Here is a 47,724-nt window from a genome sequence, read left to right as displayed (position 1 = left end):
ACCAATCGATGAGCGGGCACAGCAGAGTGTTCTGGCAACATGACTGACGGTGTCACCACGATGCAGCATCAGCATGGCGGTGAGCCGCCGGGCGTGGTTTTTGTCCTTTGTTTTATGGATAGTTTTCTGCATCAGGCGTCGTTCGGTTCTGGGTATTGGTGCTATGATCGACATTGCTCAGTCCGGCTGGTGATTTGGGATATTCAGCGATTGATCAGATCGCATAAACCGGACTGAGTTCCCTCTAAGGGAACTACTATTCCGAGCAGTTATTTAGGGGTAAACTCGGCTTTATTGAATAATAGGTAATCATTCTGTTTTGTCTGCACTGTTTTGGTAGAAAACGCTGATGCCAGACAGAACACCGTCATACGCAAGCATGTAATGCATTGATTTTATGTTATCTGAAACAACCGTTTTCATAGTACCACAGCATAAAATCCATTTATTCAACAAAGCCGTTATTTAGTCATCGCCAAAATGAAAACTGATAATTTCACGCTGGGTGCCGAGAGAGGCGCTTAACAAAGGGTGATGTTGTTGGTACATACCGTGTTAATGTCCTTTTGTCGGTTCAGGGGCGGACAAATGCCGCCCATAAAATCATTGAGTATAGTCATGCAGGCGGAGGAGGGGGAAAAAGCCTGCCCTGACGTTACGGTTGAATGGAAATATCCGTGGCGAAATATTTCTTTTGCAGTTTGTCAAAGGTGCCATTTTTCTTAATGGCAGCGAAGGCATCATCCAGCGCAGTTTTCAGTTCGGTATCGCCTTTACACAGGCCAATCGCCGTGCCCGGCCCGATGATCGGGTCTTTCACAATCGGCCCGGCCAGTTCAAACGCGCTGCCCTGAGGTTGTTTGAGAAAACCGTTTGCCGCCTGAGCCGCATCGGTAAAGACCGCATCAAGGCGCCCGGCCACCAGATCACTTTCAACCTGCGCCTGATCGCCATAGGGCACGACCGTCACGCCAAAAGGTTGCCATTTTGCCCGGGCATAACGCTCCTGCACAGTGCCTTGTTCTACGCCTACGGTTTTGCCTTTCAGCGATTCCGGGGTGGGCAACAGGCCCGACCCCTTACGCGCGATAAGCTGGGTGTGCGTATCGTACAGCGGCACGGTAAAGTCGATTTGCTTCAGTCGCTCTTCGTGCCCATATCAGACAGAATGGCGTCGAATTTACGCGCTTTAAGCGCCGGAATCATCCCGTCGAACTGGCTCTCCACCCAGACACATTTGGCCTGCATCTGCGCGCACAGCGCGTTACCTAAATCGATATCAAAGCCGACCAGCTTCCCCTGCGGCGTTTTGGATTCAAAAGGGGGATAGGTGGGATCAACAGCGAAGCGAACCTGCTCAATTTTCGCCTGGGCGCCAAACGCGCAGCCAGCCAGGAGGGCCAGCGCTAACGCTTTGTGTAAACGGGTTTTCAGAGAAGTGATTGCCATCGTTTTCGGTCTTCTGTTGTCGTAATAGTGTATTACGCAGAGTACCTTTCACCCGGGATGATGGCAATTAGAGGATGATTTTCACAATGTTAGCCTGGCAAAGGCCACGGTAATCCTGGGTATTCAGTACGACAGACTGGTCGAGTACGCCGGCGTTAAAGGCAATCTCGTCATAGCGCTCAAACAGCAGCGGGTCGACCACCACAGTTAAATCAGGATGAAAGCTGAACGGGGGAATCGCACCAAATACGCAGCCGGTCAGCACATCGACCTCTGCGGGCGAGGCAAGGGATGCCCGGCGTCCGCCTACGGCTGAGGCGACTTTACTGAGATCGGCCTGCTGATCCGCAGGCAGTACCGCCAGAACATGTTGTTTGACGCCATTGCCTTTCACATGACACACCAGCGCCTTTGCGCCCTGTCCGACTGCCGTGCCGCGAATTTTGGCAACGGCTTCACATTTGCCGGTTGCCTCATGCTGCATCAGGCGGTAACGCGCGCGATGCTGGTCGAGCAGAGCAATGAGTTTTTCATGCGTAGTCACGGTAAAATCCTTACAGGTCAAACGGACGGGAAAGGCTGCTCAGCAAACCGTCGAGCAGCCGTAACGCAGTCTGTCACTTATGACGGGCGCGCAGGTTATTGATGATGGTGCTGAGATCCAGATCCTGATCCTGCAGCAGTACCAGCAGGTGATAGATCAGATCGGATGCTTCGTTCGTCAGTTCCTCACGATCGTTCACCGTGGCAGCCAGCGCGGTTTCCACGCCTTCTTCACCGACCTTCTGCGCAATACGTTTGGTGCCGCTGGCATAGAGTCTGGCGGTGTAAGAGCTTTCCGGGTCGGCCTGCTTACGGGACGCCAGCAGTTGTTCCAACTGATAGAGGAACGTCCAGTCAGGCGCAGCAGGGGAGAAGCAGCTGGAGGTGCCCAGATGGCAGGTGGGGCCAATCGGGTTGGCCAGCACCAGCAACGTGTCGTTGTCGCAGTCAGGTGTGATGCTCACGACCTGTAGAAAGTGTCCTGAGGTCTCGCCTTTGGTCCACAGACGGTTTTTGGTGCGTGAAAAGAACGTCACGTTGCCGTCCTGCAGCGTTTTTTCCAGCGCCGCCTGATTCATATAACCGTGCATCAGAACTTCACCAGAAACAGAGTGCTGGACGATGACCGGCATCATGCCTTGGGTTTTTTCCCAGTCTAACCGGGCCAGTTGTTGTTCAGTTAACACGCACGAATCTCCACACCGTTGTCGATCAGAAAGCGTTTCAGCTCGCCGATATTAATAATTTGTTTGTGAAAAACCGACGCCGCCAGCGCGCCATCGACATTGGCCTGCTCAAAGGCTTCAAGGAAGTGAGTCATGGTACCCGCACCGCCAGAGGCGATCAGCGGTACCTTGCAGACATCACGTACCTTCTTCAACTGCACCAGGTCATAACCGTTGCGCACGCCGTCCTGGTTCATCATGTTGAGGACAATCTCGCCTGCGCCCCGTTTCTGCACTTCCTGCACCCAGTCCAGCGTTTCCCACTGGGTCACGCGGGTGCGGGATTCGTCGCCGGTATACTGATTAACATGGTACTTCCCGCTGGCGTCATCAAACCAGGTATCAATACCGACCACGATGCACTGGACGCCAAAGCGGTCGGCCAGGCGGGTGATCAATGAAGGATCGGCCAGCGCAGGGGAGTTAATGGAAATTTTGTCCGCACCAAACTCCAGAATCCGCGCGGCATCTTCCGGGGTTTTGATGCCGCCTGCCACGCAGAACGGAATGTCGATGACTTCGGCAACGCGCGCAACCCAGCTTTTATCCACTACGCGGTCGTCCGATGAAGCGGTGATATCGTAAAACACCAGCTCGTCCGCACCTTCTTGCGCATAGCGCTGTGCCAGCGGCACGATGTCGCCAATAATTTCGTGGTTACGAAACTGAACGCCTTTTACCACCTGACCGTCACGCACATCGAGACAAGGAATTATCCGTTTTGCCAGCATGCTATGGCCTCCGAAACTGTAAATTTGCCTTCCAGTAGCGCACGTCCGACGATCACGCCCTGAACACCGCTGCCGCGAAGGGCGGCAACGTCACTGAGTTCACCAATACCGCCTGAGGACTGAAACGTAATCTGCGGAAAGCGTGCGGTCACTTCTTTATACAGATCCACGTTCGACCCGCTGAGCGTACCATCACGGGAAATGTCGGTGCACAGAACATGCTTCAGCCCGACGGGCTGGAACTGTTCAATGACCTCTTCGAGCGTAACGCCCGCAGCTTCCTGCCAGCCGCTAATCGCCACCTCTTTTCGGTTGGTCGCATCAATACGGACGTCCAGCGCCAGCACAATCGCGTCCGGGCCAAACTCGGTAAACCAGGCTTTCACTTCCTCGGGCTGTTTGACGGCGGTCGACCCTACCACCACACGGCTGGCACCCGCGTCCAGTAACGCTTTAACGTCTTCCCGACTGCGAATGCCGCCGCCAACCTGGACCACCGCATCCACGCCGTTAAGCAGGCTTTTCAGTAAGGTAATCTGGCGTTTCGCCGGATCTTTAGCACCGGTTAAATCCACAAGGTGCAGTACCGTTGCGCCCTGGCGGGCGTAATCCTGTAAGCGGGGTAACGGATCGCTGCCGTAATCGCGCTGACGGGTATAATCACCCTGATGCAGGCGCACAACATTGCCATCAATTAAATCTAATGCGGGGATAATCATTACATCTCCAGGAAGTTTTTCAGCAACTGCGCGCCGACTTTGCCAGAGCGTTCCGGGTGGAACTGCACGCCAAAGAAGTTATCTTTCTGTACCGCGGCCGTGAACGCCTGACCATAGTGACACTGCGCAATGGTGCTGGCATTTACGGGCATCGCAAAGCTGTGTACGAAGTAGAAGTAGCTGCCTTCATCAATGCCGCGGAACAGATGATTACCGGCCTGAGCGGTGATCTGGTTCCAGCCCATATGCGGTAACGGCAAACCCTGCGTATCCATCAGTGACACGGGCTGATCGATAATGCCCAGCGTGGGCACACCGCCATTCTCTTCGCTGTGGCTGCCCAGCAGCTGCATGCCCAGGCAAATACCCAGCACCGGCTGCGTACAGGCCTTGACCAGCTCAATCAGCTCACGCTCCTGCAGTTGGTTCATGGCCGCCTGCGCGGTGCCAACGCCGGGCAGAAACAGCTTATCGGCGCGCAGGACGACATCCGGATGGCGACTGACCTCTGGCGTATAGCCCAGACGTTCAACGGCCCACTTTACCGACGACAGGTTGGCACAGCCTGTATCCAGGATCACCACGTTCATTACAGCACTCCTTTAGAGCTCGGCAGGGTATTTCCCTCAACGCGAATCGCCTGACGTAAGGTCCGGCCAAAGGCTTTGAATAAACTTTCCACACGGTGATGATCGTTTTTCCCTTTGGTTTTCAGGTGCAGGGTGCTCATCATGGCGTAGGACAGGGAACGGAAGAAGTGCTCGACCATCTCGGTGCTCAGATCGCCAACGCGCTGATAGCTGAATTCCGCTTTAAATTCGATATGTGGACGACCAGAGATATCCAGTGCACAGCGCGCCAGGCACTCATCCATCGGCAGCACAAAGCCAAAACGGCCAATGCCGCGCTTATCGCCCAACGCTTTCAGCAGCGCTTCGCCTAATGCCAGACCGGTATCTTCTACCGTGTGGTGATCGTCAATATACAGGTCACCGTTGACGTCGATGTTCATGCGGAAGCCGCCGTGCACGGCAATCTGGTCCAGCATATGATCAAAGAAGCCGACGCCAGTGTTGATCTTACTGCCGCCTTCGCGGTCCAGCCACAGTTCCACGCGGACCTGGGTTTCTTTGGTGTTGCGTTTGACCAGCGCGTAGCGGTCGCGCTGCGTCAGCTGCTGCTGAATCGCTTTCCAGTCCTGACCTTCTGCGCCATAGCGAATGCCCTGAATCCCCATATTTTCCGCCAGCTGAATATCGGTCTGGCGATCGCCAATCACATAGCTGTTGGCCGTATCAAGGGCGCCTTCAGCCAGCCAGGCCTCAACCATCTGGGTTTTCGGCTTGCGGCACGCGCAGTGGTCTTCAGGCTTATGGGGACAAATCAGCACATCGCTAAAACGAATGCCCTGCGATGATAAAATCTGCATCATCAGCGTGTGTGGGCCATCGAAGTCCGCCTGTGGAAAACTGTCCGTGCCCAGACCGTCCTGATTGGTAATCATCACCAGCTGATAGCCTGCGTCCTGCAGCGCCAGCAGTGCAGGCACGACGTCCGGCTCAAACGCCAGCTTATCCATCCGATCCACCTGAAAGTCCTGCGGCGGTTCCGAGATAATCGTGCCATCGCGGTCAATAAAAAGGGTCTTCTGACTCATGCTTACTCCAGAGATAAGGCTTGCAGCGCGGCGATCAGGCGTTCGCACTCGGTGCGGGTTCCCACCGAGATGCGCAGACAACCAGCGAGGCTGGGGTTCTTGTTTTGGTCACGCAAAATAATGCCCTGATCCCACAAGGTTTTAAACACCTTTGGTGAATCGGTAAAGCGCACCAAAATATAGTTGGTTTCGCTGGGGAAGACCTGCTCCACGACGCGAATTTGCGGCAACTGTTCAAACAACCAGCTACGGTTGGCATTCAGCTCATCGACGTGCTGGCGCATTAAGGCAATCCCTTCGTCGCTCAGTGCCTGGCCCGCCACGTCGGCCACCGGCGTCGCCAGCGGATAGGGCGCAATCACCTTCATCAGCAGGTCGATAACCGGCTTATTCGCCAGCGTAAATCCGCAGCGCAGACCGGCCAGCGCGAAGGCTTTCGACAGGGTGCGCAGGATGACCAGGTGCGGATATTCGCGCAACCAGCCCGCCAGCGTCGCCTGTGGACAAAATTCAATATAGGCTTCATCCGCGACGACCAGCGCTTTGCCGGCGGTCATCGCCAGTAGCTGACGGATAGCGTCCTGATCAATCAGGTTGCCCGTGGGGTTGTTCGGACTGCACATATAAACGACTTTCACACCGGCGAGCTGTTCGGCAATCGCGGGCAGGTTCAACTGCCAGCCTTCACGTGCCGGCACGGTGCGGTACTCAATGCCGATGGTTTCCGCGCTGACGCTGTACATACCGTACGTCGGTGGGCAGAACAGAATCGCGTCTTTGCCGGGCTCACAGAACGCCCGCATCAACAGCTCAATGCCTTCATCTGCGCCGCGGCTGACCAGCACCTGCTCAGGAGACAGGCCCGCGTAAGCCGCATAGCGGGTGATTACCTGCTTCGGCTGGCACTCCGGGTAGCGGTTCAGGGTTTGCTGCGACAGCTCAAAGGGCACCGGCAGCGGAAACTCGTTAGCATTCAGCCAGACATCACCGTTGCCGCCCAGACGGCGCGCCGACTGATAAGGCGTCAGCGCACGCACATTGGCGCGGGCCAGTTGTTCAATATCCTGACTCATGCTTGCTCCTTGAGCGCGGTGACGCGCAACGTGACGGCATTTTTGTGGGCATCCAGCTGCTCCGCGGCAGCCAGGGTTTCAATGGTGGCGGCGAGATCCATAAAGCCCTGCGGCGTCAGTTCCTGTACCGTCATACGTTTCTGGAAGTCGGCCAGCCCCAGGCTGGAGCAGGTCGCGGTATAACCATAGGTAGGTAGCACATGGTTCGTGCCGGAGGCATAATCGCCTGCGGACTCGGGCGACCAGTCGCCCAGGAACACGGAGCCTGCGCTGGTGATTTGCTCAACCAGGTCGCGCGGCGTGCGGGTTTGCAGAATCAGATGCTCCGGACCATAGCGGTTGGAAATCGCCACACACTGTTGCAAATCGCGGGCCACGATCAGGCGGCTGCTTTCCAGCGCCTTACGGGCCGTGGCGGCACGCGGCAGCTGCGCCAGCTGTTGTTCGACAGCGTCAGCCACGCGCTCAGCCAGTCCCTGTGAAGGCGTCAGCAGAATCACCTGCGAATCCGGCCCGTGTTCCGCCTGAGACAACAGGTCGGACGCCACGAACGCGGGCGTGGCACCGTCGTCGGCGATCACCAGCACTTCTGACGGGCCCGCGGGCATATCGATAGCCGCGCCATCGAGGCTCTGGCTGACCTGACGTTTGGCTTCGGTGACCCAGGCGTTGCCCGGTCCGAAAATTTTAGCCACTTTCGGCACGGTCTCGGTGCCGAAGGCCAGGGCGGCAATGGCCTGCGCACCGCCCACCTGAAATACTTCTTCTACGCCACACAGCTGGGCCGCATAGAGAATCTCGTCGGCAATCGGCGGCGGTGAGCACAGCACCACGCGGCCGCATCCGGCAATACGTGCCGGTGTCGCCAGCATCAATACGGTGGAAAACAGCGGGGCGGACCCCCCGGGAATATAGAGGCCGACCGATTGCATCGGGCGCGTCACCTGCTGGCAACGCACGCCCGGCTGGGTTTCGATATCCACGGCTGGCAGAATCTGCGCACGGTGGAAAGTCTCGATATTGGCGACCGCCACCGCCATCGCCTGTTTGAGTTCATCACTGAGACGATCGCTGGCAGCCTGCATCTGCTCAGCGGTCACGCGAAAATCCGTCAGCTCAACCTTGTCAAAGCGTGCGCTAAAATCGCGCAGAGCTGCGTCGCCTTCGCTTTTCACGCGCGCCAGAACGTCACGCACAATCTGACTGATGCTGTCAGAGGCAGACAGCGCCGGGCGTGCCAGCAGCGCCTGTTGCGCCTCCGCGCTGCACGCCTGCCAGTTCACGGGTGTCATGATTTTGCTCATCGTTTACTCCAGCATTTTTTCGATTGGCAGCACCAGAATCGAACTGGCACCCAGCGCTTTGAGTTTTTCCATGGTTTCCCAGAACAGCGTTTCGCTACTCACCATGTGCATTGCCACACGGCTCACATCGCCCGCCAGCGGTAACACGGTTGGACGCTCGGCGCCCGGCAGCAGGCTAATGACTTCTTCCAGACGCTCGCTCGGTGCATGCAACATGATGTATTTGGATTCACGTGCTTTAATCACGCCCTGAATACGGGTCATCATTTTATCGATCAGCTCCTGCTTGGCCGCGGGCATGTCGCCGTCGCGCTGAATCAGCACGGCTTTAGAACGATAGATGACTTCCACTTCACGCAGACCGTTCGCTTCCAGCGTGGCACCGGTGGAGACCAGATCGCAGATCGCATCAGCCAGGCCGGCACGCGGCGCCACTTCGACCGAGCCGTTCAGCAGACAGGATTTAAAGGCGATACCTTGCTTGTCGAGATACTGTTTTAACAGGTGAGGATAGGAGGTGGCGATGCGGGCATTGTTCAGGCACTGCGGGCCGGTGTAAGCGTCATCGACCGGCATGGCCAGTGACAGACGACAGCCGCCAAAGTCGAGGCGACGCAGCGTGAAGTAGCGAGGATCTTCCCCCTGTGCGCGGCGCGTCAGTAACTCTTCTTCCAGCACGTTTTCGCCGATAATGCCCAGGTCGACCACGCCGTCCATCACCAGGCCCGGAATATCGTCATCGCGCACGCGCAGAATATCGATAGGCATATTTTCAGCGAAGGCGATCAGACGCTGTTGCTGAAGATTGATTTTGATCCCGCAGCGCGCCAGCAGCTCGCGTGAATCATCGCTTAACCGACCTGATTTCTGCATAGCTATGCGTAAACGGCTATTGTCTAACATTGTTCCTGTCCCCTTAATTAACCTGTCCTGAATGCGTATTTTGCGTCAGCCCATAAAAAAACCCCGGAAGACGATCTTCCGGGGGTTCTCTTGCGTTCGCACCACTGGAAGATCCTAGACGTCTTCCAGCACACATCGCCTGAAAGACTAGTCAGGGTGATGGTGGTGATGATGGTTGAACTGAACGCGTGTCATAAAATTCTCGATAATGAAAATTTATTCATTTGTGTGGAATTAACCTAACGAAGATAGTTGAAATTGGCAACTCTTTTTTAATGTTGTTCTTCGCAAAGCACAGAAACACTTTGCACTGGTTTGCAACTCAGGGGCAGCTTAAGATGGCTGAATCTTGACGTTCGCAGCAGGAGACAATATGAAAAAGGTCGCAATTGTAGGACTCGGCTGGCTGGGCATGCCGCTTGCGATGGCGCTGACCGCGCGAGGCTGGCAGGTGACCGGCAGTAAAACCACGCCGGATGGCGTAGAGGCGGCCCGTCGCTGTGGCATCGATGCGTTTCAACTTGAACTGACGCCCGAACTGGTCTGTGAGGCCGAGGACCTGGAGGCGCTGTTTGACGTGAATGCGCTGGTTGTCACCCTGCCCGCCAGCCGCACGGCAGAGGGCGGCGACGCCTATGTGCAGGCAGTACAAAACGTAGTGGATACCGCGCTGGCGCGCAATGTCCCACGGATCATCTTTACCAGTTCCACCTCCGTCTATGGCGGCAGCGCCGGTATCAAAACGGAGAAAAGCCCGCTTCAACCAGAAACCACGGCAGGCAAAACGCTGGTGGACCTGGAAAACTGGCTGCACGACTTACCCGGCACCAGCGTCGATGTATTGCGTCTGGCCGGGCTGGTGGGCCCGAAACGGCATCCCGGTCGCTTCCTGGCCGGCAAACAGGATTTACCCAATGGATCGCACGGGGTGAATCTGGTGCATCTGGATGATGTGGTGGAGGCGATTATGCTGCTGCTGCAAACGCCAAAAGGCGGCAGGACGTTTAACCTGTGTGCGTTGAAACATCCGTCCCGCGCCCATTTCTATCCCTGTGTGTCGCGCCAGCTGGGCATGACGCCGCCCACCTTTGAACCGCAGACGCACGACGACAGCGGTAAGTTGATTGACGGCGCGCGTATCTGTCACGAGCTGGGCTTTGAATACCGCTATGACGATCCGCAGAAAATGCCGCTGGAATGAGTGTGGCTTTCCCCTTAGCGGGGAAAGCGTCGTATTCTGTTCCTGATCACACGCCGAGTCGGTCGCGTAAGGCATACCAGGCGGCACCCATGGCCGTCAGCGGCACTTTAAATCGCCGTCCGCCAGGGAAGGGCAGATGCGGAAGCTTCGCGAAGGCATCAAAGCGCTCAGCATCCCCACGTAACACTTCGCTTATCAGCTTGCCGGAAAGGTGCGTGCAGGTCACGCCGTGGCCGCTGTCGCCCTGCATAAAGTAGACGTTGTTTTCCAGCCGACCAAACTGTGGCATGCGCGACAGCGTCAGCAGAAAATTTCCGCTCCAGGCGAAATCAATCTTCACGTCCTGCAACTGCGGAAAGGTGCGTAGCATTTTAGGCCGGATCATCGTGATCACATCGCCAGGCTCGCGCGCCCCATAAACCACACCGCCACCATAGAGCAGCCGGTTGTCGGCGGTCAGGCGGAAATAGTCCAGCAGATAATTGGAATCTTCTACCGAATAGTTGTTGGGTAACAGCGCTAATGCCCGGTCACGGGACAGCGGTTCGGTGGCAATGATTTGCGAGCCGCACGGCATGCTTTTGCGACTCAGGCGCGGTTCGAGTTCGGAAGGCAGATAGGCATTGCCGGCAAAAATCAGAAACGTGGCGCTGACTTCTCCCTGTGCCGTTTTTACCCGATTAGGTGAATCGTAGCTGACGCTTAACGCGGCGGACTGTTCATAGATACGACCGCCGTGGCGACGAATGGCTTCGGCTTCTCCCAGCGCCAGATTCAGCGGATGCAGATGTGCGCCGCGTTTGTCGAGCAGCCCACCTACATAGCGCTCTGAGCCGATCTCGCGACGAATGCCGCGTTCATCTAACAGTTCAAGCTGGTCGTTACCGTAACGCTGCCAGGCGGCTTTTTGACTGGCCAGGTGCGCCATCTGACGGCGGTTAAACGCGGCGAAGATACCGCCCGGGCGGTAATCGCAGGCGATCGCGTAACGGTCGATACGATCACGAATAATATCACCGCCTTCAAACATCATACTGCCCAGCATTTTCGCGCTGTCTTTGCCGTAGCGTTGTTCAATCACATCCACGTCGCGGCTGTAGGAGTTCACGGCCTGGCCGCCATTGCGGCCGCTGGCACCATAACCAACACGAGCCGCTTCAAGCAGCACCACATCGTAACCCGCTTCGGTTAAAAACAGGCCGTCCGATAAGCCCGTAAAACCGGCACCAATAATGCAAACGTCACACTGGATGCTTTCCTGCAGCACCGGCCAGGGCGCATGGGGGTTCCGTGTGGAGGTGTAGTAGTTTTCTACGTAATTCATATCAAGCTCCTTGGCGAACGTCCCTGATTAAGAATTGGCGGGCGTATGGGCGCTGACGATGCGACAGGGCACATCGGCCTGGTTGGTAAAACTGTGCGGCAAACCCGTATCGATCACGTAACTTTCGCCGGCCGTCAGATGAAATTGCTGACCGTTAACTTCCAGTAGGATGCGCCCTTCCAGCAGGGTGCCGGTCTCTTCGCCCGCATGGCGTAATTTTTCGCCGGTACTGGCACCTGGCTGGTAAGTTTCCAGTAACATGCCTAACGCCCTGGTTTTCGTGCCGTTATCAACCAGTTTAAGCGAAACGCCCTGACTGCCGATTTCCAGCAGATCTTCAGGCCGGACCACCACTTTGGGCGCGTCCTCAGCATGCGGCTCCGAAAAAAACGCAGACAAAGACAGGCCATAAACCTTCAGTAACTTTTGCAGCGTGCTGACCGCCGGGCTGACCTTGTCCTGTTCGATAGTACTGATGGCGCTGTGGGTCAGTCCGGCCAGTTCCGCGACGCGCCGTTGTGACAGTCCCATGGACTGACGGATCTGCGCCAGGCGGCGTCCCGGAGCCTGAGCCGCATCATTCATACCTTTTTCCTCTGGTGATAGTGCAGGGCGGCCTGAATAAAGTCGTCAAACAGCGCAAAGGACGGCGTGGCGGGTTTCAGCTGCCATTCAGGATGCCACTGTACGGCAAGGGCGAAAGGGTGCGCTGGCAGGCTGACCGCCTCAATCAGACCATCGGGCGCACGGGCCTCAACGTGCACCTGCGATCCCGCTTCACGAATGCCCTGGTGATGAACGGAGTTGACGGTGATCGACGCACGCCCCAGCAGCCTGTCCAGCAATCCTCCCGGTGCAATCTGGATGGCATGAGCGGGTGCGTAAGTTTGTTCAGGTGAGGCATCCTCGTCTGCATGGTGGCGCTGAAACTGCGGATGGTGGTCAAGGTGACGATACAGGGCACCGCCGTTGGCCACGACCAGCTCCTGCATGCCCCGACATATGCCCAGCAGCGGCACTTGTTTACCGACAGCATGCGTAATAAGGTTAAACGCCAGGCGATCGCGGCCGGCATCTGCCTCCGGCTCTTCGCCTTCTTCGCCATACAGCCAGGGCTCCAGATGGCTGGGGCTCCCGGTCAGCAGAATGCCATCCAGCAGAGCCATAGCGTTTTCTGATAGATGTGGGGCAGCCATAAGGTGATGGGGCAGGGCAAGCGGCACGCCGCCCGCCAGGACGATGGCATCAAGATATTTGTTGTGGACAGACTGAACCGGGTGGCCCTGATTGTGCGTCTGGCACATCACTACGCCAATCAAAGGCTTGTCAAAAATAATGCCCATCTTTCCCCCTTAACTGCTGTTCGAAATATTTGACGAAAAGGGCATGTCTGATGGTTAAGTGTGCAATATTTTGTCAATCTAGCAATCCATTGGTCGATCTTCAAACAGATTTGTTACATTTGCACACTTTTTACGTTAGAGCTATGTTAGATGAGTGGCGGTTTTTTTGAGCATTACGCACTCCCATTTTTGTGGTCAAAGGCGGATGAAATCATGACTAACCTGGTAGAAGTAGAAGACTTCACGCTTCACAATGAAGAGAGACGAACCAGCGCGTTCCAGCAAGAAGTGAAAAACTGGCTGGAGCGCCATCCTGAAACGCAGTATGTCGATATCTTGCTCAACGATTTAAATGGTGTTTTTCGCGGTAAGCGCATCCCGGTTTCGGCCTTAGCCAGGCTGGAAAAAGGCTGCTACTTTCCCGCCTCGGTTTTTGCCATGGATATTCTCGGCAATACCGTCGAAGAGGCCGGTCTGGGCCAGTCGCTTGGTGAACCCGATAACCTCTGCCTTCCCGTCCATGGCACGCTCGTCCCCTCCGCCGCCGATCCGCAACACATTGCACAACTGCTGTTAACCATGTGCAACCAAGATGGCACTCCCTTTGACGTTGAACCCCGAAATGTTCTGAACCGGCTGTTGCAACAGCTGCGTAATCGTGGACTGTTTCCGGTGGTAGCGGTAGAGCTGGAGTTCTATCTGGTCGATAAAAAGCGCGATGCAGAAGGCTATATTCAACCGCCCTGTGCGCCAGGCAGTGACGATCGCAACAGACAAAGCCAGGTTTACTCGCTGGATAATCTCGATCACTTCGCCGATGTCCTGCGTGATATTGATGCGCTGGCCCGTCTGCAGGGCATTCCTGCGGATGGCGCGCTGGCGGAAGCCTCGCCGGGGCAATTCGAAATCAATCTCCATCATACCCGTGATGTGCTGAGCGCCTGCGACCATGCTATCCAGCTCAAGCGCCTTATCCGCCAGGTGGCAGAGAACCACGGCATGACGGCAACGTTTATGGCAAAACCCTATGAGGACTATGACGGAAGCGATTCCCCGCTGCTGAAACGCACGCTGGCGGGCATGATTGACCTTATGCCTGCCTCCATGGCGCTGCTGGCCCCCAACGTCAATGCCTTCCGTCGTTTTGTGCCCGATGCCTACGTTCCTTTGCAGGCGTCGTGGGGCCACAATAACCGTACGGTAGCGTTGCGTATTCCCTGTGGCGATCTGGAAAGTCGCCGCATCGAGTACCGGGTAGCCGGGGCGGATGCGAATCCTTATCTCGTCATGGCTACCATTCTGGCCGGCATGTTGCACGGCCTCGATACGCAGCTGCCGCTGCCACAGCCGGTTAAAGGAAACGGCCATGAAGCGGAAGGGCTGGCGCTGCCGATTCGGCAGAGCGATGCACTCTATGCCTTCGAAAGCAGCTATCCTTTACAAAAATTACTGGGTGAGAAATTTGCCAAAGTGTGGTTTAGCTGCAAAAATTATGAGCTTATGCAGTTCGAAAGATTAATCACTGCCACCGAAATCGACTGGATGCTGAAAAACGCCTGATTAGAATTTTGCATTCTATGCGACAACGTCTTGAAATAATGCGTTGGGTTAGGGCAAAATACGCCCCCTGCAAATTCAGAACATAACCGACGCTCACCGCGCCGGTTATTTTTTTGCATATTGTTTTTAACGCGTAGCATTTAGCTGACACCAACGAGGCCGGGCACGCACCCGGATAGATAAACACTGAAAACACGCAGCCGCGTGAGATTGAGGATGTAAAGATGGGGATGTTTAACACTCTGCCAGCCCAGGCTGGTACACGTTTCCGTGATGACTACGGCGCCGCGCTGGCCGCCAGCCTTACTCCCTGTCGCTTAATGCGCAGTTTCCTTGTGAATCAACCCAGCCAGGTTGCTGCGCAAGGAGGACTGAAGCATGTCGCTTAATACCTCTGCCGCACTACAACGTGCCCAACTGAAAAAAACGCTGACGTTACTTCCTGTTGTCATGATGGGCTTAGCCTACATGCAGCCGATGACCCTGTTTGATACCTTTGGTATCGTATCGGGCCTGACGGACGGTCACGTTGCCACCGCTTATGCTTTCGCCCTGATTGCGATTCTGTTTACCGCCGTGAGTTACGGTAAGCTGGTACGCCGCTTCCCATCTGCGGGCTCCGCTTATACCTATGCTCAGAAGGCCATCAGTCCGCACGTCGGCTTTATGGTGGGCTGGTCATCGCTGCTGGACTATCTGTTCATGCCGATGATCAACATTCTGTTGGCTAAAAACTATTTTGAAACCCTGGTGCCAGGGATCCCGTCGTGGATTTTCGTGGTGCTGCTGGTGGGCTTTATGACGCTCTCCAACCTTAAGGGCATCAAAACGGTCGCTAACTTCAACAGCGTGATTGTCATCCTTCAGGTGGTGGTCATGGTCGGTATCACCGCGATGGTGATTTACGGCGTGGCGCACGGCGAAGGTGCGGGAACAGTGGTAAGCAGTAAACCGTTCTGGTCTGAAAACGCCCATGTGGTGCCGATGATCACCGGTGCGACGATTCTGTGTTTCTCATTCCTCGGTTTTGACGGCATCAGTTCGCTGTCAGAAGAAACGAAAGATGCAGAACGTACCATTCCGCGTGCGATTTTCCTGACCGCGCTGATTGGTGGCCTGATGTTTATTGTCGCGTCGTACTTCCTGCAACTGTATTTCCCGGACATCTCGCGCTTTAAAGAGCCGGATTCGTCGCAACCTGAAATCATGCTGTATGTGGCCGGTAAAGCGTTGCAGATCGGTATCCTGATCTTCTCTGTGGTCACGGTACTGGCGTCCGGTATGGCAGCGCACGCAGGCGTTTCACGTCTGATGTACGTGATGGGCCGTGATGGTGTGTTCCCGGAGCGTTTCTTCGGCTATATCCATCCAAAATGGCGCACGCCGTCCCTGAACGTGATTCTGGTGGGTGCCGTGGCGTTGATGGCGATCAACTTCGATTTGGTCACCGCGACTGCGCTGATTAACTTTGGTGCGCTGGTTGCGTTTACCTTCGTTAACCTGTCAGTGATTGCGCAGTACTGGGTACGTGAAAAACGGAATAAAACCCTGAAAGATCACGTCCAGTATCTGGTTCTGCCGATGATGGGTGCCCTGACCGTGGGTGCACTGTGGGTTAACCTGGAGCAAAGTTCTATGGTGCTGGGACTGATCTGGGCCGCGATTGGTATTGTTTACCTGGCCTTTGTGACGCGCAGCTTCCGCAATCCCGTTCCATAGTTTAGCGAAGAAGTGTAATCCCCTGGCCCTGCTCATTCACAGAGCAGGGCCGTTTTCTGTCAGCTTTTACTTGCCAGCATCAGTTCCCAGCTTCCTGCCTGTAACGCGTTCCGCCCTGCGGCATTTAACTGATCATCTGTCACAATCACATCAAACTTTTCCAGCGGTAAGGCCAGCCACGTCGCGATTTTATCGTATTTCGAGCTGTCGCTGAGCAGCACGCGTTTGCTGCTGACGTCACACACGGCCTGTTTAACCGCTACCTTGTCTTCATCCGGCGTAAACAAACCGCGCAATCCCCAACTGGAAGTGGAGACAAAGGCAATGTCAATTGCCAGTTGCCGCAGGTGGCGTGCGGCTGCATCGCCAATGCAGGAACGGTTATCCCGACATACGGTGCCACCGGTATGAATCACCCGGCAGCGGCTCGCCTCCATCAGCAAATTGGTCACCATAAAATCATTGGTGACCACTAACAGGTCCTCCCTGTCGGCAATTTCCCGCGCCAGCGCCAGTGTGGTCGTACCGGCATCCAGATAAATACAGCTGTCAGGCGGAATCAGCTGAGCGGCCAATTTGCCGATAGCGTTTTTTTCTTCATTACACAGCGCGGTCTTGGTCAGGTGCGAGGGTTCGCTCGCCAGGCGGTTAGCGGAGCGCACGCCACCGGAAACCGACAGCACCGCGCCCTGTTCCTCCAGCTTCTGCACGTCCCGACGAATCGTCATGTGTGACACGCCAAAACGCTCGGTCAGTTCGGCGATGCTCATTACGCCGCGCTCGGCCACTAGTGCCAGAATCTGTTGATGACGCTCAACGGGGATCATATACACCTCGGTTTATCATTTTTTCACATTGTAGGGGATGCCTTCACAAAGACGCACGGAAATTTTGCACCAGATCCCCTTTGCTGGTGGCGATTTGACCGCGATACCTGGTAATAACAGTTACGTGGCTGATGTGAATAAATGTTCAACTGCGGCCTTATGAAGTTAATTTATGTGAAATACGGCACGTTTTTACCTGCACTTTCCTGCCACTATTACCAGCAGAGACCAAAAATTCACTTAATTTAACAAGGGAGGCCACCGATGCCCGCTTCAAACATCTGTGTCATAGGTTTAGGCTCAATGGGAATGGGCGCGGCGCAGTCCTGCATCCGGGCTGGGCTGGCGACATGGGGCGTTGATCTGAATCCGCAGGCCTGCGAAACGCTGCGCCAGGCAGGCGCGCGTGACGCGCAGTCGTCGGCTCATGCCTTTGCCGAACACCTGGATGCTGTCCTGTTGCTGGTCGTGAATGCCCGGCAGGTTAATGCGATTCTGTTTGGCGAGCAGGGGCTGGCGGCCAGGCTGAAGCCGGGCACGGCGGTGATGGTATCCTCCACCTTGTCCGCGCAGGATGCGCAGCAGATCGCCGCCAGACTGGCGGACTGTCAGTTGCTGATGCTGGATGCGCCAGTGTCCGGCGGGGCCGCCAAAGCCGCCAGTGGCGAGATGACCGTGATGGCATCCGGGAGCGATGCGGCCTTTGCGGCTTTGCAACCGGTACTGGATGCGGTCGCCGCAAAGGTTTACCGCGTCGGCACGGAAATCGGTCAGGGATCGACAGTCAAAATCATTCATCAGCTGCTGGCGGGCGTGCACATTGCCGCCGGGGCCGAAGCCATGGCGCTGGCCGCCCGCGCCGGGATTCCGCTCGATACGATGTATGAGGTGGTCACTAACGCAGCGGGCAACTCATGGATGTTTGAAAACCGTATGCGCCATGTCGTCGACGGCGACTATCGACCGAAATCCGCAATGGACATCTTTGTCAAAGACCTGAATCTGGTCGCCGATACGGCGAAAGCCCTGCATTTCCCGCTACCGTTGGCCTTTACCGCGCTGAATATGTTCACTGAGGCCAGCAATGCCGGTTTTGGCCGCGAGGATGACAGTGCGGTGATTAAAATCTTCAGCGGCATTACGCTGCCCCAGCGCGAGGAGGCGATGTGATGCGCTTAGGGGTGATTGCCGACGATTTTACCGGCGCAACCGACATTGCCAGCTTTCTGGTGCAGAACGGGCTTTCTACCATTCAGTTTAACGGCATCCCAGAACAGACAACGGTCCCGGATGCCCAGGCCATTGTGGTCAGCCTGAAATCGCGATCCTGTGCGCCTGCGCTGGCCGTCAGTCAGTCGCTTGCGGCGCTGCGCTGGCTGCAGGCGCGAGGCTGTGAACGCTTTTATTTCAAGTACTGTTCCACGTTCGACAGCACCGCTGCGGGTAACATCGGTCCGGTGACGGATGCGCTCATGGCCGCGCTGAATGAGACGCTGACGGTGATCTGCCCGGCATTGCCGGTCAACGGACGTACCGTTTATCAGGGCTACCTGTTTGTGGGGGAACACCTGCTGTCGGAGTCCGGCATGCGCCATCATCCTGTCACGCCGATGACCGACAGTAACCTGCTAAGGCTGATGGCGTGTCAGAGCACGGGAAAAGCCGGGCTTATTCCGTTAGCCACGGTCGACCAGGGCGCAGGCGCGATAACAGAGCAACTTGAACATCTGCGTGCTCAGGGCGTGAACTATGCCGTAATCGACACGCTTACTGAGCAGCATCTGCTGAATCAGGGTGAAGCGCTGACGTCGATGCGGCTGGTCACGGGGGGCTCCGGGCTGGCAATTGGCCTGGCGCGCCAGTGGTCAACATCTGGCTGCGACGATGGGCAGGCGCAGCGCGCGGGCTACCCGCAGGGGCAGCGGGCCGTGGTGCTTTCGGGTTCCTGTTCACCAATGACCAACCGCCAGGTCAACGCGTATCGCCAGCAGGCTCCCGCCCGGGAAATTCACGTTGAGCGCTGCCTCAACGATGAACAGTACGCCGGGGCGCTGTGCGACTGGGTCGTTGAGCATGCCGACGGGCCGCTGGCCCCGATGCTCTTTGCCACTGCGGATGCGCAACAGCTGCAGTCGATCCAGCGGCATTTCGGTGCACAGCGCAGCAGTGAGGCGGTAGAGCAACTGTTTGCTCAGGTGGCGAGAGATCTGCAATCCCGCGGCTGGCAGCGTTTTATCGTGGCGGGCGGCGAAACTTCGGGCGTGGTCGCCCAAAGCCTGGGCGTGACCGCCTTCCATATTGGTCCGGTGATTTCGCCCGGTGTGCCCTGGGTCAGAGATATCCAGCAGCCGCTGTCACTGGCGCTGAAGTCTGGCAATTTTGGCGATGAGCAGTTCTTCCGCCGCGCACAAACGGAGTTTTCACATGACTGAACAACAGGCCCGCGAAGAGATGGTCAGACTGGGTGCCTCGTTCTTCCAGCGTGGTTACGCCACCGGCTCGGCCGGTAATCTGTCGCTGCTGCTGGACGACGGCACCTTACTGGCAACGCCCACGGGGTCCTGCCTGGGCGAACTGGATGCGGAGCGTCTGTCTAACGTGACGTTACAGGGGGAGTGGATAGCCGGGGATAAACCGTCGAAAGAGATCGCCTTTCACCGGGCGCTCTACCTGAATAATCCGGACTGTCGGGCGGTGGTTCACCTGCACAGTCACTACCTGACCGCGCTTTCCTGCCTGCAACATCTGGACAGCCAGAACTGCATCCGCCCGTTCACGCCCTATGTGGTGATGCGGGTAGGCGATGTACCGGTGGTGCCTTATTATAAACCGGGTGATGCGCGGCTGGCGGAGGATCTGGCGCTGCTTGCCCCGCGTTACCGCGCCTTCCTGCTGGCAAACCATGGTCCGGTGGTGGTCGGCAAAACCTTGCGCGAAGCGGCGGATAATACCGAGGAGCTGGAAGAAACGGCGCGTCTGATGTTTACCCTGGGCGATCGCGCCATTCGTTATTTAACCGCCGACGACGTCGCTGAACTCAGGAGCCGGTAATGCCAAAGTTTGCAGCTAACTTATCTACCCAGTTCAACGAAATGCCTTTTCTGCAACGCTTTGCCGCGGCGGCACAGGCGGGCTTCAGCGCGGTCGAGTTTCTGTTTCCCTACGAATATCCGGCTGAGCAACTGAAAGCGCTGCTGGCGGATAACGGGCTTAAACTGGTGCTGTTTAACACCGCACCGGGCAACGTTGACGCGGGGGAATGGGGCGTTTCGGCTATTCCCGGACGGGAAGCCGACGCGCGCGCAGATATAGACCGGGCGCTGGCATATGCACGGGCGCTGGATTGCCCACAGGTGCATATCATGGCCGCAACGGTGCCGCCGGGTGCCGATCGCCAGCGCTATGTCGAGACATTCATCCGCAACATGCGCTACGCGGCAGAACGATTTGCCCCGTATAACATCCGCTTGTTGATCGAAGCCCTTAATCCCACGACCAAACCGCACTATCTCTATGCCAGCCAGTATCAGACGCTGGAGATGACCGACCTTATCGACCGGCCCAACGTATTCACCCAACTGGATCTGTTTCATGCCCAGATTGTGGACGGCAATCTCAGCCACCTGATTCGCCATTACGCCGGACGTTATCGCCATGTGCAAATCGCCGCCGCGCCCAGTCGGCATGAACCTGACGAGGGCGAGATCAACTACCCCTGGCTGTTCAGCCTGTTAGATGAGGTGGGCTACGACGGTTGGGTCGGCTGCGAATATTTCCCGCGCGGCGACACCGTAGAGGGGCTGAGCTGGCTGGCGCCCTGGATGAAAAACCGCTGAGTTAACGTGAAAAAATCACACCGGTGCTGCGGTACCGGTGCCATTCTGCTCGTCTCTGAAACGGAGCGGCACCAGGTTGAGCTTTAACGAAAAAACGCGAAAAAAGATAACTATTCCAGAGGTTTACTATGACGACTGCGTTGCTGTTAGCCATTGCGACCGCCAGCATTGTGATATTGCTGTTGCTGGTCATTAAAGCCAAAGTCCATCCCTTTGTTGCCCTGTTAATTGTCAGTCTGCTGGTGGCCATCGCGACCGGTATTCCGGCTGAAAAAATCATGGAAACCATTATCAGCGGGATGGGCGGACTGCTGGGGCATATCACTATCATTATCGTGCTGGGGGCGATGCTGGGGGCCATTATCGAAGCCTCTGGCGGCGCAGAGTCGCTGGCCCAGCGTTTCAGCAAAACGCTGGGTCTGAAACGTACCGTTGCCGCCCTGACGATGGCTGCCTTTATTTTAGGCATCCCGGTATTTTTTGAAGTGGGCTTTATCATTGTCATTCCGCTGATCTACGGCTTTACCAAAGTGGCGCGGGTGTCCCCGCTGAAGTTTGGCTTACCGATGGCGGGCGTCATGCTGACTGTGCATGTGGCGCTGCCGACGCACCCTGGCGCCGCCGCCGCCGCGGCCATTTTGCATACTGATATGGGCTGGCTGATGATGCTGGGAATTCTGGTCTCGGTGCCGGTCGGTATCCTCGGCTATTACGTGGCAAAGGCAATGAACCGTCGGCAGTACCACCTGTCGGTTGAGGTACTGGAACAGTTGCAGATGGCGAAGCCGGAAGGGGTACAGAAGAAAAATGAACCCGCACCGCCGGGCGCGCTGACCATCAGCGGTTTGATCGTCGTCCCGATTGTGCTGATCGTGGCAGGCACGCTGTCGCACTCGCTGCTGACGGAAGACAGCCTGCTGCGCAAGGTGATGACGGTTATTGGCACCCCGCCGATTGCGCTGCTGATCGCCCTAGGACTGGCCGCCTGGCTACTGGGCCTGCGTCGTGGCTGGAGCAAGGACAAGCTTGAGGACCTGACCGGTCGCGCCATTCCGGGATCGGCCAACGTGATTCTGGTGGCGGGCGCGGGCGGGGCGTTTGGTAAGGTACTGGTGGAGTCCGGTGTCGGCAACGCGCTGGCGCGGGCGCTGGAAACGCTGCATTTGCCCCTGATTCCTGCCGCGTTTATTCTGTCACTGGCGCTACGCGCCTCTCAGGGCTCGGCAACCGTGGCGATCCTCACGACCAGCGGATTACTGACCCAGGCCGTGACTGGCATAGATGATATGCACCGTGTACTGGTCACACTGGCGGCGTGCTTCGGCGGTCTGGGTCTGTCGCACGTGAATGATGCAGGTTTCTGGGTGGTAACGCGCTATCTGGGCCTGTCGGTGGCGGACGGTTTAAAAACCTGGACGGTACTGACGACCCTGATGGGGCTGAGCGGCTTTGCCCTGACCTGGGCGCTGTGGTGGGTAATCTGATATACAAACCGGGAGGGCGACAGGCCTTCCCGGTCTGCCGGGACGTCAGGACACCAGTTCCTGCGCGTACCGGTACAACGCTTTAAGCTGAGACAGTTTTTCCGCGTCCCCTTCGTGCAGGCTGGCCAGCGATTCCAGCTCCATCAGAAAAGCCTGCACTTTTTCTGGATTCAGAACCTCACGGCGATGCTGAAGCCAGCGCTGCTGTTCGGCATCATCCAGCGTACCGGGGAAATTACGGGCGCGATAACGAAACAGCAGTTTTTCCACCCGCGGGCTGTCAAATGTCAGATTGAGCGCAGGCAGATTGGCAGGCGCGGTCTGGCGGATGATGTTCATTCCGGCGCGGTCGGCATCGCTAAAGAAACCGTCATAGAGCTGCGTGTCGACATCCTCTGACGGCGCAAAAGGTTCCGCCTCAGCAAAAATAGCCACCAGTTTTTCACGTACGTCAGGATGCTGACGCAGCGTGGCCAGATTATCCAGGCAGAACTGACGATCAATACCCAGCCGCCCGGCATCTTCCGGACGCAAGGTATTAGCGGGTGCCAGCACCGGACACTTATTGATGTGCACCAGTTTCACCGGCACAGCAGGCTGATCGCCCAGCTCGCTTTTAGGTGTGTACAGGCGCTCGCGCAAACTGTCCGCATCCAGCGTCAGCAGGGGCGCAATATCCCCGGCCAAATCCACCACGATCAACGCATTGCGGTTGTCCGGATGCCAGGCAAGCGGCACCACCCAGCTGGTATTGCCGCGCGCCGCGCCAAACATGCCAGAAACATGGACCAGCGGCTTCATCTGCGGGATGTCGATCAGGGTCATCAGTTTGTTTTTGTTGCGATGCGTAAACAAAAACTCAAACAGTTTTGGCTGTTTTTCTTTCACCAGTCTCGCCATTGCCAGCGTGACATAGACATCCGACATCGCATCATGGGCGTTTTCGTGCGCCACGCCGTTGGCTTTGGTCAGATGCTCCAGCCGGAAGCTGGGAAAGCCGTCATCATTCTCTGGCCAGTTAATACCTTCCGGGCGCAGCGCATAACAGGCGCGCATCACGTCCAGCAAATCCCAGCGGGAATTACCGTTTTGCCAGCTCCAGCCGTACGGATCGTAGAAGTTGCGGTAAAAGATATTGCGCGTCACTTCATCGTCAAAGCGCACGTTGTTATAACCCACGACGCAGGTTTGTTCGGTGGTAAACAGCGCATGAATACGGGCAGCAAACTCGGCCTCGTTCACGCCCCGGGAGGCGGCTAATTGCGGCGTAATACCGGTGATCATGACCGCTTCAGGCTGGGGCAGGTAATCATCCGGTGGGCGGCAGTAGAATACCTCTGGCTCGCCAATCGGATTGAACTCGCTGTCGGTGCGCAAACCGGCAAACTGTGCCGGACGATCCCGTTGCGGGCTGGTGCCGAAGGTTTCGTAATCGTGAAAGAGGAACGTGAGTTGTGCGCGATCGTTTTTCAATGTTCATTACCATTCATGTATGTTCATTAATTATATGAAATAAAAAGATAATTATCGATTTTTTTCCTTTGCTTGTTCACTTTGGCCACCACCGGTTCGCCGTCGTTTAAATTTTTCATATCCTGTGTTGTACCGAGCCGATTTTTCTGTGTACCAAACATATTTTGATTTAAGTGACATAAGACTGTGTTCCATACAGGGTAAAGCATATTCCGGCCCATCTAAAGTTGCAGATACCGGCGGCCAGGGTACACGCATTTCATTAAAACCGTGATTCGTTTTCGGTATGGTTTCAGAATTGCCAATGGTAAGGGAAAGGACATCATGCAGGGAGGCGGTCTCATACCAGGACGTGCCGCTTATGGAAAGCAACGTGCCGTATTTATTGCCTTGTGATGACAGTTAAACGCTGGACGCCGCGTTTGTGTGCAATTATTCTGGCGGCCGGTTGGGGTCATAGCCGAATGCCTTGTCTCGTCCGTTGGTATGCTCATACGCTGATAAGATTAATCAACTGGCGCAGAAGAGACGCGAACGCGTGCCCGCGTCGTTACAGGCTTACGACAACAATGCTTCTGGCTCCATCGCAGACCAGCAGGTCGTTTAAGCCGTCGCGCGATCGTTCCATGCGTCGCGGAAGATAATATTTCCCTGGCTTTGTTGAATAATAGGTAATCATTCTGTTTTGTCTGCACTGTTTTGGTAGAAAACGCTGATGCCAGACAGAACACCGTCATACGCAAGCATGTAATGCATTGATTTTATGTTATCTGAAACAACCGTTTTCATAGTACCACAGCATAAAATCCATTTATTCAACAAAGCCATAACTGGCTGCAACATGAACATTCACAGCCATAAGGGATGTTTTTATGTATTGCAATTGACTGTTTATTTTGTTTTTAAATGAGAAACTTTTGTTCATATTAACGTATGGTTGTTGGGTTGCCGAGTAACCCGTTGAATTATTGATGCCAGGCATTTACGCTAAAACTTTCATCTTCAAGACACAAGTGCATGTGAACAGATGTCTCACTTCCTTGTCATGAAAAAATTACCATTTAAAATACTTCATAAAGATAAAAATGATGAATATAGCGAAAATACCCACAGGCCATAGAGGTCCATCAGGAAATATCTGGAAGAAAACAACTGCAAATATTAGAACGCAAGCGGGTGGTGCATGAAGCGAAAACAGCTGTTGAAACAGCCACAGAAAAGTTTTCTTAATAAATGACATCATGGCTACCTAATCATCCTTTCAATGATATTAGCAATATCTGCCTCTGATGCCCGTTGAGCCTGGAACGCGTCGGCACGGATAAATAAGGGCTCAACCAGAAAGTAGAGCATCTCAAGCTCATTAGCATATAGCGTCGAAAAGAATGCTGGATAGCTCATTCGAAGACGGTCAGCACTCTCTGCGGCCTTCTGCATAATGCCATACATTCCCGCATATGCTACTACTACACTCGCTGTACGACCAGCAATAGCGCCCATGTTAAGACTCAGATTCAAGCCGATTGAAACACATGTTGCCACTGCAAAAGCAAATCCAGATTTAGTTAAAGAGTTTGCTGCGATATAAATATTAACAGTCATTAGAATTTCTCTAATACATTCTATTTGATCGGGTGTTTTTTGCTTGAGTATCTCCTCAAAATAAAAATAAAATATCTTATGAATAACCTCTTCATGCTGTAAAAAAATGATAGAGACCTTTAGTAAATCTTACATCTTCATTCCGCTATTTTTTACACACATCCTGGTATTGCTGAGTAAAGCACGATGTGTAATAAATTGCCCTTTTGGCACCTGCGCCAATCGTATTAATCTGCTTTGAAACAGAATCCATCACACCTGTTAACGCACGATCTAATTTAGAGGCTAATATGTTATTAGCTTGCAAATAATTTATTATCTCATCCCTGTAATACATTTCCTTGTCCTTTTCGATGTCCATTGATGTTCGTATTAACCGCTCGCCTTAATGATCTGCTGCGAGGTTAATGAAAACTTCATATTGGTGTGTAATTATTAGTCTGTTAAGTAAGCGGATGGATTTTTAAAGCAAAAGGGCTTTGTTGAATAAATGGATTTTATGCTGTGGTACTATGAAAACGGTTGTTTCAGATAACATAAAATCAATGCATTACATGCTTGCGTATGACGGTGTTCTGTCTGGCATCAGCGTTTTCTACCAAAACAGTGCAGACAAAACAGAATGATTACCTATTATTCAACAAAGCCAAGCAAAAGTACTCACGCGAAAATGATTAAATTTCACTGACTCTACAAATCTCTCCACCATAGCGGCTTGATCTAAATCATGTGTTGGCTTTTGCCAGAGTCGGTTCATTGTCTTTAAAGGTTATTTCATTCAATATTTATTACTGAAGCGATTTTTCTGTGTAACAAAATCAGGATGATGTTGAGTGGCACAAAACGCGGTGGCACAGAGGATAAATCCGCTTCCGGTCGGTTCGTAACGGCAGACTCTGACGGTCACGACGGGCGCATTTCTTCACAAAGCGTGACGGTGTGTAAAAGATCATATGCTTGTATCATCCTTTACATGGTGATGTTCAGCTGACGGGGCATTTAAAACGATGAGGGTTATGCAACGGTTTACCTTCCTTGATGGAGTCAGGGCGTAGATTCCGAAACAGAATTAAGAAAGACATCTGCCTGATTCCTGATGATGACGTTCAGACCAAAATACTGGCGCAGAGCTAACCATACCGCTAAAAAGTAGACTCAAACCCAGGGTGTCCACGATTTATCAAATACTGATCGGCAAAGAAACGGCCGGGGCGGGTTAACGATGCATGGCGCGTCAGTAAGAAACTTCATGCCAGGGATATGACCTCAACGAAAGACCTGACAGCGCAAAGCTCGTACCTCCAGTAAGTATTTAACGTCGCCCTTAAACATTCGTCAGAGGGGGACACAGCGGGCGAACTCTTCCCGGAGCGCGAAGCATTTCCCTCAACCTAAAAGTGAATTCAGAGGCGGGCACGTCGCTGTCCTGTCTGCAAAAAATCAACGTTCAGGATAGTCGTCTGCGTGCCTGAGTACAACTGCCAGGGCGCAGGCTGTTGAATGGTGCGCAGCAGTTCATACTTTTTTTCAATTTATTTAAACCTTATTAAGGGTTTTGCCGTAAAACGTCCCGCTGTTCATGTCCGTTTTACTTGCTCAACTAAGGATGAAGTGTTGAAAAGGCGTCTGTTAATTACCGTAACTGTTTTTTGGGCTTCGCTGGCGCAGGCCGACGATATGCCATTTCCTGTGACGCCACCGGCGATTGATGCAGCCTCCTGGGTGCTGATGGACGCCACCACGGGGCAGGTGCTGACCGCGGGCAATCCCGACGAGCGCCGGAATCCCGCCAGTCTGACCAAGCTGATGACCGGCTATGTGGTCGACCGCGCGATCGACCAAAAGAAAATTACCCGCGACGACATGGTGACGGTGGGAAAAGATGCTTGGGCAGCAGGCAATCCGGTCTTTAAAGGCTCCTCACTGATGTTTCTTAAGCCCGGTGATAAGTTAAGCGTGCGTGATCTCAGCCGCGGCGTGATCATTGATTCAGGCAATGACGCCTGCGTTGCGCTGGCGGATTACGTGGCCGGTAGCCAGGACAACTTTGTTAAGTTAATGAACCACTACGTGGAGAAACTGGGGCTGACGAATACCCATTTCGAAACCGTACACGGTCTGGATGCGCCGGGGCAATATTCCAGCGCACTGGATATGGCAAAACTGTCGCGCGCCATTATTGATGGCGAGCCCGATTTCTATGCCATGTACCGTGAAAAAAACCTCACTTGGAACGGCATTACCCAGAACAACCGTAACGGCCTGCTGTGGGACAACAACCTGCACGTCGATGGCCTGAAAACGGACCATACTGAAACGGCGGGTTTCAATATCATTGCCTCCAACATTGTGGGTCAGCACCGCCTGATTGCCGTCATCATGGGCGGGAAAAGTGCGAAAGGGCGTGAAGAGCAGGCGCGCAAGCTGCTGGTCTGGGGCCAGAATACGTTTGATACCGTACAACTGTTCCATGCCGGTAAGAAAATTGGCAGTGAACATGTCTGGTACGGTAATCCGCACCAGGTTGACGTGGGCACGGCATACGATGTTTATCTGTCACTGCCGCGCAGCGAAATCCCGAACGTCAAAGCCAAATACGTGATCAACCGTACCGACCTGGAAGCGCCACTTAAAGCCAATGAGAATATTGGTGAAATCCAGGTGATGGACAAGGACAAGCAGATCGCCAGCTATCCGCTGGTGGCACTCACCGCCGTTAACGAGGCGGGCGTAGTGAGCCGCATCACGGACTACCTGAAACGCAAGTTCTAATCGTTACGTCCCTGCTTCGCCTTCGCGGGGCAGGGATGAACCCGCTATCGTGCGTCATGTGTTGTCGTCGTGGTGAATTTTGCTGATTTCCGGGGCAGGGTTGTTGATAATGGTCCGCTCAACGCTGTACAAGCGAAAACATTGACGGCGCGCCAGGATCGGCAGGGCGCGACGCGTAGAATCATTTTTTTACCAGCGGACAAGCGACTTTGCGCTCTGATAAACCCATCTCAAATCTGGAATTCTGGTTATATCGTCATTACCGCAGCGTGCACGGGTTACGCATCGCAGTGGCGTTTCTGTGTGCGTTTCTGCTTGTCCGCGTCACGGGCATTCCCGAAGGCACCTGGCCTCTGATTACCCTGGTTGTGGTGATGGGGCCGATCTCAACCTGGGGAAACGTCTTCCCGCGCGCCATTCAACGCATTGGCGGAACGATTGCCGGGTCAATCTCTGGTTTTATCGCCCTCAGGCTGGAGATGATTTCGCTGCCCGGCATGCTGGCATGGTGCGCAGTGATCATGTTTATCAGCGGCTATCTGACGCTGGGGAAACACCCTTACATGGCATTGCTGATTGGCATCACGCTGTGCGTGGTTGTAGGCGCGCCAATGGGGGATTTCACCGTGGCGATGTGGCGCGGTGGCGATGTCATTTTAGGATCGTTACTGGCGCTGTTATTTACGGCCATATGGGCGCAGCGTGCGTATATTCACTGGCGTATTCAGCTGTCAGATACGCTGGCAGAAATGGCCAAAATCTACCATGCAGGGTTTTCCGCCAACCTCGTGGAAAAGCCCCGGCTGAACAAACCGCTGGGCAAACTGCTCACCAGCGTGGTGAAAATGCGTGCCCTGCTGGAGCCGTCCAGTAAAGAAACCCTCATCCCAAAATCAGTGTTTGAAGCGATACAGACGTTGAACCGTAATATGGTGTACACCATTGAGATGCAAATTAATGCCTGGTGGGCATCACGCGAAAGTCATCTGATCATGCTGAATGCTCCGACGTTACGCCGCACGCAGGAGATGACCGAAAACGCGCTGCGAACCTTATCGGTCATGGCTGTGAAGGGGGAAACCTACGACATCATCGCGGCCAATCATGAGTTAACGGAAATCGTCAAAGAGCTTAAGCAGTTGATCGCTGACGGGAGTGACCGTCTGGAAGAAGCGCCGATTTATGGCTATGTCTGGCTGAGTCTGGAGCTGGCGAAGCAACTGGAACGCATGACGGATTTGATGCGCCTGGCGCTGCGTAAATAATCACCTCAGACAATGACTTAATGCGAAACCCGGTTTTTTTGCGCTAAGATAAGAGCCAGTCCGAATTTAGCTGTGAGAATTGCCCACAAGGCTGGCTGGCCGCTAAGCTGATCGTTTTGACTCTCTCCCTGCTTTAGCAGGCTTAAAGAAAGGTGCCATCATGGAAAATGCCAAGCAATCATTTCAGGACGTACTTGAGTTTGTCCGTACGTTCCGCCGCAAGAACAAACTGCAGCGTGAAATCGTCGATAATGAGAAGAAAATTCGTGACAACCAAAAGCGTGTGCTGCTGCTGGATAACCTGAGCGAATACATCAAACCCGGCATGAGCGTTGAGGCGATTCAGGAAATCATCGCCAGCATGCGTGCTGACTATGAAGATCGCGTGGATGAGTACATCGTCAAAAACGCTGACCTGTCTAAAGAGCGCCGCGAGCTGTCTAAAAAGCTCAAGACCATGGGCGTGGGCGAGACGAAAACGCCATAAGGCAACGCGTATTATCGCGGATAACCAGCCCGCTCCAGCCATCCGGTTGGGCGGGTTTTTTTGCGTCCGCGATCAGCGGGACAGCTTGCGGGCAATCTGCTGTAACTGACGGGCCAGCGCGGATAAGTCTGCGTCTTTGCTGGCTGGCGCGGCGGTGGTTTCCCGCACGACCAGTACCGGCTCCAGCGTCCGTGATGCGACCGCTTCCCCCTGCAGCGCGGCCAGCGCCTGCTCCACGCTCGTGGCACCCAGTTGCTGGAGATCCTGACGAATCGTGGTCAGCGGCGGCTGGTACCAGGCGCTTTCTGCCGTGTCATCGTAGCCGACAATGGAGATTTCAGCCGGAATCGCCACGCCATGCTGATGCAATGCCCGCATGGCACCCAGCGCCATTTCATCATTCGCTACCAGCAGCGCCTGGGGCAGCGCGTCCGGTAACTGAGACAGCATAGCCTGGTAGCCCGACTGGGCACTCCAGTCGCCGCGCAGCACACAACAGGGAGACAGACCGTGCCCGGCCAGCGCCTGGCGCCAGACCGCTTCACGCTGACGGGCCGATACCGAGCGAACCGGACCATTCAGCAGGCCGATGTGCGTATGTCCGAGCGCGACGAGATGCTTAACCGCGGCCCGCGCCCCTTTTTCATTGGAGTACTGGCAATGAGACACAACGGCGTGCGGTTCAGCATCCAGAAACAGCACCGGTTTTTTGCCACACAGACGACGGATTTTTTCCGCGTCGGCGGCCTCAAGCGGCATATTAATCAGTACGGCATCAACGCGCTGCGCCATCAGTTCATTCACCGTGGCTTCGGCATCGTCCGCGCTGTCCATGGCAATGACTAAATGGTAGCCGGCTCTGGCGGCGCGCTGCTGTATTGCCGAGGCAATCTGCGCTGGGGCCATTAACGCCAGATTGCTGGTGGCCAGGCCAAGGGTCCGCGTGGCTTTACCCGCTAACTGCTGCGCAACCCGATTGGGAACGTAGTTGAGCTGTTGCATCGCCGCTTCCACTTTTTCGCGGGTACGGGGAGAAACCTGCTCAGAGCGGTTAAGCACACGAGAAACGGTTTGATAGGAAACGCCCGCAAGTTGGGCAACATCATCAAGGGTCACAGAGCGGGACGTCATTCTTCCTCCAAAAGATGAGGCAGCGAGTGTAACAAATTTCCGTTACCCACGCGTCGTGCAACGGCGTGGCTGCGTGCTCATCACATCCGTGTTTAACGGTTCTGTTGATAGATCTGCAGGTTGACATTGACCGCGTTCAACAGCGGTGCAGTGATGCCATGACGGCTGGCACGTAACAGCAGGTCGCCAATGATCGGGTCGGCTTCAATCGCAAAGCCCTGAGTCAAATCACGATACATTGAGGAGGTCATCGGCGTCGACGGGTCGTTCAGCAGCGCGTAGATTTTGGCGGTCACGGCCGGGCGCAGTTGGTAGCCCTCAGCACAGATAATCTGCAGCACTTCGCTATAAATGCCCTGAAGCAACATCTCGCCGCCTGGCTGGTTCAGCACCTGTTGCGTATTCCCCCGCGCCAGGCAGCACACGGCGCCGAGTGTGCTCAGCAGCAGCCATTTTTCCCATAATTCACCGATAATATTGTCGGTAAAAACTGTGTCGACAACGCTGCTGCGAAGGGCAACATCAACCGGCTGAAGCCGGGCATCATTATTACCATCCAGCGCGCCGTAACAGATCTGGTGCAGAGGCGTTAACTGCACCACATGGCCCTGGTCGTTCAGCGTGGCGTTAATTTTGCACAGCCCACCGAGCACCCTGTCGGCACCAAAGTGGGTGACCAGCGTATTGATATGCCGCATGCCATTCAGGATCGGCATGATCAGCGTATGCAGACCGACAGCCCGCGCAATGTCCTGGATGGCCTGATCCAGACCGGTGCTTTTGACCGTGATGATGATTAAGTCGTAATGCGTATCCAGCCTGTCGGCAGTGATCAACGTCGGATGCAGCGTTTCCTGCCCTGATGGGGTCTGCAGCACCAGGCCCGTTTGTTGTAACTGACGGAAACGGCCTTCACGGACCAGAAAGGTCACATCCTGCCCGGCCTGCATCAGCCGCGCACCAAAATAACCGCCGGTTGCACCCGCACCTTCCAGTAAAATACGCATCCCTTCTCCCTCTGTTAAACGCGCCTGTCCAGATGCAGGACAGAAAGTTTAGTTATGCGTTAAAACCCATTCTGCCCGCAAGCATTATTACATTCCGCATGGGCACAGAATCGCGCATTGATCGTGTTCCATTGAGCGCGACCTATGTCAAAAATCTTGAATATAGTGCTTAAGTATATTCACTATCCCTCATGACATGGCTGGCGTAACCTTATTTCATCGATATTTATCAATGCGAAAGCACCCGTCTTTCGCCAGGAGATGTTACAGATGAAAAAGATTGGTTTTCTCTCATTTGGCCACTGGACGCCCTCGCCGCAGTCCGCCACGCGTTCTGCCCAGGACGTGTTGATGCAATCCATCGACCTGGCCGTCGCAGCGGAAGAACTGGGCGCGGATGGGGCCTATTTTCGTGTGCACCACTTCGCCCGTCAGCTCAGCTCGCCGTTCCCGCTGCTGGCTGCGGTCGGTGCACGCACCAAAAAAATTGAAATAGGGACTGGCGTGATCGACATGCGCTATGAAAATCCGCTTTATATGGTGGAGGATGCCAGCGCTGCGGATCTGATTTCCAACGGTCGCTTACAGTTGGGACTGAGCCGTGGTTCACCCGAGCAGGTGATTGATGGCTGGCGTTACTTCGGCTACGTGCCGCAGGAAGGCGAGACGGATGCGGACATGGGCCGTCGCCATACGGAAGTGTTCCTGGATGCGCTGCGTGGCGAAGGCTTTGCTAAACCGAATCCCCAGCCAATGTTTCCCAATCCACCAGGCTTGCTGCGTCTTGAACCGCTGTCGGAAGGCTTACGTGAGCGTATCTGGTGGGGCTCGGGTTCCAACGCCACCGCAGTATGGGCAGCGAAAATGGGCATGAATCTGCAAAGCTCGACGCTGAAAGATGATGAAACCGGCGAGCCGTTCCACATCCAGCAGGCCAAACAGATTCGCGCCTACCGTGACGCCTGGAAAGCGGCAGGGCATCAACGTGAACCGCGGGTTTCCGTCAGCCGCAGTATCTTCGCGCTGGTGAATGATATGGACCGCGCTTACTTTGGTCGCAGTGGTCAGGATCAGGATTCCGTCGGTTTTCTGGATGAGAAAACCCGCGCCATTTTCGGTCGCAGTTACGCGGCTGAACCCGAAAAGCTGATCAAACTGCTGGCAGAGGATCAGGCGATTGCCGAAGCGGACACCTTGCTGCTCACCGTGCCGAATCAGTTGGGCGTGGAATATAATGCCCATGTGATTGAAGCGATTCTGAAGTATGTCGCTCCTGAATTAGGCTTGCGTTAAACGCTAACTGATTCTGTGAGAATAAGGCCCCCGCGCAGTCCGGATTGCGCGGGGTTTTTCATTCTTTTTCCATCCTGATGTCCTGTCTTCTCTCCCGGTTACGTAGCAGTGAATGCCGTTTTTTTATTTTAAAAAACTATTTCGTCGCGACACAATTTCTTATTAAGAATAATCCTTTCGGATTTATCTCAATAAAATCATGCGCGTTGTAAATTAATTGACATGAATTCATGTTAATTTTATTAATGAGTAAAGGGCGTAGAAAGAATCGTTGCCTGATTAACTATCCCTAATTGCTGCGTGAATAACGCAGTCATCTTTTTATTTCCACTTTATAGCGAACAGAAATGACAGGCCGGTGCTTATCCTGAATTTAAGATGGCACTGATGCTGACGAAATGTCTCAGCCTGGCGATGTGCATCGTGCATTTTGTCCCACTCCAAACTAACCGGAAAAAAGAATGGCGATCGATATTTATTTGAAAGTTGAAGGCACCACAGGTGAATCACAGGACAGTAAACATAAAGGATGGACCGACGTACTCTCATTTGAGTGGGGGGCTTCACAACCCTGCAATATGGCTGTTGGCGGCGGTGGTGGCGCGGGGAAAGTGAGTTTTAACGATCTGCGGGGCTTTGTTGAATAATAGGTAATCATTCTGTTTTGTCTGCACTGTTTTGGTAGAAAACGCTGATGCCAGACAGAACACCGTCATACGCAAGCATGTAACGCATTGATTTTATGTTATCTGAAACAACCGTTTTCATAGTACCACAGCATAAAATCCATTTATTCAACAAAGCCTTGAGGATGTCCTGGTGACACAGACTGACTTCACCGGCGTCGGGCACGCGTCAACGCTGGGTATGCAATATTCCTTTCAGGCCAGCAAAGTGGCACTGGAATACTGGGAACAGGCTTCTCAGGGAACGAAAGCCGCTTCTGCACAGATGGGCTGGGATATTAAACAAAATAAAGAAAACTAATGACTTCGTCGGGCGGCATCAAAAAGTGAGGGCGTTATGGCATTTCCAAAAGTGAGTCTTATTGAGGGCCTGACTACGGACCCTCGTTTTAATCCTGCGGGTTCCGCTAACTTTCTGTCCAAAGAGGTGCTTGATGAAGCGCTGATTTTAGTCAGATCGTTTGAACCAGCGGAAATCGCCCGGTTGAGTAAAACCGATACCAGCCAGATTGCTTATGCGATGTCGAATTATAAAGAAGATAATAACCGTCGTTATAAAACCTGGAACGAAGAGTCGGCTTCAGTCAGGAGGCCTGGCGGAGAAATTCGGCACCTTGACAATCGTATTGGCGGCGTCAGAGTTCAGCAGGCAAGTTCGATTGCGACAGGTGCGATATCAAGCTCTACTGGCGCTACAGGTGTGGTTTTATGGTCCGCTTACCAGGGTCTTGGAAGTATTATTGGACGGGGCTCTCTTCCTGTACTGGCGGCACTCTTTTCTGCGGCAGGCGCCTACTTCGTCAACAAAAAAACCGTTGCCGTTAATCAGATGGCTGCCCATATCAAAGCACTCGCGGATCTCTTTAATACTGCACATGAAGCCTTTGAAGACTTCAAAACAGAAGCGGAGCGTAAACGCGCTAATTTTAAACCCGACGATCAAATGCGTACGCCCCTCACCTTTGAGCAAACAGTGGCATCCCATAACGCCTGGCCCCAGGATCATGCGCGGGACATGACGCCCATCCTTCAGCAATTTATCCGCCATGAATATCAGCGTGTGGAGCTGTATGGCACAAGTGCCGAGTTTGTGAAGGTTTTTTTTAAAAACCAGGCACCCCTTTCTCTTTCACGCGGCTTTGTTGAATAATAGGTAATCATTCTGTTTTGTCTGCACTGTTTTGGTAGAAAACGCTGATGCCAGACAGAACACCGTCATACGCAAGCATGTAATGCATTGATTTTATGTTATCTGAAACAACCGTTTTCATAGTACCACAGCATAAAATCCATTTATTCAACAAAGCCCTTTCACGCACGCAGTACAGTAATCTGATTAACTTAAAATTCCCGTAAGGAATGGCGAAAAGCTGTCTGAAGGCAACGCTATTCAGACGGCAAGCCCGCTTAGCGTGCCGGATGGTGAATTCACGTCTTGATAAAGGTAAGCAGCCTGACCACCTTACCGGTTAAAGCATACGCCCTGGATTTTGCGTTTACCGACTCACTTCTCAGATAAGTTACCCTGCGCGGATAAAGGTTACCCCGTGCTTTTCCGCCCGGGTAAACGGTATTACTTTGCGCCAGCCAAAAGTCAGGCTTCAGGCCCCACCATTCACATTAACCATTCGCGCATACGGCGTGTCAGTTGGCGCGCAGTATGCGTTGGAGGCGCATTAACAGTCGGCCGCAGGGCCGGACGGGACAGACAGCAGAATATTGTCAACGTTATACGAGTTAGCTTCCAGGTCCTGACTTGTTGTCATCCGCTAAAATCGTTATGGTTTACAAGCGTTTGTCAGACCCGATAGCGGGACCAGCCCAGTAAGAAAACCTCCCGATATCAGCGCGTCGGCACTCTTGTAACTCATTGATGTCTTGCAGACAGAAACAGTAAGCGGGCTGTCTGAAGGCGCAAACCCGGTGCTGGTGCACCAGAAGCAGGTACAGCCTCATCCGGCCTGTATCGCGCCAAATGGCCTAGCGAATGATGGACTCACCTTATTGACCAGGAGCTTGCAAATGACGATGAATGCCCGATCTTCTGACGCTGCACTTACGGCGGCCTCATTTAAAACCCAGCGACATTATACAGTTGGATATGTACCTAAATTCGGGGACACCAGCACACCTGCACTGAACATTAGTGGCAAATGGTTACGTGAATTGGGATTCGAGACGGGGACGAAGGTAAGGGCAGAGATCAGCAAGGGCTGTATCGTGTTGCAGGTCGAGACACCGGAGTCAGAAGAGAACCTTTCCCGAGCGCGTTAAGGGTTGTGTTGCTCTCACCACCGTTTATAGTTACAGAATCAACCGCCCCGTTTAAGGAGCCTGACATGCCACATTACTGTTTTTTCCAAAAGGGTAAGCAGATTGTCGTGCTGGAAAAATCGTCTACAGACAACGCTACCGAGCTCATTGCGCAGGGCTATGAAAAGCAATTTGAGGAGGTGAGTGCGTCCAGTGAGAAAAAGGCACTCGCTCGCTTTGCGGATATTCGCCAACGTAACCAGGCGGATTACGAGGACTTCCTGGCGGGGGCGGCAACGATGCCGATCATCGATGGCTTACGCGCGGTAGCGGGTTTTATCGTAGGTAAGAAGTAGCGCAGCCGGAGCAGCGTCTGCGTTAAGTTCCCTGCGCTGTAACGCGACCTGGATTGTTGCGTATTTCAGGCCATTCCCGAAACAAAAAGCCCGCTCAGGTTTCCCTGAGCGGGCTTCTCTAAATCTGGCTCCTCTGACTGGACTCGAACCAGTGACATACGGATTAACAGTCCGCCGTTCTACCGACTGAACTACAGAGGAATCGTTTGAACGGGGCGCATATTATCGACGTCGTGCAGGCTTGTCAAAGCTCTTTTTCATAAAAGTGTCTGATTGCTGAAATACTCGCCAACTCTGTGTGCTGTGCCGTATCGCTAACGCTAACAAGCGGCTTCACAGGGTTTCTTATTGCGTAAACAGAAACCCACTCCGCGTAAAATTTCGCCTTGGACTGGACAGTGACGATTGTTCTTTATGTTCGTCACATTTATTTCATTTTTAGTTTGAAATGCTCATAAATGGAATTGAAATTTCATTTCAACTTTCGCTGTCCGCCCGGAGTCCAAATGAACAAAGTCAGAATCGGCATGATCGGCAGTGGCTACATTGGCCGCTGTCATGCGATTGCTTATGCCCAGGCCCCTGCGGTGTTTGCGTTAAAAGGGGAGATTGTCCGTGAGATGCTGGCAGAGGTGAATCCGGAACTGGCGGCAAAGCAGGCCGCCACCTTTGGGTTTGCCCGCTCAACCGGTGACTGGCGTGAGCTGGTGTGCGATCCCAATATTGATGTGGTGGATATCTGTGCGCCCAATTTTCTGCATAAAGAGATGGCGCTGGCTGCGATTGCTAACGGTAAACATGCTATTCCGAAAAGCCGCTTTCCCTGACCGTAGCGGATGCCCGGGAAATGGTGGAAGCCGCGGCAAAGGCCAGCGTGAAAACGCTGGTGGGCTTCAATTACATGAAAAACCCCACCAGTCAGCTGGCGAAAGAGATTATTGCCCGAGGCGAAATCGGCGAAGTGGTGCACTTTTATGGCACGCACAATGAGGACTATCTGGCAAAACCTGATACTCCGCTCGACTGGCACTGCCAAAAAGCGCTGGCCGGACTGGGCGCCCTGGGCGATCTGGCTGCGCATATCGTCAATATGGCGCATTATCTGGTCGGCAATATTGTGGAAGTCAGCGGCGATATGATGACGGTCATCAGGTCGCGTCCTGACCCGAAAGATCTCAGTCGTCAGTTACCGGTTGAAAACGAAGATCAGGCCAGCGCATTGCTGCGTTTCCAGAACGGGGCGCACGGCGTGATTGAAACCTCGCGCATTGCCTGCGGAGCCAAGATGGGCCTGACCTATGTGGTGACGGGCACTAAAGGCACGCTGCGCTATACGCAGGAACGGATGGCAGAGCTTGAACTCTATCTTCATGATGAACCCGCAGGGCGTCAGGGCTTCAAAACGATTCTGACCGGGCCTGCTCATCCGGATTACGCCAGTTTCTGTGTGTCAGCAGGCCACGGTATCGGCTTCAACGATCAAAAGACCGTGGAAATACGCGATCTGATTAATGGCGTCGCCGCAGGCGATCATATGTGGCCGGATTTTGCCGAAGGTTTGCAGGTACAAAAGGTGCTGGAGGCGATTGCGCTGTCCGCCACAGAACAGTGCTGGCAGGAAGTCTGATAGTAGTTACAGCATACTTTAACGCACAGACGGGAACCTGTGCGCCTGCGGACAGGCAGGCGCACGTTGTTATCAGCAGTCAGATGCTTTGTCCCACCACAGCTTGTCCATCGCGTAATAGCGGTCACGCTGGCTCACCGGCTGTGACAAATCCCGCTCCCAGGGCTTCGCCAGGATGTAGTGCAGGTTCTTCACTTCTTTACATTCCCACAACGTATCGTGCTGAAAACGAAGCGTTTTTAGCGCGTTATAAATATAGGAAAGGGGCAGCCATTTATCTTTAAAAGCTTCGTTGAGCAAGTCTTGTTCTGAGAAGGCATAGGCGCGCAGGTCATCAATGGCGGCAATACGCGCTTCAAGATCGTTAAAGACAGTCTCATCCGGTTCCAGCACCAGGAATCCACCGTTCAGGTAATAATCCACATGAGCCGGCGGCGTCTGCTCGCGCTCCTGCCAAGTATAGTGGCAGAACTCGGGCTCCCAACTGTCAGGATAGGACTCAATCTGGTTGGGATTACAGCGGCAGGCGTGGCAGGCGGCCAGCACGAAGTCACCCAGGTCCAGTGTAAACAGTTCATCCATATTCTTTAAGATGAGCATGTCTGTGGGGAGGTGATCGTTTTTGCATGGCGGATGAATTAGAGGTAATGGGCTGGAAAGCCAGACTCAGAGCGGCTCGCCGATAGTCGGAGCCATTTTGCAGGGTTCTAAAAATTTTGAGCAAAAATAGAAAAAACGCGTTTTATTCTGCACTGCTTTGAACTAGTTGCAGGCTGTTTTAACTCGCTTTTAAACAGCCTTAAATAACTCGTCCATACCAAACCACCTTACCGAGTATATCGAAATCATGTGGGATGTCGTTGAGGCTTATGTTGTAAGGCTCGTATGCAGGGTTTGTACTCGTTATACGTAGTTGAGCGCCAGGCAGCCTCTGCACGCGCTTTACAAGCAACTGACCATCAATCCTCAGCACATAAATTCCTTCACGAGGATCGCGATCTGCATGATTTACCAGAATGATGTCCTTATCGTTCAATACACCTTCCATTGAATCGCCAGTAACGCTTATAACCGAAAGCATAGAAGGGTCTGCTTTTAGATGGTTAACGATCCAATATCGGCGAAAACTAACCGTAAACATAGGGCTCTCATCATCATTGTATGCCCCATAGCCAGCAGCTGCCGATACATTGTATCGAGGAACAAAAACAAACTCTTCAAGATCTACTGTATTCCCTTTCACATCAATAGCGACAGCGTTAGAGCCTGCGTTGACGTTGAGGCTAGTTACTTTAGTGCTAGATGCGTCATCACCCGTCAGTAGCTTCTCAACAGAAGACTCAAGAATGTCTGACAACTTCAATACATAGGAAGCTGTAGGTTCCCTCTCCTCATTTTCCCATGCCTGCAATGTAGACAAAGAAACCCCTAACCGTTCTGCAACGTGGTTTCTGGAAAGCTTCATATCTTCACGATAAGAGCGAATACGCTTTCCTATACCTTCAATCAACTCACTTTCAGGTTTATCAGCCATAACTAGAAAATCCTTATGATTTATTTTCTACTTTTCATGTAGCGCATAACAGATTGTTTTCAATGAAAAAAGACCCTAACTACTAGATTTAGTAAACCTGAAAGTTACTTTAATGACTCATTTTCAGGTTTGTATAGTTCGTTTTCGATCATAATGTATCTATGAAATAACCTAAGGAGGTTAACCAATGAGTACATTTGAAAGCGCAAAAAAAAGCCAGACTCAGTCTGACTGGCACAGGGCCGATATAGTCGCAGCTCTTCATAAACAGGGATGGTCTTTGCATCGCCTTTCCATTCACCACGGTTACAAAAGCGCTGGCTCTCTTAAAAATGCTTTAGATCGACCTTGGCCTAAGGGGCAGAAAATCATCGCGGAAGCGATAGGTTTACCGCCAGAGGCTATCTGGCCTACCCGGTATGATAAACGATTTTCAGGTGAATGGAATTAAATAACATGGCTGAGATTAACCTGAAAACACACTACACGGCTCAAGAGTTAGCAGATATGACCCTTCCTGGGTTGCCTTTAACTCGTCCAGGTATCACTGCGAGAGCTAAAAGCTGTGGGTGGAAAACCAGAGCGCGTAGTGGGCGTGGCGGTGGAAGTGAGTACGCGATTGAATTCCTTCCAGATGCTGCACAGGAAGCAATTCGTGAAAAAGCTTATTTATCCATTCTTGAATCAGGTAACAAAAAGGTCATCAATCAGCCCCGTTTAAATACCGGAAAATTAAAGCCTCTGCATGAGGTTGAACTGATGAGGCAGTGCCCTGCATTGCTGGAAAGAGAAATTTCGTCTCTCACTGAAAAGCAGAAACAAATTGCGGATGCACGCGCAGCACTAGCGATGGAAGTTGAGCGGCTCCGTCAGGCAGGTATGTCACGTGCTGGCGCTGTTAAGTTCATTGCTGATGCATCCCGCAAAGGAACGCTGCCGGGTGAGTTACAGGCAGCGGCAGAACAGGCAAATGCACGCAAAGGCTGTACACGTTCTGGCGTAGGTGAGCGCAGCCTGCAGGAATGGCTGAGCATTTTTCAGAGTACAAAACCGGGCGTTGAACGACTGGCCTTACTGGCCCCCGGCCATCTGAAAGCGAAAAAACCCGAGCAGATTAAATGGCTTCCTGACTTTCTGGCCCACTGGCGCAGCCTCAATGGCCCCTCACTGACGACGGCTTACGGCGCTTTCAGGGATGAATGGTGCGAGCGCTACAGTGACCAGCCAGCAATGGCAGACGCCTGTCCGTCATTTGATGCCGTTCGCCGGGCTATGGCAAAGCTGCCTAAACGCGAGAAAGCACGCGGACGCGTCAGCGGTTCAGCTGCACTGGCATATGAGACTTACCAGAAGCGTGACTGGTCACAAATGCCTGTTAACGGCTGCTGGATAGCGGACGGTAAGTCTCTGAACATGAAAGTTGAGCACCCTGTACATGGGCGACCCTTCACCCCTGAACTGACGATGGTCATTGATGGCCGCACCCGTATGGTGGTCGGCTGGAGTCTTGCCTTGTCAGAAAACGTTATCGCCGTTGCTGATGCGTGGCGTCATGCGATGAGCCGTTTCGGTAAGCCACTTTTTGTGTATTCCGATAACGGCGGCGGTGAGGCCAACAAGACACTCGATGCTGAGGTGACGGGTATTTTTCCCCGCATGGGCGTCAGGCACATGACCAGTATTCCAGGCAGGCCACAGTCACGCGGGATTATTGAGCGTCTTAACGGTGTGATCCCCCGCGCTATCGCGCAGAAATATGACACCTACAACGGCTACGGAGCTGACCGTGAACACGTCCGCATGATGGGGCGCAGCATTCAGTCGGCAGTGAAAGCACAGGATAACGGACGTGAACTGACGTCTGCGCAGGTGAAATCGCTTAAACGTCTGCCTTCATGGCAGCAGCTGCTGGATGTGGTTGAGGAAGAGGTCGAGAAGTACAACACGCGTCACCAGCACAGCGAATTACCTAAACGCAATGGCCGTCACATGACCCCGGCTGAGTACCGCCGCGAGGTGCTGGCAAGTGAAGACGATGAAATTGAGTACCTGACCGAAATAGAGCTCCGCGAACTGTTTATGCCGGAGGTTATCCGTAAGGCGCAGCGTGGTTGGATTGAGCTGATGAATAACCAGTACTTCTCAGAGTCACTGATTACAGTGGACGGTGAAGAAGTCCGCGTTGCGTTTGATATTCACGATCCACAGGAAGTCATTATCCGCCGAATGGATGGCACCTATGTCTGCAGCGCTATCTGGAACGGCAACAAGCGTGCCGCCATTCCGGTCAGTGCAATGGATGTATCGGTCGAGAAACGCCGTCAGCGTCGTCTCAAGCGCGTTGAAGAGCAGCGTCAGGAAATCGAAGCCGAGGCCCGTCCAATGCTGCCCGGTCAGTCATTCAGTGATTTTGGAAGCTTTATCCCTGCCGACTACGAAGTGGTTAAAAAGGAAGAAGAATATTTCTTTCTCCAGACCGATTTTGAAGAACACCTGAAAAAAACCGGCCATAACCGGTAAGCGAGGAATCAATGAGTTTAGTTAAGGCACTGACCGAACTGATGGAGCGTAAAGGCTACAACCAGTCTCACGTAGCACGCGCTATCGGTAAAAGCCCGGCAACTATCAGTACATACCTGAAAGGTATTTATGCCGGTGATGTAAAAAAACTTGATGAAGATATTCAGAACTTTATCGAGCGGGAGTCAGAGCGCGATCGTTCCGTACGCATCGATGCGCAGTACATACCGACCCTCACCTCGCGTAAGGGACTGGATGTCATCCGCATGGCGCATATCGACAGCGAAATTAACGTGATTTATGGCGATGCGGGACTCGGTAAAACCATGATTTTACGTGAGTACCTTGCGCAGCATAAAGATGCTGTGCTGATTGAGGCTGACCCCGGCTACACCGCGCGCGTTGTATTAGAAGAGCTGTGCAGCCGTCTGGGTCTGAGCAAGCGCGGCAACATGCATGAACTCAGTGAATCCTGCATTGAAGCACTGCGCGATTCAGGGCGTCTTCTGATGGTCGATGAGGCAGAAAACCTGCCATATCGCGCGCTGGAAACCCTGCGCCGAATTCATGACAAGGCCGGAATCGGCATTATCCTGGCCGGAATGCCTCGCCTCATCATCAACCTCAAAGGAAAACGCGGTGAGTACAAGCAGTTATACAGCCGCGTCGGTCTGGCGCTCAACCTGGGTGATGCGCTGCCCGTCGAGGACATTACGGCAATTGCCTGCAGCATGTTGCCGGATGCCGAAGAGAAAGACGTCAGCGATGCGCTTTTCCGTGCAAGTCACGGCAATGCACGACGCCTGTTTAAGCTGGTTCGCGGCGTCAGCCGTCACAGCACCATCAGCGGTCAGGCGGTCAGCGCCGGAGCCGTTCGTAAGTTCGCAGAAATGCTTATCAACTGAGGAATCAATCATGAGTGAGCAGACTAAAAAAATCACCGCCTGGGCATGGCGTACCGGCCTGATTGAGTTTGGTGAAGTGTATCCAGAAGGTTCGCTGCCAATCATCACAGGTGAAGAGCATGTTGTCAGGGAGCTTATCGAGACACATTCCCGCCTGTCTTACAGCGGTGAACCGCTGGTGCCTGGTGTGCCGGAGGCCGTGGATGGTCATGAAGCGATAGAAGCACTCAACCGCTTCATGGTGAGGCTTGATGCGGCAATCAATACAGGCTCAGGGAGGCTGCACTGATGAACGCTAATCAGGTCAGCAATACAGCTGTTATGTCGGCGCTGGCCCGTGCCGAAGCGCTGGTGATTTATCTCACGGCACAGGGCGTGAAAGTTAACGGGATATCGCTGCGTAATGCGCAGCCCGTTATCCGCATCGCCCGGCATGGCTGGTGTGAGCGGATGTTACGTGCAGGTCACGCCCACTACAGTCAGTACGGTCATGACCGCAGCGGGCGCTACCGTCAGGGAGTTTACACGGACGGCAGCGGCTGCAGGGTCGTCTGGTCAGAGTCGATTCATTAACGAGGAAGTGAAATATGGCAAAAATCATCATCAGTATTAAGGCAAAGCCACAGGGGCTGTCTGTGGATTGCGAGGTTGAGCCGGAGAACGACGACACAAGCCGTGTTCAGCATATTGCATCAGTCGTCGCACTTGGTCTGTCAACACACGTTGGCGAGAAAATTCGTAAAGCAATCAAAAAAAAAGGAAGAGAACAATGTCCACTGAAAACAAGCAGTTTACCGAGAAAGAAGCGCCACAGGGTTACTGGGTTGATGCGAAAGGCGTACTGACACCTGAATCGTTAATCAAAGATATCGACCGTGCCCGCGACAGCCTGGTGCAGGAAGTGATTGGCCGCGCCATTGAGCTAAATAAAGCGCTGGCAGAGTTCAAGTTATCCGGCTTCTCCGACATTGGCGCATTCGTTGACCTTTCAGCCAACGAATACGGCGTAAGCCTAGGCGGTAAAAAAGGCAACGTCACGCTCTACAGCTTTGATGGGGCTTTGTTGAATAAATGGATTTTATGCTGTGGTACTATGAAAACGGTTGTTTCAGATAACATAAAATCAATGCGTTACATGCTTGCGTATGACGGTGTTCTGTCTGGCATCAGCGTTTTCTACCAAAACAGTGCAGACAAAACAGAATGATTACCTATTATTCAACAAAGCCCTTTGATGGTCGTTACAAGATTCAGCGCGCCATGCAGGACCGTATCGCATTCGATGAGCGCCTGCAGGCCGCTAAGGCGCTGATTGACGAGTGCCTGGCTGACTGGACAGAAGGTGCGCGGCCTGAGATTCACGCCATCATCAACCGGGCTTTCCAGACTGAAAAAGAAGGCGAAGTGAATACGGGTGCCGTGCTGGCCCTGCGACGTCTGGAGATTGACGATGAGCGCTGGAGCAAGGCTATGCAGGCCATTGGTGAAGCCGTGCAGGTGGTTGGCAGTCGTTCATATATCCGCGTTTACGAACGCGTGGGCGACAGCGATCAGTACCGTCCGATTTCATTAGACATTGCCGGGGTGTGATATGGCGGTATTCGTGACAAGCCTCACCGAGCTATCAAAGTGCAGCGTCTATATGAAACATGCTATCGCCGCTGTTCAGTCCGAACAGTCGGGGAAGTATGCAGATGCTTACCTGCGCTGGGAGATGGCCGAGAAGCAGGCAAAAAGCGAGATTGAGCGCGTATGGGCTGTTGACCGCCGCGCGTTCTGTAACCGGGCGATGATCCACGGCTGGGGGAAACAAAGTGAAAGCGAGTGACTTTAACAAACGTTATCCGGTCGGTCAGACCTTCATTTACCAGCCTCATCCTGTCTTGCGCGGCGGTAAAGTGGTCAAAACGGTCGATATTGCACGTGATTTAAAATCGGTAACGGTCGTTGAAATTAATCAGGAGCCTTATTTCGCGAATATTAAATCGCTGAATTCGTGCCGCTGATAAATAAACCTTAATAACCCTGAAATTAAAAATGGCGTAAACCCGCACGGGCAGGTTTACGCCAAAATCTGGAGAGTCGCTATGGGCGAAAAAGATAAGTTTCTGAAAAAGATAAAAAAATTACTGGCGCTTGCCCGTAATAATTCCAGCGCAGAAGAAGCGGCGCTGGCGATGAACCGCGCTCAGGAATTAATGACGCGGCACAACATCACATCACAGGATGCAGCCTTCTCAGATATCAGCGAGGCTAAAACAGATAAATCTCCATCCCATGCGGAAAAGATGCCCGAATACATGGCCTTTCTGGCCGAAATGGTTTCCCGCGTGTTCGGTGTTAAGTTTTACACCTCACATGGCCGGGTATTTCCCGGCTATACCGCACGCCGCACCATTACTTTCTATGGCCCTGCTGAGCGGCCACAGATAGCGGCCTATGCCTTTGAGGTGCTGGGTAAACAACTCAAAAAGGCCCGACAGGTTTACGTGTCATCACTGCGTAAAAACATCAAATCAGCCACCAAAACTGCCCGCGCAGATGCCTACTGCTCGGCATGGGTCAACGGGGCTTATCAGGTTGCCAGTGATTTAGTTGTGACAGAGGCCGAGCAGACACTGATGGAGTATTACCACAAAGAAAAACTCAGCAAAGGCATGACGCAGCTTGAGCCCCGCAAACCCCGCAAAGTCAGAGGTACGGAAGCCGCAGCAAACACCGGTTATGAAGACGGTGCCGGTGCCCGGCTTCATCACGGTGTAAACGGTGCTTCTGATTCGTCGTTGTTGCTTGAGAGAGGTGCCTGACATGAAAGACTTGAGAGCAGTTTCAGGCATGAAAGCTATCGATGTTCAGGAGTTGCATCAGGCTGCTGTGCGTTGCCTGGATCTGATGGAGCTTCTTAACTACAGCCACAAAGGTTTAGTCGAAGACAAGTTCGCCATGATGGAGCCCGTTTTTCGTGAGTTCCACCGTGTAGCGAGCGCCGAAAAAATAACATCCCTCTGCCTCTACGTGGAGCAGCTGCAGGCCGAAGTTGCAGCCGCTAATCAGTACAAAGAGAGTGCCGAGAGCGAGCTTGCACGTTTGAATGACATCGCTGCTGTATCAGGCGGTAACATGACAATTGTGATCCCCCGCCCGGAACTGGCAAAGGTGTCAGGGGGAGAAAAGAGCGTGATTTTATTGCAGCCTCTGGTAAAAGAAATTACCCGGCTTGGCCTGAACTGGTGCTACGAGGGCAGTAAATCATGATTACTGTCACTGGCTGTGAACATCAGGAGCGCGGCGAACGCCGCGTCTATCACCTCAACGACCACAGCACCGTCGTTGAAAGCCCATTACTGCCAATGTCTTCCCGCTTCCGTTTTTACGACAGTCGCAACCGGACTATTTATGACCGGTCATCATGTGCAGCGATGAAAAAGAGCGTTGAAGCCTTTAAAAAAATGCGGGGTATCAAACCATGAGTTTCATCATGACCTTTACAGGTAAGCATATCGACTTCAGAAATATCAGTGAAAACAGCTTCAGCATAGAGGATATAGCAACAGCTCTCTCCAACACCTGCCGTTTTGCGGGACACCTGGAGAACTTCTACAGCGTCGCGCAGCACAGCGTTCACTGCAGTGAGCTGGTTGCGCCTGAACTGGCCTTTGAAGCGCTGATGCATGATGCCGCAGAAGCTTATCTGGGCGACGTCACCGCCCCGTTAAAGGCTCTTTTGCCCGATTACCGCCGCATTGAAAAGCAGGTCGAAACGGCCATTCGTCAAAAATACAAACTTCCTCAACAGCAGACGCCCGCTGTCAAGCGGGCTGACCTTATCATGCTGGCAACGGAAAGACGGGATTTCGGGATGGACGACGGCACGCCTTGGGTGATGCTCGACGGCATTGCTCCTGCGTCATTCGTTATTGAGCCGATGCCACCGCGTCAGGCTAAAGCGTTATTCATTAAGCAATTTTTCAAGCTCGGCGGCTTATCTAATATACCTTTGGAGGACTGGCGATAATGTTTGCTCTTATTCTCGTGCCTCTGATTGTCTATATACAGCTTGGCTGGTGCTGGGCGGATGCACTGTTACGTCTCAAAGTAACTCAGCCAGGATGTGATCACAGTTACAGGATGTCTTTCATTTTCTGGCCTGTCAGCATGATGCTGTGGGATGCGCAGCAGCAGGAGGCAGACAGTGACTATTAACATTGATTCAATGTGGGTGCTGTTGGGTATCGGGATCACCCTAAATAACTGATCCTAATACCGCTACACTTTAGCCAGCCCATGTTTTCCCCCGGGGAATGGGCTGACGGTATTCATAAAGTGATGGACCTTTTTCAACAGTTGCCACATTGAACTGCACTGGTGATTTCGGGTTATTGTCTCATGAAGCGCCTGCCACAACCGTTCGACAT

The 47,724-nt window shown here is 53.6% G+C and carries 47 protein-coding genes, 1 tRNA gene, 8 pseudogenes and 1 other annotated feature; of the genes and pseudogenes, 32 read left to right on the top strand and 24 right to left on the bottom strand.

What is annotated here, in order from left to right:
• The 12 genes and pseudogenes from F7Q90_RS12285 to hisL form a co-directional block, all read right to left on the bottom strand.
• Window positions 1-174: pseudogene (locus tag F7Q90_RS12285) on the bottom strand (IS630 family transposase); the annotation flags it as partial.
• 481 nt (window positions 175-655) lie between these two features.
• Window positions 656-1,449: pseudogene (locus F7Q90_RS12280) on the bottom strand (ABC transporter substrate-binding protein).
• A 67-nt stretch (window positions 1,450-1,516) separates the two neighbouring features.
• The gene (locus F7Q90_RS12275; protein WP_006119835.1) at window positions 1,517-1,993 is read right to left on the bottom strand and encodes a YbaK/prolyl-tRNA synthetase associated domain-containing protein; all 477 of its coding nucleotides are present in this window, start codon (window positions 1,991-1,993) and stop codon (window positions 1,517-1,519) included.
• Between the two features lie 73 nt (window positions 1,994-2,066).
• Window positions 2,067-2,678: a bifunctional phosphoribosyl-AMP cyclohydrolase/phosphoribosyl-ATP diphosphatase HisIE gene (gene hisIE, locus F7Q90_RS12270; protein WP_006119834.1), complete on the bottom strand. Its 612-nt coding sequence runs from the start codon at window positions 2,676-2,678 to the stop codon at window positions 2,067-2,069.
• Window positions 2,672-3,448, bottom strand: coding sequence for an imidazole glycerol phosphate synthase subunit HisF (gene hisF / locus F7Q90_RS12265; RefSeq protein ID WP_006119833.1), 777 nt, complete (start codon window positions 3,446-3,448; stop codon window positions 2,672-2,674). The genes hisIE and hisF overlap by 7 nt, the downstream gene beginning before the upstream one ends.
• Window positions 3,430-4,167: a 1-(5-phosphoribosyl)-5-[(5-phosphoribosylamino)methylideneamino]imidazole-4-carboxamide isomerase gene (gene hisA / locus F7Q90_RS12260; RefSeq protein WP_006119832.1), complete on the bottom strand. Its 738-nt coding sequence runs from the start codon at window positions 4,165-4,167 to the stop codon at window positions 3,430-3,432. Before hisA ends, hisF begins: the two co-directional genes overlap by 19 nt.
• A complete protein-coding gene (hisH, locus tag F7Q90_RS12255; protein WP_006119831.1) occupies window positions 4,167-4,757 on the bottom strand; it encodes an imidazole glycerol phosphate synthase subunit HisH in 591 nt (196 codons plus the stop codon). Before hisH ends, hisA begins: the two co-directional genes overlap by 1 nt.
• Window positions 4,757-5,824 carry a bifunctional histidinol-phosphatase/imidazoleglycerol-phosphate dehydratase HisB gene (hisB, locus tag F7Q90_RS12250; protein WP_006119830.1) on the bottom strand — a complete coding sequence of 356 codons (1,068 nt, stop codon included), beginning with the start codon at window positions 5,822-5,824 and terminating at the stop codon, window positions 4,757-4,759. Before hisB ends, hisH begins: the two co-directional genes overlap by 1 nt.
• Before the next feature lie 2 nt (window positions 5,825-5,826).
• Window positions 5,827-6,897 (bottom strand): histidinol-phosphate transaminase, encoded by a 1,071-nt coding sequence (hisC, locus tag F7Q90_RS12245; protein ID WP_006119829.1) that lies wholly within the window; start codon window positions 6,895-6,897, stop codon window positions 5,827-5,829.
• Window positions 6,894-8,201, bottom strand: coding sequence for a histidinol dehydrogenase (gene hisD / locus F7Q90_RS12240; RefSeq protein WP_006119828.1), 1,308 nt, complete (start codon window positions 8,199-8,201; stop codon window positions 6,894-6,896). The genes hisC and hisD overlap by 4 nt, the downstream gene beginning before the upstream one ends.
• A 3-nt stretch (window positions 8,202-8,204) precedes the next feature.
• Window positions 8,205-9,104: an ATP phosphoribosyltransferase gene (gene hisG, locus F7Q90_RS12235; protein WP_006119827.1), complete on the bottom strand. Its 900-nt coding sequence runs from the start codon at window positions 9,102-9,104 to the stop codon at window positions 8,205-8,207.
• A gap of 51 nt (window positions 9,105-9,155) precedes the next feature.
• Window positions 9,156-9,276 (bottom strand) — a sequence feature (His leader region).
• Window positions 9,252-9,299 (bottom strand): his operon leader peptide, encoded by a 48-nt coding sequence (hisL, locus tag F7Q90_RS12230; protein ID WP_100396937.1) that lies wholly within the window; start codon window positions 9,297-9,299, stop codon window positions 9,252-9,254. Its footprint overlaps the feature before it by 25 nt.
• Window positions 9,300-9,477: 178 nt before the next feature.
• On the opposite strand from hisL, the gene F7Q90_RS12225 reads away from it, so the two are divergent.
• Complete coding sequence (locus F7Q90_RS12225; RefSeq protein ID WP_006119826.1) at window positions 9,478-10,305, top strand: SDR family oxidoreductase; 828 nt, start codon at window positions 9,478-9,480, stop codon at window positions 10,303-10,305.
• Between the two features lie 46 nt (window positions 10,306-10,351).
• Here F7Q90_RS12225 and F7Q90_RS12220 read toward each other — a convergent pair whose 3' ends face one another.
• The 3 genes from F7Q90_RS12220 to puuD are packed head-to-tail and all read right to left on the bottom strand — an operon-like array spanning window position 10,352 to window position 12,972.
• A complete protein-coding gene (locus F7Q90_RS12220; RefSeq protein WP_006119825.1) occupies window positions 10,352-11,629 on the bottom strand; it encodes an NAD(P)/FAD-dependent oxidoreductase in 1,278 nt (425 codons plus the stop codon).
• A 27-nt stretch (window positions 11,630-11,656) separates the two neighbouring features.
• Entirely contained in the window at window positions 11,657-12,214 is a 558-nt protein-coding gene (gene puuR, locus F7Q90_RS12215) for an HTH-type transcriptional regulator PuuR (protein ID WP_006119824.1), read from the bottom strand.
• A complete protein-coding gene (gene puuD / locus F7Q90_RS12210; RefSeq protein WP_006119823.1) occupies window positions 12,211-12,972 on the bottom strand; it encodes a gamma-glutamyl-gamma-aminobutyrate hydrolase in 762 nt (253 codons plus the stop codon). The genes puuR and puuD overlap by 4 nt, the downstream gene beginning before the upstream one ends.
• Before the next feature lie 213 nt (window positions 12,973-13,185).
• Here puuD and F7Q90_RS12205 point away from each other — a divergent pair, with 213 nt between their 5' ends.
• From F7Q90_RS12205 to F7Q90_RS12200, 3 genes are all read left to right on the top strand, one after another.
• Window positions 13,186-14,532, top strand: coding sequence for a glutamine synthetase family protein (locus tag F7Q90_RS12205; RefSeq protein WP_006119822.1), 1,347 nt, complete (start codon window positions 13,186-13,188; stop codon window positions 14,530-14,532).
• Between the two features lie 224 nt (window positions 14,533-14,756).
• Entirely contained in the window at window positions 14,757-14,921 is a 165-nt protein-coding gene (locus tag F7Q90_RS26680) for a hypothetical protein (RefSeq protein WP_006119821.1), read from the top strand.
• Window positions 14,911-16,251: an APC family permease gene (locus F7Q90_RS12200; protein WP_006119820.1), complete on the top strand. Its 1,341-nt coding sequence runs from the start codon at window positions 14,911-14,913 to the stop codon at window positions 16,249-16,251. The genes F7Q90_RS26680 and F7Q90_RS12200 overlap by 11 nt, the downstream gene beginning before the upstream one ends.
• A 59-nt stretch (window positions 16,252-16,310) precedes the next feature.
• On the opposite strand, the gene ygbI is transcribed toward F7Q90_RS12200, so the two are convergent.
• Window positions 16,311-17,078 (bottom strand): DNA-binding transcriptional repressor YgbI, encoded by a 768-nt coding sequence (gene ygbI, locus F7Q90_RS12195; protein ID WP_006119819.1) that lies wholly within the window; start codon window positions 17,076-17,078, stop codon window positions 16,311-16,313.
• Between the two features lie 264 nt (window positions 17,079-17,342).
• Between ygbI and ltnD the strand changes: the two genes are divergently transcribed.
• From ltnD to F7Q90_RS12170, 5 genes are all read left to right on the top strand, one after another.
• Window positions 17,343-18,248 carry an L-threonate dehydrogenase gene (gene ltnD / locus F7Q90_RS12190; RefSeq protein ID WP_006119818.1) on the top strand — a complete coding sequence of 302 codons (906 nt, stop codon included), beginning with the start codon at window positions 17,343-17,345 and terminating at the stop codon, window positions 18,246-18,248.
• Window positions 18,248-19,510 (top strand): 3-oxo-tetronate kinase, encoded by a 1,263-nt coding sequence (otnK, locus tag F7Q90_RS12185; protein ID WP_006119817.1) that lies wholly within the window; start codon window positions 18,248-18,250, stop codon window positions 19,508-19,510. Before ltnD ends, otnK begins: the two co-directional genes overlap by 1 nt.
• On the top strand, window positions 19,503-20,129 hold the full coding sequence (gene otnC / locus F7Q90_RS12180) for a 3-oxo-tetronate 4-phosphate decarboxylase (protein WP_006119816.1): 627 nt from the start codon (window positions 19,503-19,505) through the stop codon (window positions 20,127-20,129). Before otnK ends, otnC begins: the two co-directional genes overlap by 8 nt.
• Window positions 20,129-20,914: an HPr family phosphocarrier protein gene (locus F7Q90_RS12175; protein ID WP_006119815.1), complete on the top strand. Its 786-nt coding sequence runs from the start codon at window positions 20,129-20,131 to the stop codon at window positions 20,912-20,914. The genes otnC and F7Q90_RS12175 overlap by 1 nt, the downstream gene beginning before the upstream one ends.
• Before the next feature lie 128 nt (window positions 20,915-21,042).
• Window positions 21,043-22,398 carry a GntP family transporter gene (locus F7Q90_RS12170; protein ID WP_006119814.1) on the top strand — a complete coding sequence of 452 codons (1,356 nt, stop codon included), beginning with the start codon at window positions 21,043-21,045 and terminating at the stop codon, window positions 22,396-22,398.
• Between the two features lie 45 nt (window positions 22,399-22,443).
• On the opposite strand, the gene sbcB is transcribed toward F7Q90_RS12170, so the two are convergent.
• Window positions 22,444-23,871 carry an exodeoxyribonuclease I gene (gene sbcB / locus F7Q90_RS12165; RefSeq protein ID WP_006119813.1) on the bottom strand — a complete coding sequence of 476 codons (1,428 nt, stop codon included), beginning with the start codon at window positions 23,869-23,871 and terminating at the stop codon, window positions 22,444-22,446.
• Between the two features lie 1,245 nt (window positions 23,872-25,116).
• Window positions 25,117-25,473, bottom strand: a complete 357-nt coding sequence (locus F7Q90_RS27705) for a hypothetical protein (protein ID WP_335671937.1) — start codon at window positions 25,471-25,473, stop codon at window positions 25,117-25,119.
• Between the two features lie 1,614 nt (window positions 25,474-27,087).
• On the opposite strand from F7Q90_RS27705, the gene dacD reads away from it, so the two are divergent.
• The 3 genes from dacD to F7Q90_RS12140 all read left to right on the top strand — a co-directional run bounded on the left by dacD (window position 27,088) and on the right by F7Q90_RS12140 (window position 29,997).
• Window positions 27,088-28,245 (top strand): serine-type D-Ala-D-Ala carboxypeptidase DacD, encoded by a 1,158-nt coding sequence (dacD, locus tag F7Q90_RS12150; protein ID WP_006119812.1) that lies wholly within the window; start codon window positions 27,088-27,090, stop codon window positions 28,243-28,245.
• 209 nt (window positions 28,246-28,454) lie between these two features.
• Window positions 28,455-29,510, top strand: coding sequence for an FUSC family protein (locus F7Q90_RS12145; protein ID WP_006119811.1), 1,056 nt, complete (start codon window positions 28,455-28,457; stop codon window positions 29,508-29,510).
• A 160-nt stretch (window positions 29,511-29,670) separates the two neighbouring features.
• A complete protein-coding gene (locus F7Q90_RS12140) occupies window positions 29,671-29,997 on the top strand; it encodes a DUF496 family protein (RefSeq protein WP_006119810.1) in 327 nt (108 codons plus the stop codon).
• Between the two features lie 72 nt (window positions 29,998-30,069).
• Here the strand turns inward: F7Q90_RS12140 and F7Q90_RS12135 are convergent, their stop codons facing one another.
• Complete coding sequence (locus F7Q90_RS12135) at window positions 30,070-31,128, bottom strand: LacI family DNA-binding transcriptional regulator (RefSeq protein WP_006119809.1); 1,059 nt, start codon at window positions 31,126-31,128, stop codon at window positions 30,070-30,072.
• A gap of 92 nt (window positions 31,129-31,220) precedes the next feature.
• On the bottom strand, window positions 31,221-32,135 hold the full coding sequence (locus tag F7Q90_RS12130; RefSeq protein WP_006119808.1) for a ketopantoate reductase family protein: 915 nt from the start codon (window positions 32,133-32,135) through the stop codon (window positions 31,221-31,223).
• A gap of 270 nt (window positions 32,136-32,405) precedes the next feature.
• On the opposite strand from F7Q90_RS12130, the gene F7Q90_RS12125 reads away from it, so the two are divergent.
• The 5 genes and pseudogenes from F7Q90_RS12125 (at window position 32,406) to F7Q90_RS12095 (ending at window position 36,723) form a co-directional block, all read left to right on the top strand.
• Window positions 32,406-33,428, top strand: coding sequence for an LLM class flavin-dependent oxidoreductase (locus tag F7Q90_RS12125; RefSeq protein ID WP_006119807.1), 1,023 nt, complete (start codon window positions 32,406-32,408; stop codon window positions 33,426-33,428).
• Window positions 33,429-33,889: 461 nt separating this feature from the next.
• Window positions 33,890-34,415 (top strand): annotated as a pseudogene (locus F7Q90_RS27870) (Hcp family type VI secretion system effector).
• A gap of 36 nt (window positions 34,416-34,451) precedes the next feature.
• Entirely contained in the window at window positions 34,452-35,264 is an 813-nt protein-coding gene (locus tag F7Q90_RS12105; protein ID WP_006119804.1) for a hypothetical protein, read from the top strand.
• Between the two features lie 872 nt (window positions 35,265-36,136).
• Window positions 36,137-36,388 (top strand): SymE family type I addiction module toxin, encoded by a 252-nt coding sequence (locus F7Q90_RS12100; RefSeq protein WP_033740409.1) that lies wholly within the window; start codon window positions 36,137-36,139, stop codon window positions 36,386-36,388.
• A 65-nt stretch (window positions 36,389-36,453) separates the two neighbouring features.
• Entirely contained in the window at window positions 36,454-36,723 is a 270-nt protein-coding gene (locus F7Q90_RS12095) for a hypothetical protein (protein ID WP_006119803.1), read from the top strand.
• A gap of 125 nt (window positions 36,724-36,848) precedes the next feature.
• Here F7Q90_RS12095 and F7Q90_RS12090 read toward each other — a convergent pair.
• Window positions 36,849-36,924: transfer RNA gene (locus tag F7Q90_RS12090), tRNA-Asn, on the bottom strand.
• Between the two features lie 305 nt (window positions 36,925-37,229).
• Here F7Q90_RS12090 and F7Q90_RS12085 point away from each other — a divergent pair.
• A pseudogene (locus tag F7Q90_RS12085) lies at window positions 37,230-38,350 on the top strand (Gfo/Idh/MocA family protein).
• Window positions 38,351-38,422: 72 nt separating this feature from the next.
• Here F7Q90_RS12085 and F7Q90_RS12080 read toward each other — a convergent pair.
• Window positions 38,423-38,962, bottom strand: a pseudogene (locus F7Q90_RS12080) (glycosyltransferase); the annotation flags it as partial.
• A gap of 187 nt (window positions 38,963-39,149) precedes the next feature.
• On the bottom strand, window positions 39,150-39,884 hold the full coding sequence (locus F7Q90_RS12075) for an XRE family transcriptional regulator (RefSeq protein ID WP_044242191.1): 735 nt from the start codon (window positions 39,882-39,884) through the stop codon (window positions 39,150-39,152).
• A 187-nt stretch (window positions 39,885-40,071) separates the two neighbouring features.
• Between F7Q90_RS12075 and F7Q90_RS12070 the strand changes: the two genes are divergently transcribed.
• The 14 genes and pseudogenes from F7Q90_RS12070 (at window position 40,072) to F7Q90_RS12005 (ending at window position 47,512) form a co-directional block, all read left to right on the top strand.
• Window positions 40,072-40,335, top strand: coding sequence for a helix-turn-helix domain-containing protein (locus F7Q90_RS12070; protein ID WP_044242190.1), 264 nt, complete (start codon window positions 40,072-40,074; stop codon window positions 40,333-40,335).
• Between the two features lie 5 nt (window positions 40,336-40,340).
• Window positions 40,341-42,404, top strand: a complete 2,064-nt coding sequence (locus F7Q90_RS12065) for a Mu transposase C-terminal domain-containing protein (RefSeq protein WP_044242189.1) — start codon at window positions 40,341-40,343, stop codon at window positions 42,402-42,404.
• A gap of 11 nt (window positions 42,405-42,415) precedes the next feature.
• Window positions 42,416-43,309: an ATPase gene (locus F7Q90_RS12060; RefSeq protein ID WP_006119798.1), complete on the top strand. Its 894-nt coding sequence runs from the start codon at window positions 42,416-42,418 to the stop codon at window positions 43,307-43,309.
• Window positions 43,310-43,319: 10 nt separating this feature from the next.
• Entirely contained in the window at window positions 43,320-43,598 is a 279-nt protein-coding gene (locus tag F7Q90_RS12055) for a hypothetical protein (protein WP_006119797.1), read from the top strand.
• Window positions 43,598-43,882, top strand: coding sequence for a hypothetical protein (locus F7Q90_RS12050; RefSeq protein ID WP_006119796.1), 285 nt, complete (start codon window positions 43,598-43,600; stop codon window positions 43,880-43,882). The genes F7Q90_RS12055 and F7Q90_RS12050 overlap by 1 nt, the downstream gene beginning before the upstream one ends.
• Before the next feature lie 196 nt (window positions 43,883-44,078).
• Window positions 44,079-44,357 (top strand): annotated as a pseudogene (locus tag F7Q90_RS12045) (DUF3164 family protein); the annotation flags it as partial.
• Window positions 44,358-44,515: 158 nt separating this feature from the next.
• Window positions 44,516-44,899: pseudogene (locus tag F7Q90_RS12040) on the top strand (DUF3164 family protein); the annotation flags it as partial.
• 52 nt (window positions 44,900-44,951) lie between these two features.
• A complete protein-coding gene (locus F7Q90_RS12035; RefSeq protein WP_006119795.1) occupies window positions 44,952-45,137 on the top strand; it encodes an ANR family transcriptional regulator in 186 nt (61 codons plus the stop codon).
• Entirely contained in the window at window positions 45,124-45,315 is a 192-nt protein-coding gene (locus F7Q90_RS12030; protein WP_006119794.1) for a hypothetical protein, read from the top strand. The genes F7Q90_RS12035 and F7Q90_RS12030 overlap by 14 nt, the downstream gene beginning before the upstream one ends.
• Window positions 45,316-45,396: 81 nt before the next feature.
• Window positions 45,397-46,116 carry a DUF2786 domain-containing protein gene (locus tag F7Q90_RS12025; RefSeq protein WP_006119793.1) on the top strand — a complete coding sequence of 240 codons (720 nt, stop codon included), beginning with the start codon at window positions 45,397-45,399 and terminating at the stop codon, window positions 46,114-46,116.
• 1 nt (window position 46,117) lies between these two features.
• A complete protein-coding gene (locus tag F7Q90_RS12020) occupies window positions 46,118-46,564 on the top strand; it encodes a hypothetical protein (RefSeq protein WP_044242187.1) in 447 nt (148 codons plus the stop codon).
• A complete protein-coding gene (locus F7Q90_RS12015; RefSeq protein WP_006119791.1) occupies window positions 46,561-46,779 on the top strand; it encodes a hypothetical protein in 219 nt (72 codons plus the stop codon). Before F7Q90_RS12020 ends, F7Q90_RS12015 begins: the two co-directional genes overlap by 4 nt.
• Window positions 46,776-47,324 (top strand): hypothetical protein, encoded by a 549-nt coding sequence (locus F7Q90_RS12010; protein WP_006119790.1) that lies wholly within the window; start codon window positions 46,776-46,778, stop codon window positions 47,322-47,324. Before F7Q90_RS12015 ends, F7Q90_RS12010 begins: the two co-directional genes overlap by 4 nt.
• Window positions 47,324-47,512: a hypothetical protein gene (locus F7Q90_RS12005; RefSeq protein ID WP_006119789.1), complete on the top strand. Its 189-nt coding sequence runs from the start codon at window positions 47,324-47,326 to the stop codon at window positions 47,510-47,512. The genes F7Q90_RS12010 and F7Q90_RS12005 overlap by 1 nt, the downstream gene beginning before the upstream one ends.
• A gap of 63 nt (window positions 47,513-47,575) precedes the next feature.
• Here the strand turns inward: F7Q90_RS12005 and F7Q90_RS12000 are convergent.
• Window positions 47,576-47,724, bottom strand: a pseudogene (locus F7Q90_RS12000) (IS630 family transposase); the annotation flags it as partial.

Origin of the sequence: Pantoea stewartii subsp. stewartii, assembly GCF_008801695.1 — a bacterium.
Taxonomy (GTDB): domain Bacteria; phylum Pseudomonadota; class Gammaproteobacteria; order Enterobacterales; family Enterobacteriaceae; genus Pantoea; species Pantoea stewartii.
The sequence above is the reverse complement of the archived record's forward strand: the minus strand, read 5'-3'. Positions and strand labels throughout refer to the sequence as shown.

What these genes read in the sequence shown, in the direction of transcription:
- F7Q90_RS12170 (WP_006119814.1), top strand. Translation starts at nt 21,043, where the DNA reads ATGACGACTGCGTTGCTGTTAGCCATTGCGACCGCCAGCATTGTGATA.
- F7Q90_RS12200 (WP_006119820.1), top strand. Translation starts at nt 14,911, where the DNA reads ATGTCGCTTAATACCTCTGCCGCACTACAACGTGCCCAACTGAAAAAA.
- hisH (WP_006119831.1), bottom strand. Translation starts at nt 4,757, where the DNA reads ATGAACGTGGTGATCCTGGATACAGGCTGTGCCAACCTGTCGTCGGTA.
- F7Q90_RS12125 (WP_006119807.1), top strand. Translation starts at nt 32,406, where the DNA reads ATGAAAAAGATTGGTTTTCTCTCATTTGGCCACTGGACGCCCTCGCCG.
- F7Q90_RS12015 (WP_006119791.1), top strand. Translation starts at nt 46,561, where the DNA reads ATGATTACTGTCACTGGCTGTGAACATCAGGAGCGCGGCGAACGCCGC.
- F7Q90_RS12050 (WP_006119796.1), top strand. Translation starts at nt 43,598, where the DNA reads ATGAACGCTAATCAGGTCAGCAATACAGCTGTTATGTCGGCGCTGGCC.
- hisG (WP_006119827.1), bottom strand. Translation starts at nt 9,104, where the DNA reads ATGTTAGACAATAGCCGTTTACGCATAGCTATGCAGAAATCAGGTCGG.
- F7Q90_RS12020 (WP_044242187.1), top strand. Translation starts at nt 46,118, where the DNA reads ATGAAAGACTTGAGAGCAGTTTCAGGCATGAAAGCTATCGATGTTCAG.
- ltnD (WP_006119818.1), top strand. Translation starts at nt 17,343, where the DNA reads ATGCCCGCTTCAAACATCTGTGTCATAGGTTTAGGCTCAATGGGAATG.
- F7Q90_RS27705 (WP_335671937.1), bottom strand. Translation starts at nt 25,473, where the DNA reads ATGACTGTTAATATTTATATCGCAGCAAACTCTTTAACTAAATCTGGA.
- F7Q90_RS12225 (WP_006119826.1), top strand. Translation starts at nt 9,478, where the DNA reads ATGAAAAAGGTCGCAATTGTAGGACTCGGCTGGCTGGGCATGCCGCTT.
- puuR (WP_006119824.1), bottom strand. Translation starts at nt 12,214, where the DNA reads ATGAATGATGCGGCTCAGGCTCCGGGACGCCGCCTGGCGCAGATCCGT.
- hisD (WP_006119828.1), bottom strand. Translation starts at nt 8,201, where the DNA reads ATGAGCAAAATCATGACACCCGTGAACTGGCAGGCGTGCAGCGCGGAG.
- F7Q90_RS12135 (WP_006119809.1), bottom strand. Translation starts at nt 31,128, where the DNA reads ATGACGTCCCGCTCTGTGACCCTTGATGATGTTGCCCAACTTGCGGGC.
- F7Q90_RS12075 (WP_044242191.1), bottom strand. Translation starts at nt 39,884, where the DNA reads ATGGCTGATAAACCTGAAAGTGAGTTGATTGAAGGTATAGGAAAGCGT.
- F7Q90_RS12070 (WP_044242190.1), top strand. Translation starts at nt 40,072, where the DNA reads ATGAGTACATTTGAAAGCGCAAAAAAAAGCCAGACTCAGTCTGACTGG.
- hisC (WP_006119829.1), bottom strand. Translation starts at nt 6,897, where the DNA reads ATGAGTCAGGATATTGAACAACTGGCCCGCGCCAATGTGCGTGCGCTG.
- F7Q90_RS12130 (WP_006119808.1), bottom strand. Translation starts at nt 32,135, where the DNA reads ATGCGTATTTTACTGGAAGGTGCGGGTGCAACCGGCGGTTATTTTGGT.
- F7Q90_RS12065 (WP_044242189.1), top strand. Translation starts at nt 40,341, where the DNA reads ATGGCTGAGATTAACCTGAAAACACACTACACGGCTCAAGAGTTAGCA.
- F7Q90_RS12010 (WP_006119790.1), top strand. Translation starts at nt 46,776, where the DNA reads ATGAGTTTCATCATGACCTTTACAGGTAAGCATATCGACTTCAGAAAT.
- F7Q90_RS12205 (WP_006119822.1), top strand. Translation starts at nt 13,186, where the DNA reads ATGACTAACCTGGTAGAAGTAGAAGACTTCACGCTTCACAATGAAGAG.
- hisB (WP_006119830.1), bottom strand. Translation starts at nt 5,824, where the DNA reads ATGAGTCAGAAGACCCTTTTTATTGACCGCGATGGCACGATTATCTCG.
- puuD (WP_006119823.1), bottom strand. Translation starts at nt 12,972, where the DNA reads ATGGGCATTATTTTTGACAAGCCTTTGATTGGCGTAGTGATGTGCCAG.
- otnC (WP_006119816.1), top strand. Translation starts at nt 19,503, where the DNA reads ATGACTGAACAACAGGCCCGCGAAGAGATGGTCAGACTGGGTGCCTCG.
- F7Q90_RS12005 (WP_006119789.1), top strand. Translation starts at nt 47,324, where the DNA reads ATGTTTGCTCTTATTCTCGTGCCTCTGATTGTCTATATACAGCTTGGC.
- hisF (WP_006119833.1), bottom strand. Translation starts at nt 3,448, where the DNA reads ATGCTGGCAAAACGGATAATTCCTTGTCTCGATGTGCGTGACGGTCAG.
- F7Q90_RS12035 (WP_006119795.1), top strand. Translation starts at nt 44,952, where the DNA reads ATGAAACATGCTATCGCCGCTGTTCAGTCCGAACAGTCGGGGAAGTAT.
- F7Q90_RS12140 (WP_006119810.1), top strand. Translation starts at nt 29,671, where the DNA reads ATGGAAAATGCCAAGCAATCATTTCAGGACGTACTTGAGTTTGTCCGT.
- F7Q90_RS12060 (WP_006119798.1), top strand. Translation starts at nt 42,416, where the DNA reads ATGAGTTTAGTTAAGGCACTGACCGAACTGATGGAGCGTAAAGGCTAC.
- hisA (WP_006119832.1), bottom strand. Translation starts at nt 4,167, where the DNA reads ATGATTATCCCCGCATTAGATTTAATTGATGGCAATGTTGTGCGCCTG.
- F7Q90_RS12095 (WP_006119803.1), top strand. Translation starts at nt 36,454, where the DNA reads ATGCCACATTACTGTTTTTTCCAAAAGGGTAAGCAGATTGTCGTGCTG.
- F7Q90_RS12025 (WP_006119793.1), top strand. Translation starts at nt 45,397, where the DNA reads ATGGGCGAAAAAGATAAGTTTCTGAAAAAGATAAAAAAATTACTGGCG.
- F7Q90_RS12105 (WP_006119804.1), top strand. Translation starts at nt 34,452, where the DNA reads ATGGCATTTCCAAAAGTGAGTCTTATTGAGGGCCTGACTACGGACCCT.
- F7Q90_RS12055 (WP_006119797.1), top strand. Translation starts at nt 43,320, where the DNA reads ATGAGTGAGCAGACTAAAAAAATCACCGCCTGGGCATGGCGTACCGGC.
- otnK (WP_006119817.1), top strand. Translation starts at nt 18,248, where the DNA reads ATGCGCTTAGGGGTGATTGCCGACGATTTTACCGGCGCAACCGACATT.
- ygbI (WP_006119819.1), bottom strand. Translation starts at nt 17,078, where the DNA reads ATGATCCCCGTTGAGCGTCATCAACAGATTCTGGCACTAGTGGCCGAG.
- F7Q90_RS12100 (WP_033740409.1), top strand. Translation starts at nt 36,137, where the DNA reads ATGACGATGAATGCCCGATCTTCTGACGCTGCACTTACGGCGGCCTCA.
- F7Q90_RS26680 (WP_006119821.1), top strand. Translation starts at nt 14,757, where the DNA reads ATGGGGATGTTTAACACTCTGCCAGCCCAGGCTGGTACACGTTTCCGT.
- F7Q90_RS12220 (WP_006119825.1), bottom strand. Translation starts at nt 11,629, where the DNA reads ATGAATTACGTAGAAAACTACTACACCTCCACACGGAACCCCCATGCG.
- F7Q90_RS12175 (WP_006119815.1), top strand. Translation starts at nt 20,129, where the DNA reads ATGCCAAAGTTTGCAGCTAACTTATCTACCCAGTTCAACGAAATGCCT.